The organism is Variovorax paradoxus (assembly GCF_009498455.1).
Classification (GTDB): domain Bacteria; phylum Pseudomonadota; class Gammaproteobacteria; order Burkholderiales; family Burkholderiaceae_C; genus Variovorax; species Variovorax paradoxus_H.
Genome location: NZ_CP045644.1, coordinates 964462 through 1021212 on the forward strand (window position 1 = coordinate 964462; position 56751 = coordinate 1021212).

Annotated in this window: 47 protein-coding genes (1 of these 47 only partly in view); 25 read left to right on the forward strand and 22 right to left on the reverse strand. The window is 69.0% G+C overall.

Features of this window, described 5'->3' with window-relative positions:
* A protein-coding gene (locus tag GFK26_RS04375) for a glycosyltransferase family 2 protein (protein WP_228122051.1) crosses the window boundary here: on the reverse strand, positions 1-1106 show its 5' portion. The gene continues 640 nt to the left of window position 1, outside the view; only the first 1106 of its 1746 coding nucleotides appear in the window; it begins with the start codon at positions 1104-1106; the stop codon falls past the left edge of the window.
* Between the two features lie 47 nt (positions 1107-1153).
* Between GFK26_RS04375 and GFK26_RS04380 the strand changes: the two genes are divergently transcribed.
* Positions 1154-2029 carry a glycosyltransferase family 25 protein gene (locus GFK26_RS04380; protein ID WP_194274024.1) on the forward strand — a complete coding sequence of 292 codons (876 nt, stop codon included), beginning with the start codon at positions 1154-1156 and terminating at the stop codon, positions 2027-2029.
* Between the two features lie 13 nt (positions 2030-2042).
* Here the strand turns inward: GFK26_RS04380 and GFK26_RS04385 are convergent, their stop codons facing one another.
* The 3 genes from GFK26_RS04385 to GFK26_RS04395 form a co-directional block, all read right to left on the reverse strand.
* Positions 2043-7514 carry a filamentous hemagglutinin N-terminal domain-containing protein gene (locus GFK26_RS04385; protein WP_153280928.1) on the reverse strand — a complete coding sequence of 1824 codons (5472 nt, stop codon included), beginning with the start codon at positions 7512-7514 and terminating at the stop codon, positions 2043-2045.
* A gap of 2 nt (positions 7515-7516) precedes the next feature.
* Positions 7517-9184 (reverse strand): ShlB/FhaC/HecB family hemolysin secretion/activation protein, encoded by a 1668-nt coding sequence (locus GFK26_RS04390; protein ID WP_228121913.1) that lies wholly within the window; start codon positions 9182-9184, stop codon positions 7517-7519.
* A gap of 95 nt (positions 9185-9279) precedes the next feature.
* Entirely contained in the window at positions 9280-11394 is a 2115-nt protein-coding gene (locus GFK26_RS04395) for a CHAT domain-containing protein (protein WP_228121914.1), read from the reverse strand.
* A 382-nt stretch (positions 11395-11776) separates the two neighbouring features.
* On the opposite strand from GFK26_RS04395, the gene GFK26_RS04400 reads away from it, so the two are divergent.
* The 3 genes from GFK26_RS04400 to GFK26_RS04410 all read left to right on the forward strand — a co-directional run bounded on the left by GFK26_RS04400 (position 11777) and on the right by GFK26_RS04410 (position 17908).
* Positions 11777-15637: a type VI secretion system Vgr family protein gene (locus tag GFK26_RS04400; protein ID WP_153280931.1), complete on the forward strand. Its 3861-nt coding sequence runs from the start codon at positions 11777-11779 to the stop codon at positions 15635-15637.
* Positions 15627-16550, forward strand: a complete 924-nt coding sequence (locus GFK26_RS04405; RefSeq protein WP_153280932.1) for a hypothetical protein — start codon at positions 15627-15629, stop codon at positions 16548-16550. Before GFK26_RS04400 ends, GFK26_RS04405 begins: the two co-directional genes overlap by 11 nt.
* Positions 16551-16828: 278 nt before the next feature.
* Positions 16829-17908, forward strand: a complete 1080-nt coding sequence (locus GFK26_RS04410) for an Imm72 family immunity protein (RefSeq protein ID WP_153280933.1) — start codon at positions 16829-16831, stop codon at positions 17906-17908.
* 33 nt (positions 17909-17941) lie between these two features.
* Here GFK26_RS04410 and GFK26_RS04415 read toward each other — a convergent pair whose 3' ends face one another.
* From GFK26_RS04415 to GFK26_RS04420, 3 genes are all read right to left on the reverse strand, one after another.
* Positions 17942-20131 carry a catalase gene (locus GFK26_RS04415; RefSeq protein ID WP_153280934.1) on the reverse strand — a complete coding sequence of 730 codons (2190 nt, stop codon included), beginning with the start codon at positions 20129-20131 and terminating at the stop codon, positions 17942-17944.
* A gap of 31 nt (positions 20132-20162) precedes the next feature.
* Entirely contained in the window at positions 20163-20339 is a 177-nt protein-coding gene (locus GFK26_RS33955) for a hypothetical protein (RefSeq protein WP_194274025.1), read from the reverse strand.
* Positions 20340-20523: 184 nt separating this feature from the next.
* Positions 20524-21516, reverse strand: a complete 993-nt coding sequence (locus tag GFK26_RS04420; RefSeq protein WP_153280935.1) for a succinylglutamate desuccinylase/aspartoacylase family protein — start codon at positions 21514-21516, stop codon at positions 20524-20526.
* A gap of 180 nt (positions 21517-21696) precedes the next feature.
* On the opposite strand from GFK26_RS04420, the gene GFK26_RS04425 reads away from it, so the two are divergent.
* The gene (locus GFK26_RS04425; RefSeq protein ID WP_153280936.1) at positions 21697-21951 is read left to right on the forward strand and encodes a hypothetical protein; all 255 of its coding nucleotides are present in this window, start codon (positions 21697-21699) and stop codon (positions 21949-21951) included.
* Here the strand turns inward: GFK26_RS04425 and rpe are convergent.
* Positions 21941-22636, reverse strand: coding sequence for a ribulose-phosphate 3-epimerase (gene rpe, locus GFK26_RS04430; RefSeq protein ID WP_153280937.1), 696 nt, complete (start codon positions 22634-22636; stop codon positions 21941-21943). The genes GFK26_RS04425 and rpe overlap by 11 nt on opposite strands.
* Positions 22637-22696: 60 nt before the next feature.
* Here rpe and apaG point away from each other — a divergent pair, with 60 nt between their 5' ends.
* From apaG to GFK26_RS04450, 4 genes are read left to right on the forward strand one after another with little or no spacing between them, the layout of a single operon-like run.
* Positions 22697-23092 carry a Co2+/Mg2+ efflux protein ApaG gene (gene apaG / locus GFK26_RS04435; protein ID WP_153280938.1) on the forward strand — a complete coding sequence of 132 codons (396 nt, stop codon included), beginning with the start codon at positions 22697-22699 and terminating at the stop codon, positions 23090-23092.
* 38 nt (positions 23093-23130) lie between these two features.
* Positions 23131-25104, forward strand: a complete 1974-nt coding sequence (locus GFK26_RS04440; protein WP_153280939.1) for a site-specific recombinase — start codon at positions 23131-23133, stop codon at positions 25102-25104.
* Positions 25101-26372 carry a cation:proton antiporter gene (locus GFK26_RS04445; RefSeq protein WP_153280940.1) on the forward strand — a complete coding sequence of 424 codons (1272 nt, stop codon included), beginning with the start codon at positions 25101-25103 and terminating at the stop codon, positions 26370-26372. The genes GFK26_RS04440 and GFK26_RS04445 overlap by 4 nt, the downstream gene beginning before the upstream one ends.
* Positions 26369-27586, forward strand: coding sequence for a YbdK family carboxylate-amine ligase (locus tag GFK26_RS04450; protein WP_153280941.1), 1218 nt, complete (start codon positions 26369-26371; stop codon positions 27584-27586). The genes GFK26_RS04445 and GFK26_RS04450 overlap by 4 nt, the downstream gene beginning before the upstream one ends.
* Before the next feature lie 9 nt (positions 27587-27595).
* On the opposite strand, the gene GFK26_RS04455 is transcribed toward GFK26_RS04450, so the two are convergent.
* Entirely contained in the window at positions 27596-28585 is a 990-nt protein-coding gene (locus GFK26_RS04455) for a GlxA family transcriptional regulator (RefSeq protein WP_153280942.1), read from the reverse strand.
* Between the two features lie 101 nt (positions 28586-28686).
* Here GFK26_RS04455 and GFK26_RS04460 point away from each other — a divergent pair, with 101 nt between their 5' ends.
* A complete protein-coding gene (locus GFK26_RS04460) occupies positions 28687-29316 on the forward strand; it encodes an isochorismatase family protein (protein ID WP_153280943.1) in 630 nt (209 codons plus the stop codon).
* A gap of 23 nt (positions 29317-29339) precedes the next feature.
* Here GFK26_RS04460 and GFK26_RS04465 read toward each other — a convergent pair whose 3' ends face one another.
* Positions 29340-30125: an SGNH/GDSL hydrolase family protein gene (locus GFK26_RS04465; protein ID WP_153280944.1), complete on the reverse strand. Its 786-nt coding sequence runs from the start codon at positions 30123-30125 to the stop codon at positions 29340-29342.
* Positions 30126-30211: 86 nt separating this feature from the next.
* Complete coding sequence (locus GFK26_RS04470; RefSeq protein WP_153280945.1) at positions 30212-31357, reverse strand: helix-turn-helix transcriptional regulator; 1146 nt, start codon at positions 31355-31357, stop codon at positions 30212-30214.
* A 136-nt stretch (positions 31358-31493) separates the two neighbouring features.
* On the opposite strand from GFK26_RS04470, the gene thiL reads away from it, so the two are divergent.
* Positions 31494-32450 carry a thiamine-phosphate kinase gene (gene thiL, locus GFK26_RS04475; RefSeq protein WP_153280946.1) on the forward strand — a complete coding sequence of 319 codons (957 nt, stop codon included), beginning with the start codon at positions 31494-31496 and terminating at the stop codon, positions 32448-32450.
* 7 nt (positions 32451-32457) lie between these two features.
* Here thiL and GFK26_RS04480 read toward each other — a convergent pair whose 3' ends face one another.
* Positions 32458-33123 (reverse strand): DUF3053 family protein, encoded by a 666-nt coding sequence (locus tag GFK26_RS04480; protein WP_373696561.1) that lies wholly within the window; start codon positions 33121-33123, stop codon positions 32458-32460.
* A 123-nt stretch (positions 33124-33246) separates the two neighbouring features.
* Entirely contained in the window at positions 33247-34146 is a 900-nt protein-coding gene (locus GFK26_RS04485; protein WP_153280948.1) for a LysR family transcriptional regulator, read from the reverse strand.
* A gap of 99 nt (positions 34147-34245) precedes the next feature.
* On the opposite strand from GFK26_RS04485, the gene GFK26_RS04490 reads away from it, so the two are divergent.
* Positions 34246-35256: a Bug family tripartite tricarboxylate transporter substrate binding protein gene (locus tag GFK26_RS04490; protein ID WP_153280949.1), complete on the forward strand. Its 1011-nt coding sequence runs from the start codon at positions 34246-34248 to the stop codon at positions 35254-35256.
* A 25-nt stretch (positions 35257-35281) separates the two neighbouring features.
* Positions 35282-36994, forward strand: a complete 1713-nt coding sequence (locus GFK26_RS04495; RefSeq protein WP_153280950.1) for an FAD-dependent oxidoreductase — start codon at positions 35282-35284, stop codon at positions 36992-36994.
* A 1-nt stretch (position 36995) separates the two neighbouring features.
* Here GFK26_RS04495 and GFK26_RS04500 read toward each other — a convergent pair whose 3' ends face one another.
* On the reverse strand, positions 36996-38462 hold the full coding sequence (locus GFK26_RS04500) for an MFS transporter (protein ID WP_153280951.1): 1467 nt from the start codon (positions 38460-38462) through the stop codon (positions 36996-36998).
* A gap of 205 nt (positions 38463-38667) precedes the next feature.
* On the opposite strand from GFK26_RS04500, the gene GFK26_RS04505 reads away from it, so the two are divergent.
* Positions 38668-39180 carry a phosphatidylglycerophosphatase A gene (locus GFK26_RS04505; RefSeq protein WP_153280952.1) on the forward strand — a complete coding sequence of 171 codons (513 nt, stop codon included), beginning with the start codon at positions 38668-38670 and terminating at the stop codon, positions 39178-39180.
* A gap of 5 nt (positions 39181-39185) precedes the next feature.
* On the forward strand, positions 39186-39701 hold the full coding sequence (locus tag GFK26_RS04510) for a CinA family protein (RefSeq protein WP_228121915.1): 516 nt from the start codon (positions 39186-39188) through the stop codon (positions 39699-39701).
* Positions 39702-39716: 15 nt separating this feature from the next.
* On the opposite strand, the gene GFK26_RS04515 is transcribed toward GFK26_RS04510, so the two are convergent.
* Both GFK26_RS04515 and GFK26_RS34140 read right to left on the reverse strand, forming a co-directional pair.
* A complete protein-coding gene (locus GFK26_RS04515; protein ID WP_194274026.1) occupies positions 39717-40907 on the reverse strand; it encodes an Acg family FMN-binding oxidoreductase in 1191 nt (396 codons plus the stop codon).
* A gap of 118 nt (positions 40908-41025) precedes the next feature.
* Positions 41026-41790 carry a helix-turn-helix transcriptional regulator gene (locus GFK26_RS34140; RefSeq protein ID WP_322745833.1) on the reverse strand — a complete coding sequence of 255 codons (765 nt, stop codon included), beginning with the start codon at positions 41788-41790 and terminating at the stop codon, positions 41026-41028.
* A 191-nt stretch (positions 41791-41981) separates the two neighbouring features.
* Here GFK26_RS34140 and GFK26_RS04525 point away from each other — a divergent pair, with 191 nt between their 5' ends.
* Together GFK26_RS04525 and GFK26_RS04530 are read left to right on the forward strand one after the other, a co-directional pair.
* Positions 41982-42479, forward strand: a complete 498-nt coding sequence (locus GFK26_RS04525) for a nuclear transport factor 2 family protein (RefSeq protein WP_153280956.1) — start codon at positions 41982-41984, stop codon at positions 42477-42479.
* The gene (locus GFK26_RS04530; RefSeq protein ID WP_153280957.1) at positions 42476-42796 is read left to right on the forward strand and encodes a GNAT family N-acetyltransferase; all 321 of its coding nucleotides are present in this window, start codon (positions 42476-42478) and stop codon (positions 42794-42796) included. The genes GFK26_RS04525 and GFK26_RS04530 overlap by 4 nt, the downstream gene beginning before the upstream one ends.
* Here GFK26_RS04530 and GFK26_RS04535 read toward each other — a convergent pair.
* Both GFK26_RS04535 and GFK26_RS04540 read right to left on the reverse strand, forming a co-directional pair.
* Positions 42786-43973, reverse strand: coding sequence for an MFS transporter (locus GFK26_RS04535; protein ID WP_153285854.1), 1188 nt, complete (start codon positions 43971-43973; stop codon positions 42786-42788). The two genes, GFK26_RS04530 and GFK26_RS04535, sit on opposite strands and share 11 nt — an antisense overlap.
* 94 nt (positions 43974-44067) lie before the next feature.
* Positions 44068-44859 carry a YecA family protein gene (locus GFK26_RS04540; protein WP_153280958.1) on the reverse strand — a complete coding sequence of 264 codons (792 nt, stop codon included), beginning with the start codon at positions 44857-44859 and terminating at the stop codon, positions 44068-44070.
* Positions 44860-44928: 69 nt separating this feature from the next.
* On the opposite strand from GFK26_RS04540, the gene GFK26_RS04545 reads away from it, so the two are divergent.
* Positions 44929-46629 carry an FMN-binding glutamate synthase family protein gene (locus GFK26_RS04545; RefSeq protein ID WP_153280959.1) on the forward strand — a complete coding sequence of 567 codons (1701 nt, stop codon included), beginning with the start codon at positions 44929-44931 and terminating at the stop codon, positions 46627-46629.
* Complete coding sequence (locus GFK26_RS04550; RefSeq protein WP_153280960.1) at positions 46626-47540, forward strand: hypothetical protein; 915 nt, start codon at positions 46626-46628, stop codon at positions 47538-47540. The genes GFK26_RS04545 and GFK26_RS04550 overlap by 4 nt, the downstream gene beginning before the upstream one ends.
* 16 nt (positions 47541-47556) lie before the next feature.
* Here the strand turns inward: GFK26_RS04550 and GFK26_RS04555 are convergent, their stop codons facing one another.
* Positions 47557-47982 (reverse strand): PIN domain-containing protein, encoded by a 426-nt coding sequence (locus tag GFK26_RS04555; protein WP_153280961.1) that lies wholly within the window; start codon positions 47980-47982, stop codon positions 47557-47559.
* Positions 47983-48046: 64 nt separating this feature from the next.
* Positions 48047-48946 (reverse strand): LysR family transcriptional regulator, encoded by a 900-nt coding sequence (locus tag GFK26_RS04560; RefSeq protein ID WP_153280962.1) that lies wholly within the window; start codon positions 48944-48946, stop codon positions 48047-48049.
* A gap of 123 nt (positions 48947-49069) precedes the next feature.
* Between GFK26_RS04560 and GFK26_RS04565 the strand changes: the two genes are divergently transcribed.
* Positions 49070-49384, forward strand: a complete 315-nt coding sequence (locus tag GFK26_RS04565; protein WP_153280963.1) for a DMT family transporter — start codon at positions 49070-49072, stop codon at positions 49382-49384.
* Between the two features lies 1 nt (position 49385).
* On the opposite strand, the gene GFK26_RS04570 is transcribed toward GFK26_RS04565, so the two are convergent.
* Positions 49386-50639: a THUMP domain-containing class I SAM-dependent RNA methyltransferase gene (locus GFK26_RS04570; protein WP_153280964.1), complete on the reverse strand. Its 1254-nt coding sequence runs from the start codon at positions 50637-50639 to the stop codon at positions 49386-49388.
* Between the two features lie 81 nt (positions 50640-50720).
* Between GFK26_RS04570 and GFK26_RS04575 the strand changes: the two genes are divergently transcribed.
* The 5 genes from GFK26_RS04575 (at position 50721) to GFK26_RS04595 (ending at position 55164) form a co-directional block, all read left to right on the forward strand.
* Positions 50721-52547 carry a hybrid sensor histidine kinase/response regulator gene (locus GFK26_RS04575; RefSeq protein ID WP_153280965.1) on the forward strand — a complete coding sequence of 609 codons (1827 nt, stop codon included), beginning with the start codon at positions 50721-50723 and terminating at the stop codon, positions 52545-52547.
* Between the two features lie 86 nt (positions 52548-52633).
* A complete protein-coding gene (locus tag GFK26_RS04580) occupies positions 52634-53245 on the forward strand; it encodes a cytochrome b (RefSeq protein ID WP_153280966.1) in 612 nt (203 codons plus the stop codon).
* Positions 53242-53823 (forward strand): YceI family protein, encoded by a 582-nt coding sequence (locus tag GFK26_RS04585; protein WP_153280967.1) that lies wholly within the window; start codon positions 53242-53244, stop codon positions 53821-53823. Before GFK26_RS04580 ends, GFK26_RS04585 begins: the two co-directional genes overlap by 4 nt.
* Positions 53824-53861: 38 nt before the next feature.
* Positions 53862-54497 (forward strand): YceI family protein, encoded by a 636-nt coding sequence (locus GFK26_RS04590; RefSeq protein WP_153280968.1) that lies wholly within the window; start codon positions 53862-53864, stop codon positions 54495-54497.
* A gap of 22 nt (positions 54498-54519) precedes the next feature.
* Positions 54520-55164 (forward strand): LysE family translocator, encoded by a 645-nt coding sequence (locus GFK26_RS04595; protein ID WP_153280969.1) that lies wholly within the window; start codon positions 54520-54522, stop codon positions 55162-55164.
* Between the two features lie 11 nt (positions 55165-55175).
* Here the strand turns inward: GFK26_RS04595 and GFK26_RS04600 are convergent, their stop codons facing one another.
* Positions 55176-56732: a phospholipase D family protein gene (locus GFK26_RS04600; RefSeq protein ID WP_153280970.1), complete on the reverse strand. Its 1557-nt coding sequence runs from the start codon at positions 56730-56732 to the stop codon at positions 55176-55178.
* Between the last annotated feature and the right edge of the window lie 19 nt (positions 56733-56751).

Genomic DNA, 56751 nt, shown 5'->3' on the forward strand with positions numbered 1-56751 from the left:
AGCAGCATCGGTTCGCGCCGCAGGATCTCGGCGGTGCCGTCGGTCGAGCCGTCGTCGAGCGCGACGATGCCGTCCACGTGGCCGCGCAGGTGGTCGAGGCAGCCGGGCAGATAGCGCGCTTCGTTGCGCACCTGCATCACGCAGACGATGCGCAATCGCGACGTGAGATGCGGTGCGACCGGCGGGTTCGCGCACGACGGGCAATGGAAGACGCTGGCTTCGTGGTGCAGCAGGCGCGCGCAGACCTCGCACTGGCGGCGCGAGCCCATCGGCACCACAGGCGCATTGACCAGCCAGGTCGGTGCTTCGGCAGACCATGCGCCGGCGCCGTCGTCACGCGCAATGCGATGGAAGTCGCGGCCCCATTCGGCATTGCCCGCGCGCGCCTCATGCGGCGTACTTCTGATCCAGTCGACATCGCGATCGAACTGCTCGCCGCCCGTGCGCGTCTCGTCCGACAGGTGCAGCAGGTGCGCGTCCGGACAGGCCAGCAGCTGCCAGCCCGCCATCTCGAGGCGCACGCGCAGGTTGTCGTCGTCGCCACCCCACTCTTCAAACGATTCGTCGTAGCCGTTCACCGCATCGAAGGCTTCCCGCGCGCAACACAGCGAACCGTAGAAGGTCTGCAGCAGCAGCTCGGGCGGCACCTGACGTGCGAAGGCAGCTTCGAGTGTGTCTGTGAGCTCATCGAAGCGCGCGAAACCGACGCGGCCCACCGCCACGCCGCGCGCGTGCCCCATCGCCGCTTGCAGCAGCAGACCTGGCGCATCGCCCGCGTAAGCGGACTCGGGCGAATGGACCAGCACGAAGCGCCCCGCGCTGCAGCGCACACCGGCGTTGATGGCCTTGCACGGCGGGCGCCATGCATGCGCAACGTCGTTCACGAGCACCTTCCAGCGGATCTGCGGAAAGCGCGCGACCAGCGCCAACACGCCGGCTTCCTCGCCGGGTTCGTCAAGCGCGAGCACGACCTCGATGCCCGGTCGCGCCCAATACCCTGCATTCATCGGCAACACGCGCTCGAACTCGGCCAGCTTGCGGTAGAAAGGCAGCACGACGCTGAGCCACGGGCGGCCCGTGTCAGCCCCCCCACCTTCCGACGTCATGATGTTCACTGCATCGCTCCCTCAGCGATGAAGCACCGGAGATGCCCATGCAAGGCTGCTACATCAACCTCGCTCGCAGCACCGATCGCCGCGCCGCGATGGAAGCGCAGTTGCGCCGGCTCGGTCTGACAACCGTGGAACGTTATCCGGCGTTCGATACGGACATGGTCGCCCCTGCTCGGCACGACCGCAATGTCCTCACGCCGGGCGAGCGTGCCTGCTTTTTCTCCCACGCCGAGGCCGTGACGCTGGCGAACCCCGCCGAGATGCTGCTGGTGCTCGAAGACGACGCGCAGCTCAGCGAGGCCCTGCCCGCCGTGCTGCGCAGCGGCGCATTCGCACAGCTCGAAGCCGACGGCTGCGACATCGCGTTCCTTGAATGCCAGCCCGTGACCTCGACGCAGCATCTGCTCGCGCTCTGGCAGAGCCTGCAACGGCGACTGCCGCCGCGAGGCAGCAACGCGCCGCGCCATGCGCTGACGGGCATCGACTTCCTCGATGCGCGCACGCTCTACAACTGGGGCGCGGTCGCCTACCTCGTGACGCCCAAGGGCCTGCGCGTGCTGCCTGCGTTGCTGAAGGAAGCGCTTGCGAGCGGGCCCTTGCAACCGTACGACCTGACGCTGGGCAGCCTGCTGCGCGAGGGCCGCCTGCAAGGCACGGTGCTTTCGCCCTTCCTCGCCACGCCAGCGCTGGGCAGCCATGCCGACAGCACCCTCGGCTGCCCCTCGGAATCGGCGGCGCACGATGTGCTGGGGGGCGCGCTGCGGCGCTTGTTCTTCGCGGGTCCGCTCGACGGCCTCGACACGCAGGTTGCCGCGTGGCGGCACGCACCGCTCACCGACGACCCGCAGCTGCGGCTGCTCGCGGACCTGATGGCGCAACTCTTCGTGCTCACGGCCCGCGATCACGCGCCGCGCTGACACGCCTTCAATCTCAGAAGTCCGAACAGCCGTTGCGCCGCTCGGTGTTCACGCAGCTCAGCAGGTTGGGCCGCGAGCGCACGCGCGACCATTCGCGCGCCAGCACGTCGGCGCCCTGCTGCGCGCGGTCGCCGTCGAGCGGGCCGGTGGCCAGGCAGATCGGCGCCTGGCCGATGTTCCGGTCGTACAGGTACGAGGTCAGCGGCTCGCGCACCACGTCCACCGACGGCAGCAACGGCAGGCCGCTCACACGCAGCTGGCCCGGCACCACGCGCACCGCGTAGCCCTCGGCCGACGTGAAGGTGCCGTTGATCGGGTACAGGCCCGGCGGGCTGCCCGGCAGCGCCGCAGAGAACATCGAACCGCTGAAGCCCGCGCCGGTGTCGCCGAGGATCAATCCGGTGAGGCTGTAGATGAAGAACGGGTTGGGCGCCCCCACGCTGCGCGAGGCGTCGGCGATCACCACCGTGGCCGTCGGCTGCTGCGCGTAGATGAAGTGGTTGTCGCCGGGCGTCACGGTCACGGTGCACAGGCCCAGGTAGGCGCAGTGATAGAAGTTGGGCAACGGGCCCGAGCCGGCCAGGCCGCCGCGCGTTTCGCCGACCCAGGTGTCGGCCCACACGCGCCACAGCGCGCCCGCAATGCCGTAGCCGCCCGGGTTCTGGAAGCGCGCCGCGGCCACGAGGTCGGTGCCGCCGGTGCTGCTGACGGGCGCGCCCAGCGTGAGGTCGCCGCTCAGCGTGCGCACGAACACGGTGTTGGCGGCCATCGAATCGGCCGAGCTCACCTGCGGCAGATTGCCCGCCGCATCGAAGCCCGTGACCGACACCGGCCCGATCGTGACCGCGTTCGCATCCACATAAGCAAAGCCGCCCGCCGCGCCGCCGCCGACTGTGGCCACATCGTTGGCCGGGTTGCGCAAATCGACGCTGCCGTTGCGCGAGCGTGCAAGCAGCGCACCCGCGGTGATCGTGCCCGCGCCCGACTGGCTCACGTTGCCGCCCGACAGCAACCCCAGCGTCGCGGCCGAGACCGGCGCGTTGAGCGCGATGCCGCCGCCACCGCCTTCGTTCTGCAGGGTGAGCGCGCCCGAGGTCGAGAGTGCGCCCGCCACCGTGATGTTCGCGGCATGCGTGGTGCTGCCCGCAACGATGGTCGGCGCCGACAGCTGCGCGAACTCCGCGCCCGACACCGAGAAGCCGTTGACCGTCGGGCCGCCCAGCACGATGGACGTGGCCGTGTCGTCCGATGCGGTCATGTTGGCATCGACCCCGCCCGGGCGCAGGTCGATGGTGCCGGCCGCGACCACCGGCGCCTCGATGACGATCGAATCGCCGCTGCCGTCGTTGCTCGCGCGCAGCAGCACATTGCCGCTGCTGCGGATGCCCGGCAGCGCGCCCGGCGCGGTCGACCCACCGCCGGCCTGCAGCACGACGCCGCGGCCACCGTTCTGCGAACGGCCCGTGACCTCGATGTTGCCGCCGCCCGTGGTAACGAGCTGTGCGCCGTCTTCCAGTCGCACGCCGCTGTCTTCGGTGGCGCCTGGCGCCGAGGGGTCGTTGTTGAAGTTGTAGCCGCGCACCGCGATGTTGCCGCTGCCGGTCGTGATGCTGCTGCCGCCGTTGATCACCACGCCGTGCGCCGCCGCGAAGGTCGACGAGGCCTGGCGCCGCGCCACGCCCTGCACCGTGACGTTGCCGCTGGTGGTGCTGATGGTGCTCGGGCCGGTCTGGCCGTCGGTGATGACCACGCCGCTGTCCCACGTGGTCGAGGTGCCTCGGATGTCCACGTTGCCGGTGGCGGTGGCGATGCGCGCGCCCTGCAGCAGCACGTCGCCGCCTTCGATGCGCACGTTGCCGCCCGCGCCCGCGTCGCTCTGGCCGACGCGCGTGTCGACCTGCACGTCCTGCGTGAGGATCACGGTGCCGGTGGGCGCACCGGGCTGGCCGCTGAGCAGCGACACGTTGCCGCCGTCGGTGATGACCTGCCCGCCGTTCAGCCGGATGAAGCCGCTGCCGGGCGTGCCCGTGCCCACCGCGTTCATCGTCACGCTGCCGCCCTGCGTGAGGATGTTGCCTGCGAAGTCGATGAAGCCGCTGCTGCCCGAGGGCGTGCCGTCGGGGTTGACGCCCGCGTTCATCACCACGTTCAGGTCGTCGCCGCCCGTCGCGCGGATGGTGGTGCCGGGCGCGCGCGTCTGGATGCCGCTGGCGGCGTCCAGCTGGAGCGTGAGCGGGCCCTTGGAGCCGGTGTAGTTGATGTCGACGTCGGCATCGAGCGTGATGTCGCCGCCACCGCCCGGGCCGGTTCCGGTAGAGATCCGCACGCTGGTGCCGCCGTTGAGCGCGGTGTTGATGTCGCCGTCCTCGATGGTGGAGTTGGCGAGCGCATCGTACGGATTGGTGGGCAGCGTGCCGCCGGTCGTGCCGTGGCTGATGGTGAGGTCGAACGGGTCGATGAACCACTGGCCCGCCGTACCCACCGGCGCCGAGGCATCGACGCGCGCACCGCGCAGGTCGAAGCGCCCGGCCGAGGTCTCGATGCGGCCGCCGTTGCCACCGGCCGTGCCGCCGCGTGCCGACAGCTCGCCGTGGGCGCGCAGCGTCTCGGTCGCCACCACCTGGATGCTGCCGCCGTTGCCCGTGCCCGCACCGGCATTCGCTTCGAGGCTGGTGTTCTTGCCGATGGCGATGGCGTTGCTGGCCGCGATGTCGATGCTGCCGCCACCGGTCGCGCCGCTGGCATCGAGGCGCGCCACCGCAGGCGAGCCGTCGAAATTCGTGGCGCCATCGATGAGCACGTTGCGCCCTTGCACCGAGATGCTGCCGCCCTTGCCGCTGTCGCTGGCCACCGAGGCCACCGTGCCGACGCTGGTCCCCACGCCGGAGAAGGAGGTGACCAGGCGCATCGAGACGTCGGTGCCCTGGGCGTCGATGGCGATGGTGCCGCCGCTGGTGCGCAGCGCCATGGGCCGGTCGGCATCGGTGGTGACGGCCACGCCGTAGGTGGGCGTGGTGGAAGGCGTGATGACGATGTCGGGGCTACCGAGCGTGGCGCTGAAGCCTTCGCTGCCCGCATGGCCGATCACGTCGATGCGCCCGCCCGCGCCGGCCGAGACCTCGCCCCGGATGGCGACGCCGTTGCCGCCGCCGGCGGACATGTTCCCCGCCGCGAAGCCCGTGTCGGTGCGCAGGCCGTCGAGGTTGGCGCCCTGGCCTTCGATGCGCACGTTGCGCTCGCTGGCGACGGTGGCGTCGTCGATGACGACCGCCGTGCTGGCGCCCACCGCGGCCCCGCCGATGTCGGACGTCCAGGTCGGGCCTTGGCCCAGGATGCCGATGTCGCCCACGGACTTCAGCACTGCGCCGCTGCTGACAGCGACGCCGCTGCGGCCGTAGCCCGCGAGGCCGTCAAGCTGCAGACCGCCGGCGCCGGCTTCGACCGTGCCGCCCGTGATCGACACGCCGCTGCTGCCGCGGAAGACGAAGTCGCTGTTGTCTTGGTCGTCGATCCAGGTGCGGCCCTGGCCGCGCATCGACACGCGGCCTTCGCCGCCGGTCGTGACCTGGCTGCCCGCCAGCGTCACGCCGTCGCGCCACACATAGTCGCCGGTGTCGCCGCCGAGCGGAACCACGCCACCGATGGCACGGCCGTTCTGTGCGTCGCCCTGGCCAAAGAAGCGCACGTCGCCGCCGTTGGCCGCGATGGTCGCGCCGGTCAGCACGATGGCGGCGGCGTAGTCGCTCTCGGCGGAAGGGTTGCCGCTGCTGTTGTTGATGTTCTTCGCGTTGGCGGCGACCAGGCCGGTGGAATCGGCGTTGAAGTCGACATGCAGTGCGCCTTGCTGCGACGTGATGGCGGAGCCCTCGTTCATGACGATGCTGCCGGCCGAGTCGACGCGCAGCCGCGCCGTGCCGCCTTCGCTCTTGATGACCTGCACGCCGGGCGCAAAGGTGACGCCCGCGCCGACGCCGGTGCGCCCGCTCGCCAGCGTCACGTCGGTGCCGCGGCCCAGCGTGTCGCCGACGCTGCCGGCGCTCACAGAACCACCGGTGAAGAACGGCAACTTGCTGTCGTACACCGGCACGTTGCCGGCCTCGACGATGCCCAGGTCCGACTGCTTCGCGCTCACCGTCCAGCTGCCGTTGGCGCCGCCTTGCGCCCCGCCGCCCGCGTCGACACGCACGGCCTGCACGCGCACCGAGTCGGCCTCGTTCGAGATCGCACCGCCCTTGCCGGCGCCCGCGCCGCGTGCGGTCATCTCGCCGTAGGCCTGCAACCGCGAGGCGCGCTCCGGTGCCGCGTCGGCCTCGCCGACCAGGGCCTGGCCCTGGGCGCTGGCCGTGGTGACGGTGCCGCCCGCGCCGCCGGTGGTGGCGTCGGCGCGCAGCACCGACGTGGACGACAGCGCCACGTCGTAGCCATGCACCGACACGTTGCCGCCGCCGGCCTGGCCGCTGGCATCGATCACCGCGCGCTGGTCGCCCGCGCCGGTGCCTTCGATGCGCACCTGCCCGGCCGCGATGCGGATGTTGCCGCCGCGCTGGCCCGCGCCCGCGCCGGTGGCGTCGAGCAGGCCGCCGTTCATCTCGATGCGGTTGTCGCGGCCCGCGCCGAGCACGATCTCGCCGTTGACGTTCTCCAGCGTGCGCGCGCGCACCGTGCCCGACTGGTTCACCACCAGCTCGCCCGCCGTGTTGGAGCTGCCGACGAGCATCACGCGCCCGCCGTCGGCCTGCAAGCTGGCGCCCGCGGCGTTTACCACCTTGGCGCTGGTGGCCATGGCATCGGCCGCGACCACGAGGTTGGTGAGCCCGTCGTTGCCGAGGTCGAAGCTGATCTTGCGGCCCGAGGCCAGCGCGACGGTGCTGCCGTCGGCGACGATGCGGCCGGAGTTGGCCACCTCGGCGCCCATCAGCACCACGGGACCGCCGACGGCGGTGAGCACGCCGGCGTTGCTCACGGCTTTGGTGTTGCCGTCGGGCCGTTCGAAAGTGAGCTGGGTGCCGCCTTCGAGGAAGGCGTTGTCGGTGGTGCTCAGCGCCAGCGTGGAGGCCACGAGGCCACCCACGTTGACCTGCGCGCCCTGGCTGAACACCACGCCGTTCGGGTTGACGAGGAACACGCGCCCGTTGGCCGTGAGCTGGCCGGCGATGGTCGAGAGCTCGTTGCCCATCACGCGGTTGAGCAGGATGCTGGACGCGCCCATCGACTGATTGATGTTGACCGCGTCCTTCGCGCCAATGGAGAAGGCGTTCCAGTTGATGATCGCGCGCAGCGACGCCTGCGAGATCGCCAGTGCCTGTCCGCCCAGCGGCGATGCGGTGGTCGAACCCGCCACGCCCACGCTGCCCTGCGTGGTGTAGCCGCCCGGTCCGAAGCTCGGCAGGATGGTTTGCGCCAGCGCCGGCGCCAGGCCCATGCAGGCGATAGCAAGCGCCAGCGGGCGCAGCGTCGGCCGGGGTTGGAAGTTGCGTGGCTTCATGGTCAGAACGCCTTTTGCAGCTGCACGTACAGCCGCGGATTGCGCCCGCCGCCGTCGGTCTGCGCGGGCGGTGTGCCGGCGCGCCAGGCGAGCGTGGCGTTGATCGAGAAGTTGCCCGGGCGCGACCAGCTCAGTCCGATGCCGTAGCCGCGCAGGCTGTGGGAGTTCTCGCCGTCGAAGGGCGAGGGATGGCGCGCGATCTTTCCGCGTGCCGCGTCGTAGAACAGGTAGGGCGTGACCTCGTCGGTCGCCGCCCACCGGTATTCGAAGGTGCCGATCAGGCCCTCGTCCACCAGCAGTTCACCCGAGGGGTAGGCGCGCACCGCGCGGGCGCCGCCGAGCGCGAGCTTTTCGGAGGCGTCGAGGTTCTTGCTGGCCCACTGGCCGCCGACCGAGAAGTACAGCGAATGGCGCGGCACGATGGACTGCAGGCGCGACACCTGGAAGCTCAGCTTGGTGAAGCCGCCTTCGGTGTGGCGCCCGCCGAACTGCTGGTCGGACTGGAAGCTCTGCGGATCGCGGATCGACAGGTCGCCGTGGTACAGCGTGCCCGAGCTGGCCCAATAGCCGCCGCCCAGCACCTCGTCGCGCCGCTCCCAGGCCCAGCCGATGCCGAAGCCCTGCACGCGTTTCTTCGCGGTGAAGTCGACGCCGCGCAGCTCGTCGGTGAGGTCTTTCACGTCGGCCGTGAGGCGCAGGAACAGGTTCTGCTGGCGCTGGCGGATCAGCGGGTAGTTGAGCGACACGTCGAGCACGTCGGCACGGCCGCGCGCGTCGAGGTCGACGAACTGGCCGCCCAGGTCGTAGCTCACGCGCGAGATGCCGATGCCCGCGCGCAGGCCGCTGGTGCCCAGCGGCGCCTCGTACGACACGCGGCCGTACTGCAGCGCGTTGCTGTTGGACAGCAGCACGCGCGCGTCGAGGTTGTCGCCGATGCCGAAGGGGCTGAGCCAGCGCGCCGTGCCGCCCACGCGGTAGCGCCCCGCCTCCTTGGTGCCGTGGTTGTCGGCCTCGGCCGAGAAGGCCCAGCGCGAGCCGGCCTCGACCTCGACCGACAGATCGGTGGTGCCAGCCTGCGCGCCCTCTTGCAGGCTCGACGAGACCTTGAGGCCGGGCTGGTCCGACAGCAGCAGCATCGCGCGCTCGTAGGCCGGCGCGTTCACGGCCTCGCCCGGCTGCAGCGCCGCCAGGAAACCGCGCACGCGCGCCTCGCTGATCGGCGCTTCGGGCGCCACCAGCACCTCGACCTTGCCGAGCCGGCCTTCGATGATGCTGATCTCGACGACGCCGTCGCGCACCGTCTGCACCGGCACCACGGCCTGCGCGAGAAAGTAGCCGCGCTCCTTGTAGCGCGTGGTGACCGCCTGCGCGAGCCCTTCGAGGTCGCCGAGCGTGACGTCGCGGCCGATGTAGGGCGCGGTGATCGTCTGCAGTTCTTCGTTGCTCAGCGCCTTCACGCCGTTCAGGCGCAGGTCGGTGAGCTTGAAGCTGCCCGCACCCGCCGCGGGCCGCGGCGGCGCAGGCAGGGTTTGCGGGGCGACGGCGCCGGGGGCCTGTGCGACGGGACGGTCGCAGCTGCCGCACGGGTCCTTGGTGGGGAGTAGCGTGGTGGCTTCCTGCGCATGGGCGCGGGGCATGGCGATCCACAGCGTGGCACCGACGAGTGCCATGGCTGCGAGAGCGACCGGAGTCGGCCGTGGACGAAGGCGGATCGCAGAGGCCATGGCAGTGCTTCTTTGCAAAAGGGAGCGTGGCGAAGACATGGTCAGCCTCCCACCGTGAGGCGCCAGTTGCCGATCAGGTTGAACGGCGCCCAGAAGAAGGGGTGGGACATCTTGGGATCTTTCAGCACGGCCAGCTGTCCGGCCTGCATGGCCTTCTGGATGTCGCGTCCCTTGGCGAGCTCGCCGTAGAGCGTGCCCATGAGCACGGCGGTGGCGTCGTCCGACACGGGCCACAGCGACGCGATGAGGCTGGAGCTGCCGGCCGAGAGGAACGAGCGTGTGAAGCCCAGCACCTCGTCGCCCTGCGCGATGCGCCCCAGGCCCGACTCGCAGGCCGAGAGCGTGACCAGCGCCGTGCCTTCCATCGGCATCGCGAGGATCTCGTGCGCCTCGAGAAAGTTCTGTTTGCCACCCTCGTTGGCCAGCAGGATGCGCGAGTACAGCGGATCGACCTCGTCGGCCTCGGCGTGGGCCGCCACGTGCATCAGCGGCGAGCGCGAGGCCACGTCGCGGAACTGCGTCTTGGTGGCGGCCGCGCCCATGTACACCGTGTTGCGCGGGAACAGCTGCGCGAGCTGCTTCACCTCGGTCTCGGCGCCGGGCAGGTCGTACTTGTCCTCGATGCGCGGATTGCCGAAGGCCGTGAGCGACGCGTTCACGCGCGGCGTTCGCTGCGCCAACTGCACCGCGATGCTGATCGACGGCGCCACCGACACCGGGTGCGTCTCGATGAGGTAGCGGCCGTCCAGGCGCAGCGCCTGGAACGGCAGGTAGTGCAGCGGCCCGTGCGGCACCACCACCACGCGCTGCCCCGGCACCAGGCCCAGCGGGCCGAGCAGCGCGGCACCCAGCTTGTCGGCGTTGGTGATGGCGGCGCGGCGGCCGCGCACGATCGAATTGCGGAAGGTCTCGACGAGTTCGGTGAGCTCTTCGCGCTTCACCCCGATGCGCTTCTCGGTGATGCTGTCCGGCCCCACGACCCAGACCATCAGGCGGTCGGGCAGCGCGTGGTACTGCACCACGCGCTCGTCGGCCGCCAGCGTGCGCTGCAGCGCGGCCACGCCGACCATGCCAGCCGAAGATTCACTGAGCTTCGCGCGGCCACGCACCGCATCGAGCAGCGCGCGCGAGCGGCTGTGCTCGCTGACCTCGAAGGCGCGCTGCGGATCGCCCGCTTCGCTGTACACCGACACGCCGCGCTCGAACACCGACTGCAGGTCGGAGAACAGGCCCATCTTCACTTCTTCGCTGCGAAAGCGCGCGCGCACCTGGTCGACATCGGCGAGCGCGCGGCCCGCGGCGTCGGCCGCGGCCTGCTTCTGGCCCAGCGCGAGTTCGCTGCGCGCCACGCCGTCCCAGGCCCAGAGCCGGTAGTAGGCGGTGTCGGTGCCGACCTGCCGCGTGGTGAGTGCGCGGTACCTGTCGCGCGCCTCGGTCGGCTTGTTCTCGGCCAGCAGCAGGCGGGCGCGCGTGCGTTCGAGCTGCGCGGCCAGCGGCGCTTCACGCGGCTCGGCCATGCCGCCGAGCACCTGGCGTGCGCGTGCAGCGTCACCCGCTTCGATGAGCGCGTTGACCAGCGAAGCCTGCACCAGCGGCGCATAGCGCGGCGAGCTGTTGGCCAGTGCCTCGTCGTAGCTGAGCACCGCGCCGGCGAAGTCGCCGCGCCGCGTGCGCACGTCGCCGATCACTTTCTGCACCGGACCGACCACCAGCTTCGGATCGCGCGCGGTGTGGCGCAGCGCTTCGCGTGCGAACTCCTCGGCCTTTTCGAGCTGGCCCGAGTAGCTGTAGACGATCGCCAGGTCGCGGTTGGCCACGGCGCGCAGGTTCGGGTCGCTGGTGGCGTTGGCCAGGTGCAGCGCCTTGCTCGCGGCGCGCACGCTCTGGCGAAACTCGCCCGCCTCGGCCAAGGCGACCGCCTGGCTGCAGTACTGATAGCCCGAGAGCTTGACCGCGTCCTGCCCGTAGAGCACCGCGCCTTCGCTGGTCAGCGCCAGCAGCGTGTCGGTGTCCGCAAGGCGCGCCTGCGCCATCCGGTCGGCCGCGGCTTCGGCACTCGGGCCGCCCGCTGAAGCAGCGGGAGCCGCAGGTGGTGCTGGCGCGGGTCGTTGCGCCAGGGCTGAAGGACCGCCGGGGCCCAGAAGCAGCACACCCACCAGGCCGACCGCACCGGCAGCAAGACCGGCACGGCGACGCGCCGGATGCGTACATCCCCATCTCGAAAACCACGCCATTGAACCCCCTCGACCCATGCACTCGCTGCCGCGAACGCTCGACGCCGCGGGAGTGCGCGCCGTTCAGGCCTCGAGGGAAAGTCTAGGAGGGGGTGTTCACCTCGCCTATTCGCAAGACGGTCTAGCGCGAATGGACTAGCGGCTTGTCTCGCCGGAAGAAAGCTCAAATGCCAAGTCCGTCACCTATTGCGCATCCGCGTCGATTGCGCAAGCGGGGCGGTGGTTTGGATGACCATTGTTATCAGTGTGATCGCGATGCGGCTCGCAAACTGCGCGACCTGTTTTCCTCCCAAGGAAGTCGTCGATGCCGCGCACGCTGTCTGTTTCTTCTGCTGCGATTCCTGTTGTTCTTGGTCGCCCCGTGCTGGAGCCTGTGCGGCTGTCGGGGCATGAGGGGCTCAATGGCCTGTTTGCCTACGAGCTCTTTCTCAAGACCCCGGATGTGCTGGCTCTGTCCGGCGTCTCTTCTGGCGCCGACTTTGATCTCGATGCGTTCATCGGCCGCGAGATCAGCTGCGAGATCGAACTCGATGGTTCTGTCCCTCGCCAGCTCAACGCCCTGATCACCGACGCGGCCCTTTGGGGCGAAGAAGGCCGCCACGTCCAGTACAAGCTCACCCTTCGCCCCTGGCTGCACCTGGCCACCCTGCGCACCGACTGCAGGATCTTCCAGAACCTCAGCGTCGTTCAGATCCTGGACGCACTGCTCGCCAGCTACGCCTTCCCCGTGGACAAGCGCCTGATCGAGCACTACCCGGCGCGCGACTACCAGACCCAGTTCAACGAGAGCGACTTCGCCTTCTTTGCCCGCCTGTGCCAGGAATGGGGCATCAGCTACCACTTCGAGCATTCGGACGGCAAGCACCGCTTGGTGCTCTCGGATGCCATGGGTGCGTATTCGGCTGGCGATGCGCTGTACGAACAAGTCGAGTACCACGCCCCGGGCTGGAAGATCGATGCCGAGTACATCCACAGCTTCGTGCCTGCCCATCAGCTCACCAGCGGGAAGTACGCCACCCGGGACTACGACTACACCCGGCCGAGGGCTGATCTGAGTGTTTCTCGAACTGATCCGCGCCCGACCGGGCAGGCTGACGGCGAGGTCTACCAGTGGCATGCAGGAGCGGGAAGCAGTCACTACGCCCAGCCCAATGCGGGGGCTGATGCAGGCACTGATCCTCACGGCGACGGCCGCTTGCTCTCTCTTCTGCGCATGCAGGCACTGCGCACCCATGGCGCCCGGGCCCAGGCCAGCGGCAACCTTAGAGGCATGGTGCCCGGATGCACCTTCCAGCTGATGAAACACCCGAGGGAATCGGCCAATGGCGAGTACCTGATCCTGGACACCCGCTTCCTCATCGAGGACGTGGCCGAAGACAGCCAGAACCGCGAAGCCAATCCTGACCGCAAGCAGCAATGGCGCGTGCAGGTGGACTTCACGGCCCACCCGGTCACAGAGCCCCTGCGTCCCGAGCCGACACAGCCCAAGCCCGCGATGGTCGGCCCGCAGGTCGCGCTGGTGGTGGGCCCCGAGGGGCAGAACCTGTGGACCGACGAGCTGGGGCGCATCAAAGTGCAGTTCCCCTGGGACCGGCTGGGAGAGAAGAACCAGCACAGCAGCTGTTGGGTGCGGGTGAGTTCACCTTGGGCAGGCAACCAGCTCGGGGGCATCCAGATCCCTCGCATTGGTCAGGAAGTCATCGTCGGCTTCATTGCGGGAGACGCGGACCTGCCGATCTGCATGGGGCGGGTGCACAACCAGGTCAATCTGCCGCCGTGGCAGCTGCCCGGCCAGAGCGCATTGAGCGGGTTCAGGAGCCGGGAGCTGACCGAGGGTGGGGGCAACAGTGCGGCGGGCAGATCGAACCACCTGATCCTGGATGACACCGCCGAAAAAATCCAGGCGCAGCTCAAGAGCGATCACCAGAGTTCAAGCCTGAGCTTGGGAGCGATCACGCGCATCGAGGACAACGCAGGCAGAAAAGACCCAAGGGGTGAGGGCTTCGAGCTGCGCACCGACGCTCACGGCGTATTGAGAGCGCAGGACGGGATGCTCATCACGACCGAAGCAAGGGGCAATGCTGCGAACCATGCCAAGGACATGGGGGAGACAACTCAGCGATTGAAGACGGCGCAGGACCAGCTCGATGCATTGGCCGAAGCAGCGCAAGTGCACAAGGCGCAAGAGAAAGGTGCCGATCAGGACACCGTGCAGAAGGCCCTGAAGGCTCAAAACGACGCCATCCAAGGCAAGGAGGGGCAGACCGACGATGGCCGCTTCCCTGAACTGAACGAACCCCACCTCGTGCTCGCCAGCCCCGCAGGCATCGAGGCCAGCACGCCGGGCAGCATCCATCTACACACCGGCGAGCACGCAGCCTTCACAAGCCAGGGGCACACCTCCATCAGCACCGCCAAGCGATGGCTGGCCAGCGCAGCCGAGGGCATCCGCGCGTTCACGCACAAGAAGGGCATCAAGCTCATCGCGAGCGAAGACCCGATCGAGATCCAGGCACACCGCGACGAGCTGATCCTGGTTGCGCACAAGGACGTCGTCATCAAGAGCGTGGAGGGCGAGCTGCACATCACCGCCAAGAAGAAGGTCGTGATCATCGGCGGGGGCAGCTACTCGGAGTGGAGCGAGAGCGGTATCAAGCACGGCACGGCCGGTACCTGGCAGGAGCATGCGGCGCTGCATGCGCAGGTCGGGCCCATGAGCCTCGACGCGCTGTATCCGGTGTTTTCCCAAGCAGGTTTTGCCGAGAAAAAGAATCTGATCGAAGAGCACTTCGTGCTGGTCGAGCACGCGGGTGGACTGCGCTTGCCACAGCAGAAATACCGCATCACCTTCCAGGGCGGCAGAACCATCGAGGGCAAGTCCAACGACCAGGGAGAGACCGAGGTCGTACAGAGCATGGTGCGCCAGATCACAACCGTGGAGGTGCTGCGCAACGCAGAAGACGGCGTGCTGGCCAGCTACACGCCCTTTGTGCAAACGCCCGCGACGCAGACCTACGAGCGCGATGGTGGCGTGGTGGCCGAGCAGCGCACACCAAAGAAGAAGGTGGGGGGCAAGGACCACGAGGCCAATGAAGACAAGGCCACCAGCGAAGACAAGGCACCGGTTCACACCAGTTGCGACCCCAACAACTGGGGGTTGCGAAAGAGCGAGCCGAAGGCCAAGGATGCGACGCGCTGGGAGTATCCGGTGATTGGCGCCTATGTGAAGGCCATCAAGCCGGCGCTGATGGCGTCCAATTGGAAGGAGGCGACTTGGCCGTTGAGCAAAGAGGACTTCAAGAGCCTGCGTGGAATTCTCAAGGCGAACATCGAAGGCGCACTCGCCAAAACGGCGTTTGGCCTGCCAGAGGGGGCGATTCCGAAAATGCTCTTACCAAGAGACTCTGAGGCCATTGAGCTTGGCATGAACCCAGACGACAAGGATCTCAAGGGGCAGATGCGCACCAACGACTGGCTGCTCGTGGCTTGCAAGGGCGGGGTCACATCCATGATCGATGCCGCAAAGAGCGGTGACCCCACAGAGTTGACGGAGTGCATTCGAGAATTCGCCAGCACCATGTACCACGAGGCACGCCATGCGCAGCAGTTCTTCTGGGTGGCAGCCATGGTGCAGCAGTTCCCCGACGACTACAAGCATCTGCCCAGCATGCGGGGATTCTGGAAGAGCGTCATGCCCTCCAGCACATTCGAATTGGCCGGCACAACCCCCGTGCCCGATGAGCCCAGCGCTCGCGCCGGGCTGCACCGCATGGTCGTCGGTATGTACTACTGGCAACTGACCCGCATCGCGGCGAATGTCAAACGCAACCCTCCGAACTCGCGCAAGCCCATCGCTTTCTCCGACATTCTTCCAATTGAACTTCCCCTGGCACGAAAGGCCGCCTATGACCTCCTTGAAAACGTGGGCCTCGGCGGCCTGTCCATCGACGTGGATGCGATGGCCAAAGCTGAGGGAGGTGGCACTGGCTACCGCATGCAGCCTTGGGAAGAAGACGGCTTCGCGTGCGACGAACTGGTCAAGCGCCTTTGGAGCGGTGGTTCTGACAACCTGCTGCCTGAACCCGGCTTTTGCACAACGGCTCTCCGCTACGCCATCCAGGCTCGGGGGAACGGCACCCCGGGAGGAACCAGCCATGCAAACTGAAGCCGCCCAGCGCGAGGCGTACAAGGTGGAAGCCGAGAAGGCTCAGGCTGCCTATGACAACTTCCGCTACACCGACGCGCAGCGAGAACAGACCATCGAGTTCATCGGCGCGGCCATGAAAGTGATTCGCGGCGAGGCCGAATTCGACAGCTTGACGCGGTTGCTGCCCATTGTCGGCACGAGCATGGGCCGATTGCCAGGCATCGACACCAGCACCAGCCGCGATTTCGACAGCAGCTTCTTGAACAAATGGACTGAAATCGATGTGAGCACGATTCCGAAGCGGGATGGCAGCGCGGGATTCGAACCGGTGTGGTTTCAGATCGACTTCGGCCCCGAAATGAACATCCCACGCGAGCGCCTGGAGAAGCTGCTGCAGCTCAAGGTCGTGCATGGGTGGACCATGGACGGGGGAAATCTTCGATGGGAGATGGCACCGCTCCATGGCTTGCCTCATTTCAATGGCGGCTCATTCTTGTACTCACCTTTGAAGCAGCCACAGGGGGATTTTGATGTTGAAGTCAGGTTCACCTACCTGAACGGTCCTGACAAGGATCCCTGGACAGCGCAAAGACTTGTGCGTCTTCAAATCATCCGCGACTACCTGGCGCCCGAGCAGATCAAGAAGCGCAACGACCAGAAGCTCGGCCACCTGCCTCAGACCGGTGAGCGTGCCCCGAAGGACGGGCGCTACGCGGCGGTGTTTGCTGACGACGCCTTGACCGCTTCGATCCCCCTTGAGCAGCGCACATGCACCTATAGCGAAGGCCAGTGGCTAGGAATGACAGATGTCCCAAACCCCACGACCGGGCAGCGGCAGCCTGTGCACGCGTGGTGGCAGTGGCTGGGATCCGATCGACTGGCGGCCGGACTGGATAGGCTTTTTCCATCGAGCGGACAACAGAGACTTTGAACAGAGCCGCAGTGCACGAGAGGCCGCAAATGACCTTCTTGAAAACGTGGGCCTCGGCGGCCTGTCCACCGACGCGGATGCCATGGCCAAAGCCGAGGGAGGTGGCACCGGCTACCGCATGCAGCCTTGGGAAGAAAACGGCTTCGCGTGCGACGAGTTTGTCAAGCGCCTTTGGAGCGGTGATCCTGACAACTTGCTGCCTGAACCCGACTTTTGCACAACTGCGCTCCGCTACGCCGTCCGGGCTCGGAGGAACGGCACCCCGGGAGGAATCAGCCATGCAAACTGAAGCCAATGACTATGACATCCGAACAGGAAAAAACGCACGCGCCAGAGCTTTTCATCTATTAAAGAAATACACCAGCCTGACATTCCTCAACTACGCCGTTGATTTGTACAGAAATTTCTTGAACGCCTATGAGCGACAGCTCAACATCCCGAGTCCCAACCAAAAGTGGCTGGAGGAAACATACACGGATTGCTTCTTGCAGAGACTGATCGAATTCGAACAAGGACTCGACTCCCTCCGAAGAGAGGGCGACAAGAAATCTGCGTATAGCAAACTTATCAAAGGGGGTGGTTTCTCCGATTACTTGTGGGGAATGGCTAGTGATCATTGGGGCATTAATGGAGATCCTTTTTTTGAGAAGCTCGGTCTTCATAGTGTGGGATGGGGCCAAGTGCAAAGCGATGTCTACCGCGGATTCGTCAAATCGATTCTGCTGACCCACGACAGCTTGGAGGCACTCAAATGCACAGTGGGCTTTGCGTTCTACTGTCCTCTCAGTTCTGGCAAACGCGCAGATGGCGGTGATCGCTTTTTTTCCCACTGGACTTACGAGTCCCTTTTTCAAGAACGTCCGTCTCCGCTATGGCCCCACTGGCCGCCCTTGCGCGTCTACCCCGCAGACTTGCCTCCTTGTCCAGAAAAAAATGAATCCAATGAGGGGCAAGTTGTCAGCGGCGAGGCCATCGTTCTTGAGGGCATCTACGAGCCTTGGTTCTTTACCGGGGGCATCGGTTGCCCCAACTACTTCCTGAGGGGTCAAACAGCTCATCAGTACCAGCCCGAGGGTTCCAACGACCTCGTGCCCGTGCGCTGGCGATTGCTGTGGGAAGACCGCCGCTACGTCGACGGGACGGTGCCAGCAGAAGAAGCACACTACTACGTCAACGTTGTTGCCGAGATTTCGTCTTCCGGGCGCAGCGTCGTTTCCGGTGACCTCTGCCCACAGACGGGCAACTGGCTTGCTCCTCGTCTGAACAATCGCCAGGAGTACGTCGAACGCGGTCAACCCATGCCAGGGCCCGCTTCCACTCCGACTGGTTCAGTCGTCTGGTACTTGCAGAAAGACTGATACGAGAACAGGCCGGTGAGCACAGGCCTGCAATCACGCCGGCACGCTGTCGATATTCACACGATCCCAATGCCGGTGCTTCGCAATCGCCGCGATGAAATCCTGCGCAATCTGGGTCGCCGCAGTGGCGTCGCCCAGGTTGGTGACAGGCGTTTCGGCCACCACCACGCCGGCCGGTGCCTCACCTTCGGGCGTGACGCCCAGCGTCGCCAGCAACTGCACGCCTTCGCCCACCACGCAGATCGCCTTGCAGTGCTTGTACGCCTCGAGCACGAAGTGCACGGCATCGCCCTGCGCCGCAAGCGCCGCAGCGCCCTCGGCACCCGCAGGCACGAGCACGGCGTCGAACATCACCGAGGCGGTGTTCGTGAAGGTCATGTCGATGTCGATCTGGCGCTTCGAGGCGCTGGCCACGGTGCCGAGCCTCGGGCCCACCACCTTGCACAGCGCACCCGCCTGTTCGAGCGCATCGCGGATCGGCTTGAGCGACGCCGAGTCGATGCCGTCGGCCACGAGGATCGCGACCTTGCGCGTGCGCACCACGCCATCGGCGCTGCCGTCGCTCATGCGCAATGCAGGCGACTCGTCGATGGGCAGATCGATGCGGTGTTCGCGAAAGCCCGCGTAGCCCGCCGCCGCCTTGGCATCGGGCTCGCCGATGCCCAGCGGCTCGGCCACGCGGCGTGCGAGTTTCTCGTCGACGTGCGCGAGGTTGTCGACCATGCGCTGGCGGATGGCGGGCACCTCGAGCTTCGAGAGTTCGAAGCGGAAGGCCGCGACGATGTGCTCCTTCTCGGCCATGCTCTGGCTGTTGAAGAACAGGCGCGCCTGCGTGAAGTGGTCGTCGAACGAGGGGCTGCGGCGCCGCACCTTGGGCGACACGACCTCGTCGGGAAAGGACTGGAAGCCGTGGCTGCCGCCGTCGACACGAAACTCGGTGCCGCTGCCCAGCGTGTTGGGTTCGTAGGCGACCTGGCCGCGCGCGATGGTCTGGCGGTGCATGCCGTCGCGCTGGAAGTTGTGGAACGGGCACACGCCCTTGTTGATCGGCAGCTCGTGGAAGTTGGCGCCGCCCAGGCGCGAGATCTGCGTGTCGGTGTAGCTGAACAGCCGGCCCTGCAGCAGCGGGTCGTTGCTGAAGTCGATGCCGGGCACGACGTGGCCGGGGTGAAACGCCACCTGCTCGGTCTCGGCGAAGAAGTTGTCGGGGTTGCGGTTGAGCACCAGCTTGCCGATGCGCTGCACGGGCACCATCTCTTCGGGGATCAGCTTGGTGGGGTCGAGCAGGTCGAAGCCCAGCGACTCGGCGCGGTCGGGCGCAATGAGCTGCACGCCGAGTTCCCACTCGGGGAAGTGGCCCTGCTCGATGGCCTCCCACAGGTCGCGTCGGTGAAAGTCGGGGTCCTTGCCGGCAATCTTCTGCGCCTCGTCCCACACGAGGCCGTGCACGCCGAGCTTGGGCTTCCAGTGGAACTTCACGAAGTGGCTTTCGCCGCGCGCATTCACGAAGCGGAAGGTGTGGACACCGAAGCCTTCCATCATGCGAAGGCTGCGCGGAATGGCGCGGTCGCTCATGGCCCACATCAGCATGTGGGTAGTCTCGGGCATGAGCGAGGCGAAGTCCCAGAAGGTGTCGTGCGCGCTCGCGGCCTGCGGCATCTCGTGGTGCGGCTCGGGCTTCACGGCGTGGATGAGGTCGGGGAACTTCATCGCGTCCTGGATGAAGAACACGGGGATGTTGTTGCCCACGAGGTCGTAGTTGCCCTCGCGCGTGTAGAACTTGACGGCAAAGCCGCGCACGTCGCGCACGGTGTCGGCCGAGCCGCGCGAGCCGGCCACGGTCGAGAAGCGAACGAACACGGGCGTCCTTGTGTCCGGGTCCTGCAGGAAGTCGGCGCAGGTGTACTGCGACATCGATTGGTAGACCTGGAAGTAGCCGTGCGCCGCCGAGCCGCGCGCATGCACGGCGCGCTCGGGAATGCGCTCGTGGTCGAAGTGCGTGATCTTCTCGCGCAGGATGAAGTCTTCGAGCAGCGTCGGCCCGCGCACGCCCGCCCTGAGCGAGTTGTGGTTGTCCGGGATCTGCAGGCCCTGGTTGGTCGTCAGGTGCGTGGGGTGCTCGGCGGTGAAGCCGTCGAGCTGCAGCTGCTTGGCGTTGGCGCCGTCACCGGTCTTGGCGGTGCTGGCGCGGCGACCCGCAGCGGCCTTGTTCTGGGGAGACATCGGGGTTCTGGGCACGTCGTGTCGCCCTCTCTCAGCTGGCTTCGTTGTTGCTGTTGCTGCTGCCGCTGCCGCTGCTGCCGATGAAGATGTCCAGGACATTCACCACGGCGATGAGGCCGATGCAGCCGGTCACGGCCGCGACGGCCCAGACCAGGATTTCATCGCCCCACGTGCCCATGAGCGTGTCGAACAGTGTCGAGAATTCCATGATGTGTTCCCTCGGAGAAAGTGATCGCGTCGACCGGCGCGCCCGACGCTCGGGGGAGCCCGGGTCGGTTGGCCAGCAAAAGAGCTTAGGTTCGGCGCGGCCGCGCCCCCGTAGTGGGCGCCCCTCCCCGTCTGTGGGAGAAGGTGGGCGCCCCCGGTAGGAGGGCGCCGACAGCGCCGAGGCTTCAGAGGCCCGGGTCGAGCACGCGGTCGCTGGGCCGCGCGAAGTAGAACCACTCGGCGCCGGGCAGCGCCATGGCGTTGGGGAACACGATGAAGCCGTCTTCGGGCGCACTGACCAGTGTGCCGTCGTGCCGCATGCCGACGGGTTCGCCGCGCTGCACGGCGTCGAAGGTGGCCCAGTCGCGCACGAAGCTGTCGTCTTCGTGCAGGCGGTCGGTCACGCTCGCCAGGCGCAGCAACCGGGGCGGTTGCGCAGGCGCGGCCGACAGGCCCGGCGGCAGCGCCGCCATGCCCAGCAGCGCGAGCGTGCGGCGGATGGCCGCCCACGCCACCTCGGGCGCCTGCGGGTCCTGGTGCTGGCCGCATTCGAGCGTGACGCCGTAGCCGCCGCAGCTGCGGATGTATTCATTGGTGCCGCGGCCGAAGTCGATGGCGGCCTCGTCGACCGCCGCGCCGCGCTGTGCGAGGCCCGCGGCGTAGATGTCGAGCCAGCCCTCGACGACGATGGGCGTGCCGATGTGCAGCGCGAGCCGCCCTTCTTCCTGCGCATGCGCAAAGGGTTCGAGCGGGCCGCTGTTGTCGCGCGGGCCGATCCTCGCGAAGGCCTCGCCCTCGCTCTGGAAGGAGTGCAGGTCGAGCAGCACGTCGTGCCGCGCGATGACGGGCGCCAGCCGGTTGGTGATGCGGGCTTCGTAGTCGGCGGGCGTGTCGCTCGGGCGGAACAGGCGGTTGAGGTTGCGCTGGCCCTCGCGCTGCAGGCGGCGCCGCGCGAGCGGGTTGGCGACGGGCACGAGCGTGAGCTCGCCGCGCAACAGGCGCAGGGCGCCGCTGTCGAACTCGGCCAGCACGCGCGCGATGCCCTCGGTGCCGCAGGTCTCGTCGCCATGCACGCCGCCGATCACGAGCAGGCGCGGGCCGGGGTTCAGCGACGCGAACGCGTGCAGGCGCAGGCTGTCGGTGGCGGTCGCGGCGTCGTCGAAAAGGGCGGTGGGCATCGGGCGATTATGCGGAGGCGCCTGTGGCCGCGCAAAAGGCAAGGCCCGGGGATGCGGCGGGCGCGCAGCGCGAACCTACAACCGCGCCCCCGCCTGTCCTACCGCCCGGCGGCGAGGCACCGCGCAAGCTGGCGGCAGACCCGAACGTTGATTGAAGAAAGAACCTCGAAGGAGCACACGATGGCCCAGCCGCGCAAGGACACGAAGGACGCAAACAAGGACACCGCCGGCGGCGACACGCGCGTCGAAAAGGACGGTGAATCGGCGCCGCGGCTGCCGCACGAGCGCGACCAGTCGTCGGACAGCCAGGCGATGCAGGACGGCCAGCCGCCCGAAAAGGGCCGGCGTGGCTACGAAGATGTGGAACGCGGCGTGGTCGACACGGACCGCGGGCTGACGCCCGAGCGCACACCCGACGGCAAGGTCAGGCCTTGACGGTGGCCAGCTGCTGGCGCATGTCGCCGATCACCGCGCCGTAGTCCTTGGCGTTGAAGATCGCGCTGCCCGCCACGAAGGTGTCGGCGCCGGCCGAGGCCACGCGCGCGATGTTGTCGGCCTTGATGCCGCCGTCCACTTCCAGGCGGATGTCGCGCCCGCTCTGCTCGATGCGCTTGCGCGCCTGCTCGATCTTGCGCAGCGCCGAGTCGATGAAGCTCTGGCCGCCGAAGCCGGGGTTGACGCTCATGATGAGGATGAGGTCGATGTCGTCGATGGCCCAGTCCAGCGCCTCCAGGCCCAGCCCCGGGTTGAACACCAGCCCTGGCTTGCAGCCCGCGGCCCGGATGGCCTGGATGCTGCGGTGCGTGTGGGGCGATGCGTCGGGGTGGAAACTGATGTAGTCAGCGCCCGCTTGCGCAAAAGACGCGGCCAGCGCGTCGACCGGCTGCACCATCAGGTGCACGTCGATCGGCACGGGCGTGCCGTCGGCGGTCTTGGCATAGGGCTTGAGGGCCTGGCAGATCATGGGGCCGAAGGTCAGGTTCGGCACGTAATGGTTGTCCATCACGTCGAAGTGGATCCAGTCGGCACCGGCCGCGATCACGTCGGTCAGTTCCTGGCCGAGGTGCGCGAAGTCGGCGGAAAGAATGGAGGGCGCAATGCGGAACGGGGTGCTGCTCATAACCCCGGATTCTCGCAGCCGACGGAAGTCCGAGGAAAGGCCTCCGTTACCATGCGCCCCATGTCACACAGCCCCTTCAGCGTACAGGTCGAACCGCGATACCTGGCCGACCAGTCCTCGCCCAAGGACAACGTCTACACCTTCTCCTACACGATCACCATCTCCAATGTGGGCACGGTGGGCGCGCAATTGATCGCGCGCCACTGGCTCATCAACGACGCCTCGGGCCATCCGCAGGAGGTCAAGGGCCTCGGCGTGATCGGCCAGCAGCCGCTGCTGGCGCCCGGCGAATCGTTCCGCTACACCAGCGGCTGCCGCCTGCAGGCCGCCAGCGGCACGATGCACGGCAGCTTCTTCGTGGTGACCGAGGAAGGCGAGCGCTTCGACGTGCCGGTTCCCATGTTCGTGCTCGAAGCCGACATTGGCGGCACGCCCGTCTCGCGCGTATTGCACTGAGCGCCCCGCTCTTCTCTTCCTTTTCTCTTCCGCTCCCCATGGCTGCCGCATCGCGCGACTTGCAGGGGCTGCTTGCCGGCCTCGACCCCACGGCCGATGTGGCGCAGCGCCACATCTGGCTCATCAACCTCTTCGACTGGCTGCGCGGCGACCGCGCCTCGCCACAGGCCGCCATCGGCCGCGTGCAGTTGCTGCTCGACGCCGTCGAGGCGCGGCCCGAGCTGTGCGAACGGCTGCGCGCCTGGTGGCGCGCGTTCACCCAGTCGGTCGACCTCACAGCGCTGCTGGCCGACTACGGCTTTGCGCCGCGCACCGCCTTCCTCAGCGAATTCGGCGAGCGCATGCGCCGCAAGATATTGCCGGGCACGCCCGAGACCACCGACGCCTCGGACCTGTTCCGGCTGGTGCTGCCCGGCGTGTTCGATGCCGGCTGGATCGCGCTGCTCGACGACACCCAGCTCGCACGCATCGGTGCGCTGCTGTCCGACGCCGCCCCCGCGCACGACGGCTCGCCGCGCTGGCGCCACACGGTGATGGACGCGGTCACCTACTGCTGCAGCCAGGTGGTGGCGACGGGTTTCTCGCCCGAGCTGCGGCTGCGCATCAGCCCCGAAGCGGGCGAGGCGCGTCCTTTTCATGCGCTCATGTCCGACCTCGACGCGCTGCGCGAGCAGATGTTTGCGCAGCCGCGCAATGAAGACGCCCTGCAGGCCGCCTTCGTGGCTTTTCGCGACCGGCTCGACGCCTGCCGCTCCAGCGCCTCGTCGGTCTACACGCACCTGGAAGACAACGGCATCTCGGTCGGTCTGGTGTTCCGGCTGCGCCAGCTGCGCGAGCGCGTGCTGCGCATCCGCGAGCTGCTCGACTGCCTGATCTCGCCCGTGCCCGGGCCGAGCATGGCGCGGCTGGTCGGCAAGCTGGTGCTGGCGGGCGGCGAGCGCAACAGCATCCGCGCGCTGATCGCCTCCAACTCGTCGATGCTCGCGGCCAAGGTGACCGAGCGCAGCGCCGAGACCGGCGAGCACTACATCACGCGCGACCGCCGCAGCTACCTGCAGATGGTGAAAAAAGCCGCCGGCGGCGGCGCGTTCACGGCGTTGACGGTGCTGGCCAAGTTCGGCATCTATGCGCTGGCGCTGTCGGCCTTCTGGAGCGGACTGGTCTCGGGCGTCATGTATGCGGCCAGCTTTGTCGCGATCCAGCTGCTGCACCTCACGTTGGCCACCAAGCAGCCCGCAATGACCGCGCCCGCCATGGCGGCGCGGCTGCGCGACATCAAGTCGGACGGGGCCGTGGACCAGTTCGTCGACGAAGTGGCCAACCTCGTGCGCTCGCAGGTGGCGGCCGTGCTGGGCAACGTGCTGCTGGTGGTGCCGGCGGTCGGCCTGCTGGTGCTCGGCTACCAGGCCGCGCTGGGCCGGCCGCTGCTCGACGCGGCCCATGCCGCGGCCACGCTGAACGGTCTGTCGCTGCTGGGACCGACCGTTCTTTTTGCGGCATTCACCGGCATCCTGCTGTTTTCGTCCAGCATCATCGCCGGATGGACAGAAAACGCCTTTGTCCTGCATCGCCTGGACTCCGCCATGCGTTACAACCCTCGCATCGGCGCCTTTCTCGGTGCCGCCCGGGCCCGTCGCTGGGCCGCCTTCATGCGCACACACATCTCAGGCTTCGCCTCCAACATCTCGCTGGGACTCATGCTCGGACTGCTGCCTGCGTTCGCGGGCTTCTTCGGGCTCGGGCTGGATGTGCGCCATGTCACGCTGTCGGCCGGCCAGATTGCGGCCGCAGCAGCATCCATCGGATTGCCGGCACTGCACCAGCCGGCCCTGTGGTGGGCGGTTGCGGCGATTCCGGTGATCGGCGCGCTCAATGTGAGCGTGAGTTTTTATTTCGCTTTCCGGCTGGCGCTGCGCGCGCACAGCGTGAGCCTCGGTGACCGCGCCCGCATCCGCAGCGCGATCTGGGCCCGCTGGCGCAGCCGGCCGGTGAGCTTTTTCCTGCCTACATGAACCTGACCGAATTCATCGCCGAACTCCAGGGCTTCTGGGCCGAATGGGCGCGTCCCTCGGCCGGCCTGCCCACCGTGCTCTGGGCCCTTCTGGTGGCCGTCGCCGCCGCCTCCGGCCACCTGGTGCAGCGCTACCTGGGGATGCCGAAGGTCATCGGCTATTCGGTGGTGGGCGCGGTGGTGGGCTTTGCGGGCTTCGAGGGCGCGATCTGGCCGCTGCGCGGCATCAGCCTGTTCTTGCTGGAACTCGGCGCGGCCGTGGTGCTGTTCGAGGCCGGCGGGCGGCTGCCGCTGCGCTGGTTCCGCCACAACCCGATGGTGCTGGTGCAAAGCCTGCTCGAAGCAAGCCTGACCTACTTCGGCGTGTACTGGATATTGATTCTGCTGGGCCTGCCCGACCCGGTGGCCAACCCCATCGCGCTGATGGCGATCGTCGCCTCGCCCGCCGTGCTCAGTCGCGTGATCATGGACACCCGCGCCGCCGGCCCGGTGACCGAGCGCGCCATGACGCTGGCCACGCTCAACACCTTCTACGCGCTCACGCTGGGCTACGCGCAGGCCGGCCTGATCGAGCGCGCGCCGCAGTCGCTGATGCAAAAGCTCTACCCGGTGGCGGTGGTGCTGGGCATGTCGTTCGTGGTCGGCGCGATCATGGCGCTGGCATTGCGTTCGGCGCTGCGCGTGATGAGCCCGAGCAGCGAGAACACCTCGATCCTGCTGCTGGCGATCATCGCGGCGGGCGCGGCGCTTACGGCCCACATCGGCGGCTCGGCGCCGCTGGCGGCGCTCATCGGCGGCGTGCTGCTCAAGACACTCAATCCCAAGCCCTGGGCCTGGCAACGCCAGCTCGGCACCGCCTCGTCGCTGCTCACGATGCTGATGTTCGTGCTGGTGTCGATGGTGGCGGCGCAGGCCGACTGGACCCTGCCCGTGGCCAGCGTGGTGCTGGCCGTGATCGGCGTGCGCCTGGTCACCAAGATTTCGGGCGTGGCCATTGCCAACCCGGGCAGCGGCGCCAGCTGGAAGCAGGCCTTCTGGGTCGGCTGCGCGATGACGCCGCTGTCGTCGATCGCCCTGCTGATCGCCTCCAATTTCGCATCGGCCTCGCCGCTCCTGGGCACCATGATCACGCAGGTCGCCCTGCCCTCGATTCTGCTGATGGAAGTGATGGGCGCCGTGCTCGCCACTGTGGCGATCCACGCCGTGGGCGAGAGCTCGGTCCCCTGGACGCCGCAGGCCTTCAGCACCACGGAAGACACGCAGCGATGAGCAGCAGCAACCCCACCTCCATCCTCCCGATCGACCCGGACAGCGACGACGTCCGCTCCGCGCCGCTGCCCGCCGATCCGGCGAGCCGCGCCGTCAAGCTCGAGCCCTTCAACAAGTCGGAAGCGCTGTCGCTCGGCGTGGAGCTCGAGCTGCAGCTCGTGAACACGCACGACTACGACCTCGCGCCGTATGCCGAAGACATGCTGCGCCTGATGGCGCAGACGCCGCTGCCCGGCAGCGTGGTGCCCGAGATGACGTCGAGCATGATCGAAATCTCGACCGACATCTGCCATTCGGCGCAGGACGTGATCACGCAGCTGTCGCCCATCCGCGAGGCGCTGATCAAGAACGCCGACAAGCTCAACATCGCGGTGGTCGGCGGCGGCACGCACGCGTTCCAGCAGTGGCACGAACGGCGCATCTACGACAAGCCGCGCTTTCGCGAGCTGTCGGAGCTGTACGGCTACCTGAGCAAGCAGTTCACCATCTTCGGCCAGCACGTGCACATCGGCTGCCCCGACGCCGATTCGGCGCTGCTCATGCTGCATCGCATGTCGCGCTACATCCCGCACTTCATTGCGCTGTCGGCTTCGTCGCCGTTCGTGCAGGGGCAGGACACGCAGTTCGACTCGGCACGGCTGAACTCGGTGTTCGCGTTTCCGCTCTCGGGCCGCGCGCCCTTCACCACGAGCTGGAAGGAATTCGAGGCCTACTTCGAGCGCATGACCCGCACCGGCGTCGTGCGCAGCATGAAAGACTTCTACTGGGACATCCGTCCCAAGCCCGAGTTCGGCACCATCGAGATCCGCGTGTTCGACACGCCGCTCACCATCGAGCGCGCCGCCGCACTCGCGGGCTACGTGCAGTCGCTGGCCGCGTGGTTCCTGCAGGAGCAGCCCTTCGAGCCGTGCGAGGACGACTACCTCGTCTACACCTACAACCGTTTCCAGGCCTGTCGCTTCGGGCTGGACGCGGTGTATGTCGACCCGGCCAGCGGCCAGCACATGCCGCTGCGCGACCACATCCTGATGACCATGACCCAGCTCGAGTGGCACAGCGAGGCGCTCAACGCCACGCAGGCGCTGGGCGAGCTGCGCACCAGCGTCGAGGCCAACCGCAACGACGCGCGCTGGCTGCGCGAGAAGCAGGGCAAGGAACGGCTGCTGGCCGAGGTCGTGCGCCAAGCCTCGCTGCGCTTTCGCGGCGCGGCCTGAGCCAGTCGTTCAGGCGGCCACGGCCTCCTGCGAGAACTGCCGCCGGTACGCCGTCGGCGACACCTTGAATGCCGTGGCGAAGTGCTTGCGCAGCAGCACGGCCGAGCCGAAACCCGCATCGGCCGCCACGCGCTCCACCGAGCGGTCTGTCGTTTCGAGCAGCCGCTGCGCCAGCGCCAGGCGCTGGTTCTGCAGCCACTGGCCGACCGTCGTGCCCGTCGATTCACGGAAGCGCCGCGTGAAGGTGCGCCGGCTCATGAGCGCGCGATTGGCGAGCTCGTCGAGTTCGTGCGGCGTCTGCAGATGCCGTCCCAGCCATTCGAGCAGCGGCGTGAGCCGGTCGCGTTCGGCCGCCGCCGGCATGGGCTGCTGGATGTACTGCGCCTGGCCGCCCTGCCGGTGCGGCGCGACGACCATGCGCCGCGCGGCGCGGTTCGCGGTGTCGGCGCCATAGCGCACGCGCAGCAGGTGCAGGCAGCAGTCGATGCCCGCGGCCGTGCCCGCCGAGGTGAGCACGTCGCCGTCGTCCACGTACAGCACCTCAGGCTGCAGCACGACCTGCGGATATTGCTTGGCGAAGGCCGCGGCCAGGTGCCAGTGCGTGGTGGCGGGCCGCCCGTCGAGCAGGCCGGCCTCGGCCAGCACGAAGGCGCCCAGGCACAGCCCGACCACGGTGGCGCCGCGTCGGTGCGCCGCCTGCAGCGCACGGATGAGCGCGGGCGGCGCGGGCCGGCCGTCGTCGCGCCATGACGGCACCACCACGATCTGCGCGCGGCGGATCGCCTCCAGGCCGTGCGGCACCACCAGAGTGAAGCCCGCGTTGGTGGCGAGCGGCCCGGGCTCGGGTGCGCAGACCTGCACGCGAAAGCGCGGCGCGCCGGTGTCGGTGCGGTCTTCGCCGAACACCATGCAGGGCACGGAGAGGTGGAAGGGGCTGATGCCGTCGAACGCCACGACGGCGATGGTTTCAACGGCAGCCTTGGTGGTGGTCGAGCGCATGGCCCGATCTTATCGATGAATGGCTTTCGGGCCACTGTCGCGAAATCCGCCGTGCGCGAAGAATCGAGCCGTTCCACACACAAACACCGAAGGAGATACCCATGAGCCAATCCGCACCGCGCCGCGCCCTCGTCGTCATCGACGTGCAGAACGAATACTTCGAAGGCGGCGGCCTGCCGATCGAATACCCGCCGGTCGAGAGCTCACTGCCGAAGATCGCGCAGGCCATGGACGCGGCCCGCGCGGCCGGCGTGCCGGTGGTGGTGGTGCAGCACCACGCACCCAAGGGCGCGCCGGTCTTCCAGGCCGACCACTTCCACGGCCAGCTGCATCCCGAGATCGCCAAGCGCCCGCGCGACCACCTGGTCACCAAGGCCTTCCCGAGCGTCTTCACCGGCACCGACTTCGCCGACTGGCTCACGCGCCACGAGATCGACACGCTGAGCGTGACCGGCTACATGACGCAGAACTGCGACGCGTCCACCGTGTTCGAGGCCATGCACCGCGGGCTGAACGTGGAGTTCCTGTCGGACGCCACCGGCGCACTGCCTTACGAGAATGCGGCCGGCCGCGTGAGCGCGGAGGAAATCCACCGCGTGTTCAGCGTCGTGTTCCACAGCAACTTCGCCGCCGTGGCGACGACCGACGTGTGGATTGCTGCGCTGAAGAGCGGCGCGGCGATCGAGAAGGACAACGTGGTCATGTCCAACCGCCGCGCGCGCGGCGTCTGACCCTCACAGGAGATCAGGCCAGGTCAAGCCAAGTTCAGCGGCTGCAGCACCGGCTTCCAGCGCTCCACCGCGATCTTCTTGAAGCCACGCCCGTTGGGGTGCAGCTCGTTGGCCCAGTCGCTCGGGCCCAGCGTGCCGCGGCTGTCCACCACGTGCAGGTGCTGCGGGTCGCCCTTGGCGATGTTCAGCAGCATGCCGTGGAAGCCGTCGATCAGGTGGTCGACGCAGGGCTTGAACAACTCCGGCGCCACGCCCGCGTCGACCAGCGCCGGGCGCAGCCAGCCTTCGCGCCCGAACAGCGCCTCGCCCGTGGGCGGGGCGTAGTCGTAGCTGTGCATGACGATGTGACAGTCCACGCTCGTGCGGGTGTAGATGAGGCCGATGAGCGCGCGGTACTGCTCGTCCATCTCGACGAGGAACTGGTCGAAGCCGCCCGTGCCGTTGCGAAAGCACTGCGCGGCCAGCGTCTCGGCGGAGCAGTCGGTCTTGAGCAGCGGGCGCAGGTCGTTGAAGCCCGCGAAGTCGTTGCCACCGCCGCTGATGAACACCGCCGACAGCGTCGGGCCGTACAGGCGCAACGACTCGCGCACCGCGTTGCGGTACTTGCCGTCGACGTAGTCGTGCGTTTGCGCGCCGTTCATGCCCTTGGCCAGGATCACGTGGCCGCGCGCGCCGACCACGTCGCCCAGGTAGTTCAGCAGGCAGCCGCCCGGCAGCGGGTACCAGAACCACGAATCGCCGAACGCGAGGATCGTCGCGGTGCCGTGCGGGCCCGTCTGCATCTTGGTCTCGTCCCAGTAGACAGCCATGGCGAACTCCTCGTTGTCGGTGTATCGGGCGCCATGGTTCTCGCAAGCGCCGCGCGGCGCCATCCCTCGTTCGCGGTAGACCCTGCTCAGCCGCCCAGCCGCAGCGACTGCACCAGCAACACCAGCTCGGCCTGCCGGTGGCAGTCGGTCTTGCGCATCACGTTGCGCAGGTGGCTGCGCGCCGTGTGCTCGGAGCAGTGCTGCGCGGCGGCGAAGTCCTTCACGGTCTTGCCGCTCGCGATGAGCAGCGCAAGCCGCGCCTCGGTCGGGCTCAGGCCGAGCAGGCTTTCCATCTGCCGCGGGTCGGTGGCGGCGGCCTCGGCCGGATGGGCGAAGACCACGAGCGCGCGGTGGCGCTGGCGCAGCACGGCCAGCGGGTGCGAGGGCTTCAGCGGCAGCACGGTGATGCGAACGACGCCGCCGGCTACGGTCAGGTGCAGCACGCCGGCCCGCTCACCGCCGGACGCGGCGCAGGCCTCGCGCACCCGCTGTTCGAAGGCCGACTGCAACGTCGGCGACGCGAGCCGCAGGCGCCCCTGCGCGCTGTCGAACAGGCCGCCGCGGCCTGCGCACGCGGTCGCGCGGGCGTTCAGGTGGTCGATGCGGCAGGCTTCGTCGAGCACGGCGATGCCTTGCGGCAGCGCGTCGAGCGCCGACAGCCCGGTCGCCGCGTGCTCGCCCAGCTGCGCCATGCGGGCACGCAGCTCGCTGGCGCGCACGAGGTGCGGCGACAGGCGCCGGCAGAAGGCCTCGCTCTCGGGGCCGTAGGGCGCCTCGGCCCGGGGGCGAATGAAGCCGAGCACTTCGCGCGTGTCGTCGTCGGCGCGCAGCCCCATGGCGAGCGTGTGGCGCAGGCCGAGCGGTGCGAGCCAGTCGACATAGATCGGGCTGTGCGACAGCGCGCGTGCGCCGAAGTAGGTGTGGTCGGTCACCGGCGTGCCCAGCGGGGCCTTCACCGGCATCTGCATGCGGATGTCGTCGCGCGCCAGGTGCTGCTCGTACTCGCGCACCTTGTCGGGCGGGCTCTCCAGGTTGGCGAGCCCCGCACCCACCACCGAGCAGTCGGCGCGCCGCACGGTGAGCGTGTGGAAGCAGGCGGCGCCGAGGGTTTCGCGCATGGCATCGAGCGCGTCGTACCAGTCGCCGGGACAGGTGATCCCGTCGTACAGCAGGGCAACGACCCGGTCGATGTCTGCTTCTGCGGACACGCCGCCCTGCACGATGGCTGTCATGACGAACTCCCCCTGTTTGGACTTTTGATGTATCCGTTTGCGGCACGGTATTACAAAATGCTTCAGGTGTCAGCCCCCATTTCCCGTGGGCGCCGCGACGAGCGGTCCCGCGCCAGGTCGTTATGCTCTCGCACCCATGGGTGAATTCGACCTGATCACACGCTATTTCAAACGTCCCGCCACGCGCTCGCCGCTGGGCGTGGGCGACGACTGCGCCTTGCTCGCGCCGGCCGCGGGCATGCAGCTCGCCGTGTCCTCCGACATGCTGGTGGAGGGGCGGCACTTTCTGTCGACCGTGGAGCCGGCCCGGCTCGGCCACAAGGCGTTGGCCGTGAACCTCAGCGACCTGGCCGCCTGCGGCGCGAAGCCGCTGGCCTTCACGCTCGCGCTGGCACTGCCCGGCGTGGACGAGCCCTGGCTCGAGGGTTTTTCGCGCGGCCTGTTCGCGCTGGCCGACGCGCATGGCTGCGAACTCGTGGGCGGCGACACCACGCGCGGCCCGCTCAACATCTGCATCACCGTGTTCGGCGAAGTGCCGGCCGGCGCCGCGCTGCTGCGCTCGGGCGCGCGCGCGGGCGACGACCTGTGGGTGAGCGGCTCGCTCGGCGATGCGCGGCTGGCGCTCGAGGTGTTCCGCGGCACGCTGAGCCTGCCTGCCGAGGCGTTCGCACAAGCGCGTGCACGCATGGAACAACCCACGCCCCGCGTGGCGCTGGGCCAGGCGCTGCGTGGCATCGCCACGTCGGCGGTGGACGTGAGCGACGGCCTCATCGGCGACCTGGGCCACATCCTCGCGTCGAGCCGCGTGGGCGCCACGCTCGATGCCGATGCAACCGCCGCGCTGATCGCGGTCGACACCGCCGGCCTGCCCGCCGAGGCGCTGCGCACCTGCGCGCTCTCGGGCGGCGACGACTACGAGCTGGTGTTCACTGCACCCGCCTCGGCCCGCGATGCGGTTCTGCAGGCCGGCGTGAACAGCGCCACGCGCGTGACGCGCATCGGCCGCATCGAGGCGGACGCGGGGCTGCGCATCATCGATGCGGGCGGCGCGCCGGTGTCACAGCGCTTCGGCTCGTTCGATCACTTCGTCTGACGTCGGGTCAGGAGCCGCGCATCACCGCGCGCATCTTGTCCTGCGCGGCGTTGATGGCAGCCGACTGTTTGCCCAGTTGCTGCGCCATCTTGTTGAGCTCCGCTGCCACCGCCGGATCGGTCACGGTGAGCGTGGCGCCGGAGACCTGAAGCTTCGACTTGTTCTTCTCCATGAAATCGGCGATGGCCAACGCACTGTCGAAGACGGCGTCGACCGGAGGGAACACCTCCTTGAACGTGGTCGCCGGCGTGGTCACGGTCTTCTCGAAGGCCTTGGCATAGACCTGCTTCAGGTCGTCGGGCTGCTTGAGTTGCGCGCGCGCCGCGTCGGCCTTGGCCAACTGCTGGTCGAGCGCGGTGCGCAAGCCGCCCAGGCCCTCCTTGGCGGCCTTGAGATCGTCACGGCGTGCCGGCAGGTCGGCCATCGAGCGCAGCGCGCCCTTGGCCATGATCTGCGTCATCGGCTTGCTCACCGACTGGTTCATGCCTTCGTTGAAATCGGTGATCACCGCGTAGTGCTGCGCGTAGTCGCCGAACGATGTTTTTTCTTCGGCGGTGGGCGTGGGCACGCGCAGGCCGGGCTTGTCGAGCACACGGGACTGCAAGAAGGTGATGAAGGCGGTGCGCTGCTCGGCCTCCTTGTTGCCGCAGGCGACGAGCAGCATCGACAGCATCAGGCCGAGTGCAAGGCTCGGCCATGCAAAAGAGAAACGGGATCGGGTTGTTGTTGTCATGAGGGCCTGCTTTCGCGCGAAGGAAAAATGGTCAGCCAGCATACGGCCGCCCCGCCTTCACGGCTACTGCACGCTCTGCTTCAACGCCTCGATGAACGCGCGCGCCGCCGCCGACAGCGAATGGCCGCGCTTGGTGACGATAGAAATGTCGCGCGCCACGCGCGGCGCACTGAGCACCTTCACCACGAGCACCGGGTTCTTCTCGGCGCGCGCAAAAGCCGACGGCATGATCGACGCGCCCATGCCTGCCGCCGTCATCCACAGCGCGGTGGACAGGAACGACACCTCGTTCACCACATCGAGCGTCACACCGGCGTCTGCCGCCGTGCCGTCGATGAGCGGGCGCACGCCGTAGCCGGGGCGCACGGTGATGACGGGGTGGCGCCCCAGGTCCGACCAGCGCACCACGCGCGCCTTGGCCAGCGGGTGGTCGGTGCGGCACACCACGGCGAGGTGGTCGCGCAGGAGGCGCTGCACCTCGACCTCGGGACCGGGCCGCTCGGGCGTGCCGATGCCGAAGTCGACGTGCTCGCCGAGGATGCGCGACAGGAACTGGTCGGGCGCGCAGTCGTTCACCAGCACGCGAACTTTCGGGTGCTGCTCGCCGAAGGCGCGCAGCGCATCGGGCAATAAAAACCCTGCCAGCGTGGGCGTGATGGCCAGCGTCACGCGGCCGCGTTCCAGCGTGGCGAGTTCGCGGAAATCGGCCGAGAGCGAGTCGACGTCGCGCAGCACGCGCTCGACGGTGGAAATCATCTGCTCGGCCGCCGACGTGGGCTTGAGCGCACGCGTGGTGCGGTCGAACAGGCGCGTGCCCAGACCTTCTTCAAGCTGGCGGATCAGCATGCTCACGGCCGACTGCGTGACGAACAGCCGCGTGGCCGCGGCGCCGAGCTTGCGCAGCTGGTAGACCGCGAGGAACGCACGCAGCTGGCGCATCGTAGGACTGAAGTTCGTATTCATCAGAAAATTTGAAAAATCATTCGGAATTTCTTGATTTACGAATGAATCCTGCCATCGTTCAATCTCCCATCAAAGCACCGGATCCAAGGAGAGGCCCGAATGACAGCACCCATCGCCCGTGGCTTGCGCGCATTTCAGAGGCGATGGCTGTGGGCTGCGGCCGGTGCGCTGCTGGCAAGCACCGCCTTCGCGCAAGTTCCCACCGGCGATGCCTTCCCCACCAAGCCGATCCGCATGGTCGTGACCTTCCCGCCCGGCGGCAGCGCCGATGGCGTGGTGCGCATGCTGGTGCCGCGGCTGAACGAGAAGCTGGGCCAGCAGGTGGTGGTCGACAACCGCCCCGGCGCGGGCGGCAACGTGGGGCTGACGCTCGTCGCCAAGGCGCCGGGCGACGGCTACACGCTGGGCGTGGGCGCGGCAGGCGCGCTGGCGGCCAACGTGAGCCTGTACCCGCAGATGCCTTTCGATCCGCAGAAAGACCTCAAGCCCGTGGGCATGCTGGCGGCCATTCCCTTCGTGCTGGTCGGCCATCCGTCGGTGGCCGCGAAGACGCAGCGCGAACTCATTGCGCTGGCGAAGGCGAAGCCGGGCTCGCTGTCGATCGGCCATGGCGGCAACGGCACGGCCATGCACCTGTCGGCGGCGCTGTTCAACCAGATGGCGGGCACGCGGCTCGTCGAGGTGCCCTATCGCGGCTCGGGCCCGGCCGCGCTCGATGTGCTCGGCGGTCAGATTCCGCTCGCGGTGGTCGACCTGCCCTCGTCGCTGCAGCAGATCCGCGCCGGCAAGCTGATCGCGTTTGCCGTGACCAGCCCGCAGCGCCTGCCGATGCTGCCCGAGGTGCCGACGGTGGCCGAGGCCGGCCTGCCGGGCTACGACTCGACCGGCTGGTTCGGCGTGGTCGCACCGGCCGGCACGCCGGCGCCGGTGGTGGCGCGGCTCAATGCCGAACTCAACGCCGCGCTCGGCGACGAGCAGGTGAAGACGGCCATGCGCGCGCTCGGCGTGGAACCCGCGCCGGGCTCGGTCGAGGCCTTCGACAGCTACATCCGCGCCGAGACGAAGAAGTGGGCCCAGGTGATCCAGGACGCCCACATCAAGCTCGACTGAACGACAGACACGCCCACAGAGAGACATGACGACGACCGCCGACACCTCGATGCAAGCCGACGTGCTGATCGTCGGCGCCGGCCCCGTGGGCCTCACGCTGGCGATGGACCTGGCCTCGCGCGGCGTGCGCGTGATCCTGTGCGAGACGCGCCGCTTTGCCGAGCCGCCGAACGTGAAGTGCAACCACGTGGCCTCGCGCACCATGGAGCAGTTTCGCCGCCTGGGCGTGGCGCAGCAACTGCGCGATGCGGGGCTGCCGGCCGACCACCCGAACGACGTGGTGTTCCGCACCTCGGTGACGGGCACCGAGCTCACGCGCATTCCGATTCCGTGCCGGCGCGACCGCTACACCGAGACCGAAGGCCCCGACGCATGGTGGCCCACGCCGGAACCGCCGCACCGCATCAACCAGATCTACCTCGAGCCCATTCTGCTGAAGCACACGGCCGCGCTGCCGGGCGTGACGCTGCTCAACCGCACGCAGTTCGAGCGCTTCACGCAAGACGCCGACGGCGTGAGCGCCACCGTCACCGACATGGACAGCAGCGCCACGCGCAGCATCCGCTGCCGCTACCTGGTCGGCTGCGATGGCGGCAGCTCGCCGGTGCGCAAGCAGATCGGCGCGAAGCTGGAAGGCACGGCCGTCATCCAGCGCGTGCAGTCGACCTTCATTCGCGCGCCGCAGTTGCGTGAGCTGATTCCAGGCAAGCCCGCGTGGTCGTACTACGCGATGAACCCGCGCCGCTGCGGCACGATGTTCGCCATCGACGGCCACGAGACCTGGCTGGTGCACAACCACCTGAACGCCGAAGAGCCCGAGTTCGATTCGGTCGACCGCGACACCTCGATCCGCGAGATCCTGGGCGTGGGCCCCGACTTCCGCTACGACATCATCAGCAAGGAAGACTGGATCGGCCGGCGCCTCGTGGCGACGCGCTTCCGCGAAGGCCGCGTGTTCCTCGCGGGCGACGCCGCGCACCTGTGGGTGCCCTACGCGGGCTATGGCATGAACGCCGGCATTGCCGACGCGCTCAACCTCTCGTGGCTGCTGGGCGCCTGTGTGCAGGGCTGGGCCGACGAGGCCATCCTCGATGCCTACGAGGCCGAGCGGCTGCCGATCACCGAGCAGGTGTCGCAGTTCGCGATGGACCATGCGCAAAAGATGATCCGCGCGCGCCGCGCCGTGCCGCCCGACATCGAAGCGCCCGGCCCCGCGGGCGATGCACAGCGCGCCGACATCGGCCGCGAAGCGTATGCACTCAACGTGCAGCAGTTCTGCTGTGGCGGGCTCAACTTCGGCTACTTCTACACCGGCTCACCGATCATCGTGCCCGACGGCGAGCACCGCGCGCCGCCGTACTCGATGGGCGAGTTCACGCCCTCCACCGTGCCCGGCTGCCGCGCGCCGCACTTCTGGCTGGCCGACGGGCGCTCGCTGTACGACGCCTTCGGCCCGGGCTACACGCTGCTGCGCTTCGACCGCAGCGTGGACGTGCGCCCGCTGGAGCGCGCCGCCGCCGCGTACCGCATGCCGCTCACCGTGCTCGACATCGAGACCGCGAGCCTGCCCAAGGCCTATGCGCACCGGCTCGTGATGTGCCGCGCCGACCAGCACATCGCGTGGCGTGGCGCGCACCTGCCGGCGGATGTGTATGACCTGGTGGCGACGCTGCGCGGTGAATCGCGGCGCGAGCGTGGACGCCGCCGCGCGCTCGCCTGGGAAGGCGTGCTGGCTTAGCTCAGGCGTTGCGCAGCGCCACTGCGCGCGATGCCAGCCAAGCGGCGATGGCAGGTGCCAGCGCGAAAGTCGCGAATAACCAGATCGCTGCGGAGCGCGCACCGTCGACGCCGCCGGGCACCGTGAGCCCCGCCGCATTCGCCACCAGACCCGCCACGGCCGCACCGACCGCCATGCCGTAGAGCTGCACGGTGGTGATCGACGCCGACGCCAATCCTTCTTCGCCGCGCGGTGCCAGCGCCATCACGCGCGTCAGCAGATGCGGCCAGCCGATGCCCACGCCGAAGCCGACGGCCGCCAGCGCCACGGCCACGAGGGTGGTCTCGACGTTGGCGCCGAGCGCCCCCGGCGTCGGCAGCAGCCACGCGAGCGCCAGCAGGCCTGCTGTGCAGACCACCGGCCCGGCGCGCAGCATGCGATCGGCGCGCGCGCCATGGCGGCCCGACGAGAGCAGCGAACCGATGCTCCAGCCGCCCGCCATCGCCGCCGTGAGGTAGCCCGCCATGAGCGGCGTGTGGCCGTGCAGCAGCTGCAAAAAGTAGGGCACGAAGATCTCGGTGGTGGTGCCGATGAGCAGCAGCGCCACGCTCGCGTAGATGGCGCCCAGCGGCGTGCCGAGCGCATAGGCACCGGTCGGCAACAGGCGCACGGCACCGACGCGGCGGTCGATGCGCGTGGCGGCGAAGCCGATGGCCAGGCCCAGAGCCACGCCCACGGCCTGCCCCGCGAGGCCGGGCCAGAAGCCGCTGGCGGCAATCACCAGCACCGAGAGCGCCAGCAGCGCGATCTGCGGCGCCGGCACGCGCGGCATCTGCGCCGGCCGGTCATGCCGGACGCCGGCCGCGGGCCGCAGCTGCACCGTCACCAGCAGGGCCTGCGCCGCCGCCACCGGCAGCAGCGCCCAGAAGGCCCAGCGCCAATGGCCGGCCTGCGCGAACAGCCCGCCCACCGCCGGTCCGCACAGCGTGGCCACGCCCCACATGCCCGACACCAGCGCCACCGCGCGCGGCCACAGGCGAGGCTCGAACACGCGCTGGATCAGCCCGTAGCTCAGCGCCCCCAGCAGGCCGCCGCCCAGGCCCTGCACCGTGCGCCCCGTGAGCAGCCACGGCATGGCCGGTGCCAGCGCGCAGCCCACCGAGCCGGCAGTGAACACGGCCAGCGCCACGAGGCAGGCACCGCGCGGCCCGCACGCGGCCAGCAGTCGCACCGAGAGCGTGGCACCGAGGATCGAGCCGACCACGAACAAGGTCGTGCTCCAGGCGTACCAGTCGAGCCCGCCGATCTCGCGCACCACCGAGGGCAGCACGGTCGTCACGATGTGGACGTTGACCGCGTGCAGCGCGACACCGCCGGTCAGCGCCAGCGCGCGCCAGCCGTTGCGCCCGCTGAACAGGTCGCGCCACGCGGCGGTGGGCGGCGGCGCGCCAACGGCGGCAGCGTCGAGGGAGGAAGAAGATGACGACATGGGAACGAAGGAGAACGCAAAAGGAGCCTGGATACTAGGCGGCGCCCCTCAATTAAACAAGCTATTGCTTTGATAAATAGAAACTTCGGCGTGCAGGCGTCGGGCGGGATGCGCGACACTTCGAAGCCGATGCACGCTGCTTCTTCTTCCTCTGCTTCTTCTTCGATGGATTCCTCTCCGCCACCGGCGCCCTGCCCCGTCCCCGATGCGTCGCCCCACCCTGCAGTTTCTGCTCTCGCACCCCGCGCACTTCATTGCGCTGGGCTTCGGCTCGGGGTTGTCGCGCTTCGCGCCCGGCACCGTGGGCACGCTGTGGGCCTGGGCCGCCTTCGTGGTGATGCAGCTGTGGTTCACGCCCGCGACCATCGGCTGGATCATCCTGGCCGGCCTGCCGATCGGCTGGTGGGCCTGCACGGTGGCCGCGCGGAACATGAACGTGTCCGACCCCGGCGCCATCGTGTGGGACGAAATCGTCGCCTTCTGGCTCGTGCTCTGGCTGGTGACGCCGGCCGGCCTGTGGGCGCAGGTCGCGGCCTTCGCGCTGTTCCGTTATTTCGATGCCGCCAAGCCCGGGCCCGTGGGCTGGGCCGACGCCGTCTTCAAGCCGCGCGACCCCGCGCGCGTGCAGTGGTGGCGCGCCGGCTTCGGCATTCTTCTGGACGACCTGGTGGCGGCCTTCTGCACGCTGCTGGTCATTGCGCTGTGGCGCGCATGGTGAAACTGATGGAACCCTCCACTTCCTCTGCATTGGCCGAACAGGACACCCCCGCGCTCGTCGCGACGCTGGCCGAGCGGCTGCAGGCCCGGGGCTGGATGATGGCCACCGCCGAAAGCTGCACCGGCGGCCTGATCGCCGGCGCCTGCACCGACCTCGCGGGCTCCAGCGCGTGGTTCGAGCGCGGCTTCGTCACCTACTCGAACGCTGCCAAGACCGAGATGCTCGGCGTGGACGCCACGCTGATCGACGCCCACGGCGCCGTCAGCGAGCCCGTGGCACGCGCGATGGCCGAAGGCGCCATTGCCCGCGGCGCGCCGGCGCGCGCGGCCGTCGCCGTGACCGGCGTGGCCGGCCCCACAGGCGGCTCGCCCGACAAGCCGGTGGGCACCGTGTGGTTCGGCTGGTCGGTCGACGGGCAGGTGCGCACCGAGCGCCGCCGCTTCGACGGCGACCGCGCCACGGTGCGCGCGGCCACGGTGCACTACGCGCTGCAGACGCTGATCCAGCTGCTGCCGCGCTGACCACGCCCGGGCTGTTCAGGCCTGCATGAAATCGCCGACCGGCCGGCGCGGCGCAGGCGGCACCGGCCCGGTCGGAAAGCCCAGGCGGCACATCATCTGCACGGTCGGGCTGCGCGCATGGCGCGACGGCACGGCGCCGATCAGCATGTCGTGCGCCGCCGCGTAGTGCGGCGCCATCTCCGGAAACTCCTCGAGCGGCTGGCTCATGGGCTGCATGCCCAGGCCCAGGTCGGTGGCGCGCAGCTGCTGGCGCACGTAGGCGCGGCCCGCGGCGATCTGCTCGCTGCGGCTGTTGCCACCGGTGCTGATCCAGACGAAGCCCATCGCCGTGTGGGCCTGGTCCTCGAACATCCGCAGCGTCTGCCGGAACGACAGGCTGTCTTCGGCGGCCGGCACCTCGCGGTCGAAGCGCCCCAGCGCAACGGCCAGGCGCAGCGCCGGGTCGTTGAGCGACACGCCGTCGCGGTGCGCCAGGATTTCCTGCGGCCCGATGCGCAGCATGCGCAGGTTCTCGCGTGCGGTGTGGGGCGTGGCCAGCTCCACGTGCGCCGCGGCCGCACAGAGCTTGCGCAGCGGCAGCACGCGGGCCATGTCGACCGTGCCGGCAGACTGCACACCCGCGCCGGCACTCGAGGCCACGGCCGCGGTGAGCCCCTGCAACATGTCGGCCGACACCGTGCGCCCGGTGTCGAAGCGCTGCTTGGGCGTGCGCCGCCGCAGCACCTGCGCGAACAGCGGATCGGGCGTGCCGCCGCGCGACAGCGTGAGGCGCGCCACCGGCAGGTCGGGCCACTGCGGCGGTTCGCCCGCCGGTTCGCCCTGCGGCCACAGCTGCACGCGTGCCTGCACGCCCTGCTGGGCCAGTGCCATCACCAGCAGCTCGATGAACGCGCCGTGGCCGATCATGAGCTGGCGCCCGAACGGATCGGTGGCGGGCTGCACGCGCGCGCGGTCGGTGTACAGCACGATGGCCCCGGGCTCGCGCAGGTCGACCCGCCAGGGCTGGCCGTTGTAGGCCGTGGGCGCGGTGACGGCATAGGCGATGGCGCGCTTGCGCACATCGGGCTCGTCGCCCGGGCCGTTCCAGATCTCGAAGGCGGCGGCCGGCACGTCGGCATGAAGCCACCAGGTCGCCAGGGCCGTCGCGCCCGCCGCCACCGCGAGGCCGCCTCCCAGCAGGCGCACGAAATTTCTGCGTTCTCTCATGGGCTCGGTTGGTTGAAGCATCGGGCGCGTGACACACGGCCTGCCCGCGGCCCGATTGCAGCACCGCCTTGCGCGGCGCTCCAGGGACCCCTGTCGTTTCCGACAGGGGTGGGGCGGCTCAGGGTGTGAGCAGGCCCAGCGCCAGGGCGCGTGCACAGGTGGCGGTGCGGCCTTGCGTGTCGAGCTTGCGGGCGGCGCTCACGAGGTGGAAGTACACGGTGCGCTCGCTGATGTGCAGGATCTCGGAAATTTCCCAGGTCGACTTGCCGACGGCCACCCAGTGCAGCACCTCGCGCTGGCGCGCGCTCAGCACCGGCACCTTTGCGTCGCCCTGCAGCCGGCGCACCGTTGAGTGCAGGCAGGAGGCGAAGTAGTTCATCGGCGCCAGCGTGGCCCGCAGTTCGCGCAGGTCGGCGGTCGCGTCGGTGGTGAGGGTCATGAAGGCCCAGTCGATGCCGGGCGTCCACAGCGGCACGGTCAGCCCCGCCTTCAGCCCGTGCTCGCCGGCGCTGCGCAGCAGGCCGCGGGCGCGCTGCCCGATGTCGGCACGCGTGTGGCTCACCTGCCCGAGCCAGCTCCATGCGGTGGCCGGCATGCCGGCACGCACATGCTGCACGCGGGCGTCGGCCTGCTCGCCGGCGTTGCTGCGCAGCGACTCGTAGCGGCTGCGGGCCCAATCGGCGGGCAGGTGGTGGAAGAACAGCAGCGCGTCCTGCGCGGGCGCGTCGGCACGGGGCGCGGGCACCGGACGCTTGAGCACGTAGGCGCCGTGGTTGAAGCCCATCGCCCGCATCGCGCGGCGGTTGACCTGCGCGACCTCCTCGAGCGTGCGGGCGGCCATGACGGCCTCGACGAACTGCCAGTCGTTGATCACCTCGGCCATGGATGCGTCCCCTTGCGTTGTGTGTGGCGGGTGCAGCGGCTGTGGTTCTATTTCTGGGGCCCGCCAGGGTGCCGGCCCTGCGAGGACCAGCATCGGGGCCGCATGTTAATGCGGGACACGCCGAATCACCCCTGTGCTTCCTTGCCCGCCGCATCCGGGCGATGATCTGGCACCACCCACCCCGAGGCCTCATGACCGCAGCCACCCACGCCCCGACCATCGAGCGCTTCTACAGCGCGTTCTCGCAACTCGACGCCGCCACCATGGCCGCCTGCTACGCGCCCGACGCGGTGTTCGACGACGAGGCCTTTTCGCTGCGCGGCCAGCGCGAGATCGGCGGCATGTGGCGCATGCTCTGCGACGCCACCAAGGCCAAGGGCGCCGACGTGTGGCGCCTGAGCTGGCGCGACGTGCAGGCCGACGGCCGCACGGGCAGCGCGCACTGGGATGCCCACTACCGCTTCAGCGCCACCGGCCGGCTGGTCGACAACAGCATCGACGCGCGCTTCACCTTCACGCCCGACGGCCTGATCGCCACGCACCGCGACCGCTTTGCGTTCTGGACCTGGTCGCGCCAGGCGCTGGGCACGCCGGGCCTGCTGCTGGGCTGGACGCCGATGCTGCGCAACAAGGTGCGCGCCACCGCCGCCGCCAACCTCGCTACTTTTCTTGCACGCCAACCCTCATGACCACTTCTTCGACCGCACTCACCTTCACGAACAACGAAGCGCAGCACCGCTACGAGGCTGCGCTCGACGGCAAGCTCGCGGCCTACGCCGAGTACAACCTGCTGACCGACGCGATCCTGTTCACGCACACCGAGGTGCTGCCCGAGCATGAAGGCAAGGGCGTGGGCTCGGGCATTGCGAGGCACGTGCTCAACGAGGCGCGCGCCAACGGGCGGCATGTGATTCCGGTGTGCCAGTTCATCGCGGGCTACATCCGCAAGCACCGCGAGTACGCCGACCTGGTCCGGCCGGACATCCAGCGCGCCTTCAAGATCTGACGGAAGCCGCCTTCGGCGCGGGCAGCCACGCAAAGGCTGCGATGCCGACGACCAGCAACACGGCAATGACCGCCAGCACGGCGGTCAGCGGATCGCCGCCCTGCGCCGCGGCCACCGAGGCCGCCACGCCGGTGCCCCACTGCATGAACGCGACGCCCAGGAACATCGCCATGGTGAAGACGGCCATCGCGCGGCCCGTGAGTGCGGCCGGGTAGGCCACGCGCACGTCGGCGTACTGCCAGACGATGAAGCCCGAGAGCACGCCGATGAGCACCATGCCCGCGATGTCGAGCCACGCGGAATGCAGCACGGCGATGAGCGCGAACAGCCCCGCGTAGATCAGGCCGCAGGCCACGATCCAGCGGCGGCGCGCAACACCGTCGCGGTCGAAGCGGCCGAACAGCGGCGCGCCGAACAGCGAGATCACCGACACCACGAGCGCCACGTTGCCGCTTTGCACCAGCGAGTAGCCGTGGCGTTCCATCATCAGCGGACCGAGCCACAGCCCGCGCAGCGAGATGAAGGCCGCATACGTCACCGCGCCCAGCACCATGATGCCGAGCGTGTGCGGCATCGCGAACAGCGCGCCGAACTGGCGCACGGCTTCGGGAATCGACTCCTTCTGCTGCGGCACGGCCGATGCGGGCTCGTGCACCCAGCGCCAGATCGCGAGCCAGGCCAATGCAGACGCCAAGGCAAGCACCAGGAAGCCCGCGCGCCACGAGTACGCCTGCACCAGCCACGCGAGCGGCGTGCCGGTGGCCAGCATGCCCAGGCCGCCGATGGCCAGCACCATGCCTGACACGGTCGCAAAACGCGCTGCAGGAAAGTGCCGCGCGATGAACACGGTGCACACCAGGAAGGCCGGTGCGCAGCCGATGCCGATCAGCGCCTGCCCGGCCACGAGCACGAGGTAGCTCGACGACATCGCCGACAGCAACGCGCCCGCGATCGCGACGGGAAAGGCCACGAGCACCGTGCGGCGCACGCCGTGCAGATCGATGCCGATGCCCATGAAGAGCTGCATCGCGCCGAACGCAAAGTGAAAAGCCCCCGAGAAAATGCCGAGGGCTTGGGCGGAGAGATGAAAGTCCGATTGCAGCGGGCTGGCCATGATGGCGCCGACGGTGCGGAACGCCTGGCTGAGCGCGACTCCTGCGCAGAGCGCGAGGACCATGACCCATGCCGCCTGCGGCGTCAGGGGTTGCGCGGCAGGCCGCTGCGCCGGCGCGACGGCACTCATGCCGTGACTACCGCGGACAAAGGCGAGCTCATGCGCCGTGGCACTTCTTGTACTTTTTTCCACTGCCGCAAGGGCACGGGTCGTTGCGGCCGGGTTCGGCTTCCTTGCGGATCGTCTCGACCTTCGGGCCCAGGCTCTTCCAGAGCTGGCGCAGGTCGTACACCGCCCAGATCGCGGCACCGAAGTCGTCCAGGCGCTGCTGGCTCACGCTCGGCGGGCCGTTCTCGTCGTACATCGACAGCGTGGGCTTGGCGGTGTCGTCCTCGGTCAGCGCGACGAGGTTGTCGAGCGCGTCGTCGAGCATCTGCGCGGCTTCCTTGTCGCGCGGGGCGGCCCAGTCTTCGGGCCAGTTTTCGACCGCGTACATGAAGCCGAGCGCCCAGACCTGGGCGAACGAGGGAATCTCTTCGCCGGCCATTTCCGCGCGTTCTTCCTCGGGCAGCGAAGCGATGGCGCCGCGCGTGTCGAGCACTTCGGGCTGCCAGCTGCGCTCGTCTTCGAGCGATTCGACCGGGGCGTCGAGGCCTTCCTCGATCTCGCGCCAGCGGCGCTTCCAGTTCCAGACGAACTCCATGTGCTGGGCCGGCACGAAGTTGTCGCCCAGCAGCACGGGCCAGTATTCGGTGGGGTCGATGGGGCGGCGGGTGCAGATCAGCGCGGCCATGAAGCCTTCGCAGAACTCCCACTGGGGAATTTCCTCGTCGTGCTCGCGCATGGCGTCGAGCGCGGTGTCGAGGGCGTCGAAATCGTCGGGGCCCAGGGCTTGGGGCCGTGGCCGGGGCGGTTTCAGGGGTATCGGGGTCTCTGGGGTGGTCGTCATGGCAGCAGTCACGGCAGGTTGGAAGCAGCCCTCTATGATGCAGCAGGCTCCTGCCGACATCCGATGACCATGCCCACGATTATTCCGTTTCCCGCACGCTACAGCGCGTTCGCCCTGTGTGTGCTCGGTCTGGTCGCCTGCCTGGCGATGGTTCTGGCCTCGCCGCACCTGTGGCTGGCCTGGGCCGGGGTGGCCGTTTTTGCGGTGCTCACGGGCACCGGCGTGCACGACCTGCGCCAGCCGCGACACGCCATTTTGCGCAACTACCCGGTCATCGGGCACCTGCGCTTTCTGCTCGAATTCATCCGCCCCGAGATCCGCCAGTACTTCATCGAGAGCGATGCCGAGGCCGCGCCGTTCTCGCGCGCCCAGCGCTCGCTGGTGTACCAGCGCGCCAAGGGCGAGCCCGACAACCGGCCCTTCGGCACCCAGTTGAACGTGTCGGCCGCGGGCTACGAGTGGATCAACCACTCGATGCAGCCCACCAAGCTGGCGAACCACGATTTCCGCATCGTGATCGGCGGCACGCCGCAGTCGGCCGACACAGACCTGGCGCAGGTCTGTACCCAGCCTTACAGCGCGAGCGTGTTCAACATCTCGGCGATGAGCTTCGGCGCGCTGTCGGCCAACGCGATCCTCGCGCTCAACCAGGGCGCGAAGATGGGCGGCTTCGCGCACGACACCGGCGAGGGCTCGATCTCGCAGCACCACCGCGTGCATGGCGGTGACCTGATCTGGGAAATCGGCTCGGGCTACTTCGGCTGCCGCAACGACGACGGCAGCTTCAACGCCGAGCGCTTCGCCGCCAACGCGCGCGACCCGCAGGTGAAGATGATCGAGATCAAGCTCAGCCAGGGCGCCAAGCCGGGCCACGGCGGCGTGCTGCCTGCGCCCAAGGTCACGCCCGAGATTGCGGCGGCGCGCGGCGTGCCGGTGGGCGTGGACTGCATCTCGCCCGCGTCGCACAGCGCGTTCTCCACGCCGACGGAGATGATGCATTTCATCGCGAAGCTGCGCGAGCTGTCGGGCGGCAAGCCGACCGGCTTCAAGTTCTGCCTCGGCCACCCGTGGGAATGGTTCGGCATCGTCAAGGCGATGCAGGCGACGGGCATCACGCCCGATTTCATCGTGGTCGACGGTGCCGAAGGCGGCACGGGCGCGGCGCCGGTCGAGTTCAGCGACCACGTGGGCGCGCCCTTGCAGGAAGGCCTGCTGCTGGTACACAACACGCTCATCGGCGTGAACCTGCGCCACCGCATCAAGATCGGCTGCGCGGCCAAGGTGATCACCGCCTTCGACGTGGCCCGCATGATGGCGCTGGGCGCCGACTGGTGCAACGCGGCGCGCGGTTTCATGATGGCGCTGGGCTGCATCCAGGCGCAGAGCTGCCACACCGGCCACTGCCCCACCGGCGTGACCACGCAGGACCCGGTGCGCCAGCAGGCGCTGGTGGTGCCGACCAAGGCCGACCGCGTGCGCAACTTCCACCGCAGCACGCTGCATGCGCTGCAGGAGCTGGTGCAGGCTGCCGGCCTGGACCATCCGCAGCAGATCACCGCGCACCACATCGTGCGCCGCATCTCCGACACCGAGGTGCGCCTGTTGAGCAACCTGGTGATGCAGGTGCAGCCCGGCGCGCTGCTCGGGCCGCTCGACAACCAGCACACCGTGTTCCGCACCTACTGGCCGCTGGCCAGTGCACAGAGTTTCCAGCCCCTGACGCAGGGCCCGCACGGGCTGCTGGCGCCGGGCTTCGCCATGGCCGCATGAATCCACTGAGACGAGGAGGCGCCGCGACGCGCCTGTACAGCCAACGGGGCGCCGCATCGGCGCCCGCGCCGCTCGATGACGCCCCGGGCTCGACGCCCTCAGCGCCCGGCGACTACGCCGAGTTCCTGCGCGTCACGCTGCCCAGGCAGGCCAAGAACGTGGCCAGCCACCGCTTCGGCAGCGAGCGCGTCTGGCTCAAGAAGGCCGGCCCGCGCCACGGCAAATGGGGCTATCGCGTGATGGCGCTGGCCGCGCGGCTCGCCGGCCTCGACGTGATCAAGCCCGTGCCCAACCCGGGCGGCGAAGCGGCCATCGCCACCGAGGCCCGCCGCCTGAAGCAACTGGCCGCCGCCGGTCTGCGCGTGCCCGTGGTGCTGGCGCAGCAGGCCGATGGCCTGTTGATTTCCGACCTCGGCGAAAGCGGACGTGCCACCGTGGTGCTGCAGGAGCGCATCGACCAGGCCGCCGCCGCCGGCCCCGCTGCCCTGCTCGCCGTGTGGCGCGAAGGCCTGGCCGCCATCGCCGCCGTGCACCTGTGCGGCCAGCACCTGAGCCAGGCCTTCGACCGCAACCTCGTGCAGTGCCCCGATGGTGTGATCGGCTACATCGATTTCGAGGACGACCCCTCCGAGGTCATGACCCTGGCCGAATGCCAGGCCCGCGACTGGCTGAGCTACCTGCACTCCACGGCCATGATGCTCGAGGCCGCCGCCCCGCAGGCGGCAGGCCAGCACTGGCATGCCGCGCTGAGCGGCGTGAACGAGGAAGTGCGCGAGCGCATCGCGAATGCGGCGCGGCGCATGAAGTGGGCGCAGAAGCTGCCGGCCAGCCGGCGCTGGGGGCGGGACACGCAGCGCGTGCGGGCCGTCGCGCGGTTGCTGGGTCAGTGGTACGAGGTGAACAAGGCCTGAGATGGATCGGCGTGGCCTATGCCAGCGCCGCCCGCACCGCCACGCCCCGCAGCGCCAGCCGCTTCTTCATCGACAGCACCGCCTTGTCCTTGCTGTACAGCTGCGCCCCGTGGGCGACGGACAGGTCGATGAACACCTGGTCGTCCGGATCGCTGCACACGCAGGGCGCGCGCGCCGGCACCTCGGTCACCAGCTGCACGCGCGCATCGAAATCGGCGAGCACGACGGCGATCGTCAGTTCGCGCTGCGCCATGCGCCGGGCGATCAGCGGGTAGCCGAGCACGCGTTCCAGTTCGCTGCGCATCGCGGGCGTGGCCAGCCAGCGCAGTGCGCCGCGCGCGAGGTCGTCGACCAGCGGCGTCCAGGCGGGGTCTTCGAAGACCAGCAGGTCGAGGGCGATGTTGGTGTCGATGACGACGAGGTCGGGGGCTGGCAAGGTCATGGGTCGCGTGAAATCTGTCGGTCTCTGTCTATCGCCGATGTTGCACCATGCGGCGCCGGGGCTTCTAGCGCCCTGAAGGCATCGCCAGCACCTTCGCGTCGGCAACGAGCCGCGCGCAGGCAAAGTCGGTGAAGGCCTTGATCCGCGCGACCTCCTTCAGGTCGGGATGCGTCAGCACCCAGACCTGCGTGTCGAGCGCCTCCTTCGGCGGCTCGACCTGCACCAGCTCGTCTTCCGCATCGGCCAGCATGCACAGGAGCATGCCCAGGCCCAGGCCGCGCTTCACGAGCTGCGTCATGCCGACGAGGCTGTCGACGCGCGCCGCGATACGCGCCGGCGGCACCTGCTCGCGCAGCCACTTTGCCTGCATCAGGTGCGACAAACCTTCGTCGGGCGCGACCCAGTCGTACGCAGCGAGCGGGGTCTGCGCCGGATGCTTCGCGAGGTAGGCCTTCGACGCGTACACCGCCGTCTGCAGCCGCCCTGCCCGACGCCCGACCAGGTGGTCCGGCGGGGCGTTGGTCGGGCGGATCGCCACGTCGGCTTCGCGCTTGGTCAGGTTCAGGAAGAGGTTGTTCATCACCACCTGCAGCTCGATGCCCGGGTGCAGCGCGCGAAAGTCCGCGAGGATCGGCCCGAGCAGGCCGACCATGAAGGTGTCGGTGCTGGTGATGCGGATGACGCCGGTCAGCCGCAGGTCGAGCCCCATGAGGTGGCGCTGCGCGGCGTCGATCTGCTCGCCCACGCCCTGCAGGCGCTCGCGCAGCGCCTCGCCGGCCAGCGTCATCGCATAGCCGGCTGGCAGGCGATCGAACAGGCGCACCGCCATGCGCGCCTCGAGCGCGCCCAGGCGCCGCAGCACGGTGGAGTGGTTGACGCCCAGCTGGCGCGCGGCGCCCGAGAGTGAGCCGGCTTGGCCCACGGCCAGGAACACGCGAAAGTCGTCCCAGTCTGCGTCCTGCATTTGTGCATACCCCGGATGCGATTTTTGCGAATGGCTTTGCAAACGCGCCGATCCTACAGTCGTCCGCAGGGGCCGCGATTCGCCCGCCCCGCATTCACACACATCACACGGAGGTTGAACCCCATGGCCTGGTTGCTGCTGCTTGCCGCCGGATTGGTGGAGATCGTGATGGCCCTCGCGCTGAAGGCCGCGGCGGGCTGGGAGCGCCCCGCCGCCGGCGCGCTGGGCCTGGGCGCCGCGCTGGCGAGCATCGTCCTGCTCACTGCCGCGATGAAGACGCTGCCGGTCGGGACGGCCTACGCGATCTGGACCGGCATCGGCGCCATCGGCGTCACGCTGATCGGCATCTTCTTTTTCCAGGAAAGCGCCGCGCCGCTGCGGCTGGTGTGCATCGGGCTGATCTTCCTGGGGATCGTCGGCCTGAAGCTGCAGAGCTAGTTCAGACTGCGGCGTCTGGCGGCGCGGCCCGGTTCGAGCCCCGGACCATGTCGAAACGGAACAGGCGGCATTCGATGGGGCCGTTCCACATCGGCACGCGGCGCGACTCTTTCAGGCGCATCTGCTTGGGCAGCTTCAGGTCGGGCGTGAGCACCCAGGCGGTCCAGCCCGGATAGTTTTTCTTCCAGTGGGTGGCGAGCTGCGGAAAGAAGTCGCCGCCATCGCCGCCTTCACCGTCACCCGGGGTCTGGGCGGCCTCGCGGGCGCCGAAGCGGGCCACGCCGCCGACCTCGATGCGCTCGCCGTACGGCGGGTTCAGCATGATCACGCCGCCCTCGGCCGGCGGCATGCGCTGCAAGGCATCGCCGCCGCGGAACTCGATGGCCCCGGCCACGCCCGCGCGTTCGGCATTGCGCTCGGCAAAGTCGACCATGCGGTGCGACACATCGGAGCCGAAGACGGCGATGTCGCTCGCATGCTGCGCGTTGGCCGCTTCCTTCTGGATGGCCGCCCAGACGTGCGGCTGGAACGGCAGCAGCTTCTCGAAGCCAAAGCGCCGCAGCGAGCCTGCCGCGATGCCGCTGGCGATCTGCGCGGCCTCGATGGCGATGGTGCCGCTGCCGCAGCAGGGGTCGTACAGCGGGGCCTTGGCGACCTCGCCGGTCTCGGGGTTCCACCAGCCGCTGGCGGCCAGCATGGCGGCGGCCAGGGTTTCCTTCAGCGGGGCGTCGCCCTTGTCCTGGCGCCAGCCGCGCTTGAACAGCGGCTCGCCCGAGGTGTCGATGTACAGCGTGCAGCTGTCGGTGGTCAGGTGCGCAAAGATGCGGCAGTCGGGCCACTGGGTCTCGATGCTCGGACGCACGCCGTTCGCCTTGGCGCGGAAGCGGTCGGCCACGGCGTCCTTGATGCGCAGGGTGGCGAAGTTCAGGCTCTGCAGCGGGCTGTGCTGGGCCGTGGTCTCGATCTTGAAGGTCTGCTTGGGCGTGAACCAGATCTCCCAGGCCACCGCGTTGGCGATGGTGTACAGGTCGTTCTCGTTGCGGTACGGCCCATGGGCCAGTTCGACCAGCACGCGCTGCGCGAGCCGGCTGTGCAGGTTGAGCTTGAGGCCGTCGCGCCAGTCGGCGCGCACGCGCACCCCGCCCCGCAGGGTGAGCAGATCTTGTCCGCTGCGGCCGGTCAGGCCATGCACCTCCTGGGCAAGGTATTCCTCGACGCCGGCGGCGCAAGGCAGGAAAAATGAGAGATCGTTCACGGAAAGTCGGCCATCGGGAAGCCCGCTAAGGGCTCCCATTGTCGCCGCGTCGCGGGGCTTCTCTATATAGTCGATTTGCCCATGACGCCCACCCCCGCCTCCGCGGCCCCCCCGGCAGACGCCCGCGACGGCGACCACCGCTTCGCGATCCAGTGCGAAGTGCTGCGCTTGTCGATCCGCCCGCTCGGGCCGATGCTGCTGGTGCAGTACCTGCTCAACTGCGGCGTGGCGGCGCTTTTTGCCTGGCAGTTCTCGCCGGTGCGCGCGCTGGTGTGGCTGGCGCTCGTGACCGGTGTCACGGTGATGCGCGGCTTCTTTCCGCAACGGCTGCCCGAGCCATTCACGCCCACGAATCTGCGCGAGGCCCAGCGCCAGCACACGCTGCGCACGGCCATCTGGGAGCTGGCGCACGGCCTGGCGGGCGTGCTGCTGTTCAACCCCGAGCGCCCCGAGCTGCAACTGCTGCTGGGCCTGATCCTCATGGGCATGACGCTGTCGTCGGCGTTCTCGGTGTCGTTCTACACACCGGCCACGCAGCTGGCGATCACGCTGCTGCTGGCGCCGGTGATCGTCACGGGCCTGTGGCTCGGGGCGCCGGTGATGATGGCCGTCGCGGTGATCGGCATCGGCCTGACCGCGATGATGTGGAAGCTGGTGGCCGACCATTCGCGCCAGCTCGAGGAGAACATCGGCCTGCGCTTGAACGAGCGCACGCTGCGCGAACAGGCGCTGGCCGGCCTGCGCGCCTCCGAGCAAGCCCAGGCCGAGCGGCTGCGCTTCTTCTCGGCGGCCAACCACGACCTGCGCCAGCCGGTGATGGCCATCGGGTTGCAGGCCGAGGTGCTGCGCCAGCAGCTGCAGCACGGCACCGACAGCGCGGCGGTGCAGCACACGGTGGCCTCGCTCTCGCGCGCGCAGCAGGCGCTCGAGGCCCTGACCAACCAGCTGCTCGAAATCGGCCGCATCGAGGCCGCAGTCGATCCGCTGCGGCCGGCGGCCGTGGCGCTCGCGCCATTGCTGCACGAGCTGGCGCGGCAGGCCGGTGCAGGCCGCATCGCCGTGCGCTGCCCTGCCGACGCCATCGCCTGGACCGACGCCGTGGCGCTGCGCCGCGTGCTCTCCAACCTGCTGGACAACGCCCTCAAGTTCACGCCGCGCGGGCGCGTGCTGCTGGCGGTGCGGGCGCGCCGCCGGCCCGCCGCAGACACCGGGCGCGCGTGGCGCGTCGAGGTGCGCGACAGCGGCATCGGCATCGCGGCCGAATCGCAGGCGCGCGTGTTCGACGACTTCGAGCAGGTCGGCAATGTGGAACGCAACCTGCAGCACGGCCACGGCCTGGGGCTGGCGATCGTGCGGCGGCTGGCGGGGCAGCTCGGCATCGAGGTCGCGCTGCGCTCGGCGCCGGGCAAGGGCTCGGTCTTCAGCTTCGAGTTGCTGGCGGCCCGCCCCGGTGCGGCGGCCGTGCCGGCGCCTGCGCCCTCGGTGGCGATGGACCTGCCCGATGCCAACGCCGTGCTGCGCCCCGGCCTCGCCGTGCTGGTGGTCGAAGACAACATCGTCGTGGCCGACAGCCTCTCGGCGCTGCTGCGGCACTGGCAGGTGGCGCCGCGCGTCTACGCCAGCGCCGCCGAGGCGCTCGCGCTGGCCGACCTCGACGCGCTCGACGTGGCGCTGTGCGACATCCGCCTGCCCGGCGCGTTCAACGGCATCGCGCTGGCCGAGCGGCTGGCGCAGCGCAAGCCCACGCTGACGATCGCGCTGATCTCGGCCGACATCACCGAAGCCACGCAGCAGCTGGCCGCCACGCGCGGCTGGCACGCGCTGCGCAAGCCGGTGCAGCCGGACGATCTGCGGCGCGTGCTGTTGCGGGCCCAGCAGCAACAGCTGCAGCCGACGCCGTCGTCGTAGCGGCCTTCGGCACGGGGCCGCCCCCGCTGCGGTGTCATCGCTTCCGAGCTATGCTCCGCGCACAGGCCGCCGCCGCCCCTGCCCCGATGCCCGTCGAACCCCTTCCCGCTCCTTCCGTTGGCGCCGCCGCCCTGCGCGAGCCCCGCTACGGGCGGGTCACGATGGCGCTGCACTGGCTGCTCGCGGCGATGATCGTCGGCTCGCTTGGCGTCGGGCTCTACATGACGGGCCTGCCCTTTTCGCCGCAGCGCCTGAAGCTCTACAGCTGGCACAAGTGGGCCGGCATCACCATCCTCCTGCTGTCGGCGCTGCGGCTGCTGTGGCGCCTCACGCACCGACCGCCGCCGCTGTCGGCGCGGGTGCTGGCGGCCATGCCGACCTGGCAGCGGGCCGCCCACCGCATCAGCCATGCGCTGATGTACCTGCTGTTCTTTGCGGTCCCGCTGTTCGGCTGGGCCTACAGCTCGGGCATGGGCGTGCCGGTCGTGTGGTTCGGCCTGCTGCCGCTGCCCGACCTGGTGGCGGTCGACAAGGGCTTTGCCGAGGCCGTGCTCAAGCCGCTGCACCAGCGCAGCGCCTACCTGCTGGCCGGCGTCACGCTGCTGCATGTGGCGGCGGCGCTCAAGCACCACTGGATCGACCGCGACGGTCTGTTGCAACGCATGTGGCCCGCGCCACGCAAGGAATCCGCCGGATGACGACGCGTCTTTTGTGGGGCGCCGCCGCCCTCCTCGGCTTCACGCTGCACGCCGCGGCCGAGCCGATGCCGGCCACCGCGAAGCTGGTGCCCGAGAAGAGCCAGATCGCCTTCGTCAGCAAGCAGATGGGCGTGCCGGTGGAAGGCAGCTTCAAGCGCTTCGACGCGCAGGTCGCCTTCGATCCGAAGAAGCCCGAGGGCGGCTCGGTGCTGCTGCAGATCGACACCGCCAGCGCCGGTTTCGGCATCCCGATGAGCGATGCCGAGCTGCCCAAGCCGACCTGGTTCGACACCGCGCATTTCCCGCAGGCCAGCTTCCGCTCGACCGCCATCAAGGCACTGGGCGAGGGCCGCTTCGAGATGGCCGGCAAGCTCACCATCAAGGGCGTCAGCAAGTACGTGACGGTGCCCGTGAGCATCACCTCGTCGGGCGGCGCCTACTCGGTCGCCACGGGCACGCTCACGATTCAACGGCTCGACTACAAGGTCGGCGACGGCGAATGGACCGACACCTCCGTGGTCGGCAACGAGGTGCAGGTGCGCTTCAAGCTGACGCTCGCGGGCCTCGGGCCGCTGTGACGACGATCCCCTTTCCTATGCATCCCTCTTCTTCCGCCATGAACAAGCTCTTCTTTGCCGCGGCCCTGTGCGCGAGCGCGGCCCTGCCGCTGGCCGCGACGGCCCAGGAATACACCGCGCCACCGCTGGCCGCCAAGCCCGCCGGCGGGCCGGTCAAGAACGCCAGCTACGTGATCGACCCGACCCACACCTTCGTGATGTACGAGATGGGCCACTACGGCACCACCACCAACCGCGGCCGCTTCAGCACCAAGGACGGCTCGGTGCAGATCGACGGCACGGGCACCGGCGGCAAGGTCGACATCACGATGGACATCAGCTCCATCAACACCGGCGTCGACCTGCTCAACCGCCACGTGCAGAGCAAGGACTTCTTCAACGTAGCCGAATTCCCCACCGGACGCTTCGTGGCCGAGCGCATCGACTTCAGCGGCGACAAGGTGACCGACGTGCCCGGCACGCTCACGCTCATGGGCCAGACCAAGCCGGTGACGCTGAAGGCCGTGCGCTTCAACTGCTACCTGAACCCGCTCATCAACCGCCAGGTCTGCGGCGGCGACTTCGAGGCCACCGTGCAGCGCAGCGACTGGGGCATCACCTGGGGCCTGAACTTCGGCTTCGAGAACAAGGTGAAGCTGCTGGTGCAGGTCGAAGCGGTGAACGTGCAGCAATGACGACGACGCCAGGCGCCACGCGATGATGGACACCACCCTTTCCCTGCTCGGCATCGCCGGCGCCATGGCCGTCGGCGCCATGAGCCCGGGCCCGAGCTTCGTGATGGTGGCGCGCACCGCCGTGGCCTCGCGCAGCGACGGACTCGCTGCCGCCCTGGGCATGGGCGCCGGCGGGCTGGCGTTCTCCATCGCGGCGCTGGCCGGGCTGCAGGCGGCGTTCCTCGCGGTGCCGGGGCTGTACCTCGCGATCAAGGCCTTCGGCGGCGCCTACCTGATCTACCTGGGCTTTCGCATCTGGCGCGGTGCGCGCCAGCCGCTCGCGATCACGCCCGACACGGACGCCTCGCCCCGGGGCCAGGGCCGCAGCGGACGCACCTTCCTGCTCGGCCTGGCCACGCAGGTCAGCAACCCGAAGACGGCGGTGGTGTACGCGAGCATCTTCGCGGCCTTCTTGCCGCGCGAGGTGCCGCTGGTGTTGGCGCTCGCGGTGCCGGCCGTGATCTTCTGCATCGAGACGGGCTGGTATGCGATCGTTGCGCTGGCGCTGTCTTCGGCCGCACCGCGTGCCGCCTACCTGCGCTACAAGACCTGGATCGACCGCGCGGCCGGCGGCGTGATGGGGCTGCTGGGCCTGCGGCTCGTGTGGTCCGCGGTGCGCGGCACCTAGCAACCAAGCCGCTACAGCAGGCTCTCGGGCGTGAGCGGCGACAACAGCTCGAGCATGGTGCGGTCCCAGAAACCCGAGTCGGGTTCTTCATGCACCACGGTGGTCTTGCCGCCTTCCTCGCTGACCCACTCGATGCGCCGCGAGTCTTCAGCAAACCGCAGCCGGTAGGCGCCCTGCTGCTTGAGCACGTCGAGCAGCTTCAAGGTCTGCTGCGCCATCTCGGGGCTGCGGATGAACAGGCCGATCTCGGTGTTGTGGATCTCGGAGCGCGGATCGAAATTCATCGAGCCGACGAACAGGATGCGCTGGTCGATCACCGCCGACTTGGCGTGCAGCCGGCCCACCGACGTGCCGAACAAACCCAGCCGCACGCTGCGCCGCGTGCGCGCGGAACTCAGCTCGTGCAGCTCGGCGCCCAGCGCGAGCATGTCGGCGCGGTAGCGGCGGTAGGCGGTGTGGACCAGCGGCTCGTCGGTGGCCGCAAGCGAGTTGGTGACCACGCTGATCTTGACGTTGCGCCCGCGGATCTCGCGCATCACCTCCAGCCCCGACGCGCCCGGGATCAGGTAGGGCGAGACCAGCGTCACCTCGCTGCGCGCGCGGCGCATCTGCTCGACCACGTTGTAGCGCACGCTGTCCACGTCGAGCAGCGGCACGCCGCCATACGACGCGGTCTTGCCGATCACGCGGTCGGGCGAATCGGCGTACGCCTCGGCCGTGGTCCAGATCAGGCCGAGCTTGCCGGCGTCGAGGTCGTCGGCCACGGGGCTGTAGCCGAGCAGGTCGTTGGGTGCGGGCTTGGGCGGCGGCGGCGTGGTGTCGGGGCCGGTGGCAGCCTCGAAGCGGCGCTGCAGTTCCTCGCGCGGCAGGTCGGTGTGCACGACGGAGCCGATCGGGCGCACGTGCGGGCTGTTCCAGTACTGGTCGAACAGCACGCCCAGGCGCGGGATCAGCGCGCCCGTGACGAAGGTGTCGAGGTCAATGAAGTTCTGGCCCGAGGTGCGCCGGAAGTACTGGTTGCCGATGTTGCGCCCGCCCGCCACCGCCATCGCGCCGTCGGCGATGAAGAGCTTGTTGTGCATGCGGCGGTTGACGCGGCTGAAGTCGAACAGCGACGCAGTGAAGCGCCTGAGCAGGCTGCCGCGCCCGGCCGGGAACGGGTTGAACAGGCGCAGCTCCACGTTCGGCGTGGCGGCCAGCCCGAGCAGCAGGTCGTCTTCGCCGGACGTGTACAGGTCGTCCATCAACAGGCGCACGCGCACGCCGCGCTGGGCCGCGTCGCGCAGGGTGCGCAGCAGGTAGCGGCCGGTCTCGTCGTTCTCGATCTGGTAGTACTGCACGTCGAGCGTGCGCTGCGCGCGGCGCGCGAGCTGCAGCCGCGTGTCGAAGGCGAAGTCGCCGCCGGGCATGAGGCGAAAGCCGCTGAGGTCGGGGTCGGGCTGCGAGGCCAGCGCGATCTTGCCGAGCGCGGTGTCGGCCGAGACGGCGATGGCCTTGGTGGGTGCGTGCGGTGCTTCGTCGGGCAGCGTGGCGCAGCCCGTGATCAGCACCACCGCAGCAGCGAGCATCGCGGCGAGAGCCCGCCAT

Coding starts and splice junctions, on each gene's coding strand:
- GFK26_RS04440 (WP_153280939.1), top strand. CDS start 23,131: ATGGCTGCCGCATCGCGCGACTTGCAGGGGCTGCTTGCCGGCCTCGAC.
- GFK26_RS04600 (WP_153280970.1), bottom strand. CDS start 56,732: ATGCTCGCTGCTGCGGTGGTGCTGATCACGGGCTGCGCCACGCTGCCC.
- GFK26_RS04425 (WP_153280936.1), top strand. CDS start 21,697: ATGGCCCAGCCGCGCAAGGACACGAAGGACGCAAACAAGGACACCGCC.
- GFK26_RS04555 (WP_153280961.1), bottom strand. CDS start 47,982: ATGACCTTGCCAGCCCCCGACCTCGTCGTCATCGACACCAACATCGCC.
- GFK26_RS04450 (WP_153280941.1), top strand. CDS start 26,369: ATGAGCAGCAGCAACCCCACCTCCATCCTCCCGATCGACCCGGACAGC.
- GFK26_RS04455 (WP_153280942.1), bottom strand. CDS start 28,585: ATGCGCTCGACCACCACCAAGGCTGCCGTTGAAACCATCGCCGTCGTG.
- GFK26_RS04545 (WP_153280959.1), top strand. CDS start 44,929: ATGCCCACGATTATTCCGTTTCCCGCACGCTACAGCGCGTTCGCCCTG.
- GFK26_RS04525 (WP_153280956.1), top strand. CDS start 41,982: ATGACCGCAGCCACCCACGCCCCGACCATCGAGCGCTTCTACAGCGCG.
- GFK26_RS04540 (WP_153280958.1), bottom strand. CDS start 44,859: ATGACGACCACCCCAGAGACCCCGATACCCCTGAAACCGCCCCGGCCA.
- GFK26_RS04575 (WP_153280965.1), top strand. CDS start 50,721: ATGACGCCCACCCCCGCCTCCGCGGCCCCCCCGGCAGACGCCCGCGAC.
- GFK26_RS04385 (WP_153280928.1), bottom strand. CDS start 7,514: ATGAAGCCACGCAACTTCCAACCCCGGCCGACGCTGCGCCCGCTGGCG.
- GFK26_RS04595 (WP_153280969.1), top strand. CDS start 54,520: ATGATGGACACCACCCTTTCCCTGCTCGGCATCGCCGGCGCCATGGCC.
- GFK26_RS04390 (WP_228121913.1), bottom strand. CDS start 9,184: ATGGCACTCGTCGGTGCCACGCTGTGGATCGCCATGCCCCGCGCCCAT.
- apaG (WP_153280938.1), top strand. CDS start 22,697: ATGTCACACAGCCCCTTCAGCGTACAGGTCGAACCGCGATACCTGGCC.
- GFK26_RS04565 (WP_153280963.1), top strand. CDS start 49,070: ATGGCCTGGTTGCTGCTGCTTGCCGCCGGATTGGTGGAGATCGTGATG.
- GFK26_RS04410 (WP_153280933.1), top strand. CDS start 16,829: ATGCAAACTGAAGCCAATGACTATGACATCCGAACAGGAAAAAACGCA.
- GFK26_RS34140 (WP_322745833.1), bottom strand. CDS start 41,790: ATGGCCGAGGTGATCAACGACTGGCAGTTCGTCGAGGCCGTCATGGCC.
- GFK26_RS04560 (WP_153280962.1), bottom strand. CDS start 48,946: ATGCAGGACGCAGACTGGGACGACTTTCGCGTGTTCCTGGCCGTGGGC.
- GFK26_RS04445 (WP_153280940.1), top strand. CDS start 25,101: ATGAACCTGACCGAATTCATCGCCGAACTCCAGGGCTTCTGGGCCGAA.
- GFK26_RS04405 (WP_153280932.1), top strand. CDS start 15,627: ATGCAAACTGAAGCCGCCCAGCGCGAGGCGTACAAGGTGGAAGCCGAG.
- GFK26_RS04515 (WP_194274026.1), bottom strand. CDS start 40,907: ATGAGAGAACGCAGAAATTTCGTGCGCCTGCTGGGAGGCGGCCTCGCG.
- GFK26_RS04505 (WP_153280952.1), top strand. CDS start 38,668: ATGCGTCGCCCCACCCTGCAGTTTCTGCTCTCGCACCCCGCGCACTTC.
- GFK26_RS04485 (WP_153280948.1), bottom strand. CDS start 34,146: ATGAATACGAACTTCAGTCCTACGATGCGCCAGCTGCGTGCGTTCCTC.
- GFK26_RS04465 (WP_153280944.1), bottom strand. CDS start 30,125: ATGGCTGTCTACTGGGACGAGACCAAGATGCAGACGGGCCCGCACGGC.
- GFK26_RS04415 (WP_153280934.1), bottom strand. CDS start 20,131: ATGTCTCCCCAGAACAAGGCCGCTGCGGGTCGCCGCGCCAGCACCGCC.
- GFK26_RS04490 (WP_153280949.1), top strand. CDS start 34,246: ATGACAGCACCCATCGCCCGTGGCTTGCGCGCATTTCAGAGGCGATGG.
- GFK26_RS04585 (WP_153280967.1), top strand. CDS start 53,242: ATGACGACGCGTCTTTTGTGGGGCGCCGCCGCCCTCCTCGGCTTCACG.
- GFK26_RS04420 (WP_153280935.1), bottom strand. CDS start 21,516: ATGCCCACCGCCCTTTTCGACGACGCCGCGACCGCCACCGACAGCCTG.
- GFK26_RS04470 (WP_153280945.1), bottom strand. CDS start 31,357: ATGACAGCCATCGTGCAGGGCGGCGTGTCCGCAGAAGCAGACATCGAC.
- GFK26_RS04495 (WP_153280950.1), top strand. CDS start 35,282: ATGACGACGACCGCCGACACCTCGATGCAAGCCGACGTGCTGATCGTC.
- GFK26_RS04500 (WP_153280951.1), bottom strand. CDS start 38,462: ATGTCGTCATCTTCTTCCTCCCTCGACGCTGCCGCCGTTGGCGCGCCG.
- GFK26_RS04590 (WP_153280968.1), top strand. CDS start 53,862: ATGAACAAGCTCTTCTTTGCCGCGGCCCTGTGCGCGAGCGCGGCCCTG.
- GFK26_RS04580 (WP_153280966.1), top strand. CDS start 52,634: ATGCCCGTCGAACCCCTTCCCGCTCCTTCCGTTGGCGCCGCCGCCCTG.
- GFK26_RS04480 (WP_373696561.1), bottom strand. CDS start 33,123: ATGCTGTCGATGCTGCTCGTCGCCTGCGGCAACAAGGAGGCCGAGCAG.
- GFK26_RS33955 (WP_194274025.1), bottom strand. CDS start 20,339: ATGGAATTCTCGACACTGTTCGACACGCTCATGGGCACGTGGGGCGAT.
- GFK26_RS04400 (WP_153280931.1), top strand. CDS start 11,777: ATGCCGCGCACGCTGTCTGTTTCTTCTGCTGCGATTCCTGTTGTTCTT.
- GFK26_RS04550 (WP_153280960.1), top strand. CDS start 46,626: ATGAATCCACTGAGACGAGGAGGCGCCGCGACGCGCCTGTACAGCCAA.
- GFK26_RS04530 (WP_153280957.1), top strand. CDS start 42,476: ATGACCACTTCTTCGACCGCACTCACCTTCACGAACAACGAAGCGCAG.
- GFK26_RS04380 (WP_194274024.1), top strand. CDS start 1,154: ATGCAAGGCTGCTACATCAACCTCGCTCGCAGCACCGATCGCCGCGCC.
- thiL (WP_153280946.1), top strand. CDS start 31,494: ATGGGTGAATTCGACCTGATCACACGCTATTTCAAACGTCCCGCCACG.
- GFK26_RS04535 (WP_153285854.1), bottom strand. CDS start 43,973: ATGGTCCTCGCGCTCTGCGCAGGAGTCGCGCTCAGCCAGGCGTTCCGC.
- GFK26_RS04460 (WP_153280943.1), top strand. CDS start 28,687: ATGAGCCAATCCGCACCGCGCCGCGCCCTCGTCGTCATCGACGTGCAG.
- rpe (WP_153280937.1), bottom strand. CDS start 22,636: ATGAGCAGCACCCCGTTCCGCATTGCGCCCTCCATTCTTTCCGCCGAC.
- GFK26_RS04510 (WP_228121915.1), top strand. CDS start 39,186: ATGGAACCCTCCACTTCCTCTGCATTGGCCGAACAGGACACCCCCGCG.